The organism is Mesorhizobium sp. M0292 (genome assembly GCF_040321695.1).
In the GTDB taxonomy this organism is placed as follows: domain Bacteria; phylum Pseudomonadota; class Alphaproteobacteria; order Rhizobiales; family Rhizobiaceae; genus Mesorhizobium.
This window is the reverse complement of sequence record NZ_JAMYSB010000028.1, coordinates 1-57671: the sequence shown is the minus strand read 5'-3', so window position 1 is coordinate 57671 and position 57671 is coordinate 1. Positions and strand designations below refer to the sequence as shown.

Here is a 57671-nt window from a genome sequence, read left to right as displayed (position 1 = left end):
GACGACATTTCCCCGCCGGGCCGCTTCAAGGCGGATCTGGCCTGTTTCGACGCAGACCGCACCCTCGAGCTCACCTATTCGCGCATGACGCTGGTCGACGACATAGATGACGATACACTGGAGCCGACAGCCGACAGCCACTCGGTGACGGTTCGCGGCATTCACCTGTCTCCCGCCATCTTCGTCCGGCGGTTGGTCGAACGCATCGGCAGCTTCGACGAGGATTTCCACCAGGCCGAGGACACCGACTATCTGCTGCGCACTTTCGAAAGCGGGCCGAAATTCACGATGCCCGACACTGTTGCGCTCTATTACCGGCGCCATCCCGGCAACATGACCAGGCAGGCCGATGTTCCTTTTCGCGAATTCATGCGCGCCGTCTACAAGTCGATGAAACGGCGCGAGGCCGACCGCTCCTTGCACCCTGTCGACGGCATCTTCGATTTCAAGGAACTTGCGAATTGGCGTTTCCTGTGATGGCCAGCTACGGCGTCGTCATTCCGGCCTTCAACGCGACCGCCACCATCGCCGAGACGCTGCGATCGGTCGCGGCCCAGACGGTCCAGCCCGACGCCATAATCGTCGTCGATGACGGCTCGACCGACGATACGGTCGCGGTGGTCAATGCGCTGGGCATGCCGGTGCAGGTGTTGCGCCAGGACAATGCCGGACCAGGCAGCGCCACCACCAGGGGCATCGCCGCGCTGGCGACGCCCTTCGTCGCCACGCTCGATGCGGACGATCTGTGGCTGCCGACCAAGATCGAAAGGCAGCTGGAGCATTTCGAGCGGTTTCCCGCGACGGCAGGAGTCTTTGCCCACTGGCGGACGTTTCGCGATGACAAGCCCGATGTGCAACAGGACGTGGCCGTGGCGGGCTGGTCGCGCACGACGATGATGATCCGCCGGGAGGTAGCCGAGGCCGTCGGTCCGATCATCGACCCGCAAGGCGGTCGCGGCGACATGGTCGACTGGATCGCCCGTGTCCGCGAGGCGGGCTTTGCGCTTGCCATGCTCAACGATGTCCTAACCTTGCGCCGCATCCGGCCCGACAGCATGTCCTATGGACGCGACCCCGTGCGCGACCGCGGTTATGTCGAAGTCGTAAGGCTGGCCATGCAAAGGCGAGCAGCGAAAAAGGCGAGCGCCGACTGATGGCCAATGCCATGCGCCGTATCGGCCGTCGGTTTCCGGACTATGGTTGGTCATGGCCCACTGGCGGCCTCGACCAGTTGCTGAAGGCCGCATTGCTCCCCGATGAAGAGGCGGCCGGGGCCTATGCGGCGCGCTGGCTCGACGAGAACGATATCGACCATGCTGCTTTCCGCGAGCATCGGCTGCTGGCCGCGATCTCCGACAGGTTCGGCCGCAAGCTCGCTGGGCATCCGGCCTATCCACGTCTTGTCGGCCTGCAAAAGATGCTGTGGACCAAATCGCGACTGGCTGCGCGCGAGGCCGAGCCGGCGCTACAGGCCATGATCGACGCCGGCTGCGCGGTGATGCTTATCAAAGGCGCCAGCCGCATCGCCGTCAACGCGTCGGCGCAGCGCGGCCGGGTGGCGCATGACATCGACATACTGGTGCGCTCGCAGGCCATGATTGCCGCCTTCGATGTGCTTAGCGAACGCGACTGGCAGATCGCCACCGGCGTCAGTCCGCAATATCTGCGCACCAGGCTGGCGTCCTTGCGTTCGATGAATTTTTTCAAGGGCAGTTTCGGCGACATCGACCTGCACCAGCTCGCTTATGACGGGTCGCAGCAGAGCACCGAAGACGATCTGGCGGTCTGGCAGCGGGCACTGTCGGCCGAATTCAATGGCGTCCGCGTGCTTGTGCCCTCGCCTGCCGACCGCATGACGCTTGCCATCGCGCATGGCGGCCTCGATGCCCACACCCACAGCGACTGGCTGGTCGACTGCGCCGTCGCCATCGAGGGCGACGAGGTCGACTGGGACGTGTTCGCCGATATCGTCGCCAGGCGCCACCTGGCCGTAGCCGCGGCGGTGGCGCTGTCCTACCTCAGCCTGGAAATCGGCATTGCAGTGCCGCCGGCTGAACTGGCACGGACGGTTGCGAACGCCGATCACGCCGGCCTGTCGCGCTGGTCCTCGGTGCTGCAGGCCAAGCCGCGCACCGATTTCGGCGGTCTCGTCTGGCTGTCGCGCGGCTTTGCCAAGCAGTTGCGCCTGAAACGCAAGAAGGGCCGACTGCAGCATCCGACGCCTGCTGCCGTCTGGCGCGGCAGGCCGACATTGCGCAAGGCAAGAGCGACGCCGGAACCGTTCGCGCTTTCTCAGGCCCTGCCGCGTCCGGACAGGACTGGAGAGATGATGCTGGACGTCACCGTCAGGATCGTCGTTCCGCCAGTCCGCCGCCGCATCGAGATGGAAATCAATGCCGGCAGCGGTCACGTCGCCCGCTTGCGTTCCATGGTGATCAGCCGCGCCGGCGGCGGACGTGTGCTGCGCTTTCGCGGCAAGGTAACGGTGGACGACACCGGCCGGCCTCTGGTGATCGAGGCACGGCCATCGCGCCAGTTCCGCAACTGGGACAATGAGGCCGAAGTCGCCGCCTATGGCGCGCTGCCGTTCCAATTGCTGTCGGCAAGGTTTTCACCCGCCTGAGAGCGGGTCGCTGTCTCCATGAAACGGTGAACCACTGTGGCCCTCTCAGACGCCATAGCGCTCGGTGCGGATGATTTCCGCTGGTATGCCGGCGTCGATCAGCGCCCGGGCAGCCGCCGAGACGAAGGTGTTCGACCCGCAGACGAAGGCGAGCGCCGGCGGCCGCGGCAGCCGCGTGAGCGCCTGCATGACCATTGCCGTGTCGATGCGCCTCGAATAGTCGGACGGGCGCCGTGCCGCCTCGCGCGTCAGCGTAAGCACCAGCTCGAACCCGTCGCGTCGGTCACCGAGACCGATCAGCTCGTCGCGGAAGATCACCTCGTCCCAGACCCGCACCGAAAACATCAGCGCCACCGGCACCGCCGATTTGCGCAAGGTCCGGTGACGCACCATCGCCATCAGCGGCACCACGCCGGAGCCGCCGCCGACCAGAAGCAGCGGCCCGCCATCCCCATCGGACCAGACGAAATGGCCGCCGAGCGGCCCGCGCAGTTCGATCTCGTCACCGACCGCGGCGATGTCGTGGAAGAAGGGCGAGACTTCACCGTCGTCGAGCTTCTCGATCGCCAGCTCGATCGTGGCGCCGCTCTCCGGCGCCGAGGCGATGGAATAGGAGCGGCGCGCCTGGTAGCCGTCAGGCGCCGTCAGCCTGACGTCGACATGCTGTCCGGCGCGATAGGCGAATGGCCGTGACAGCGCGAAAAAGAAACTGGTGACGCGTGGCGTCCGCTTTTCGATCCGGGTGATTTTCGCCGTCTGCCAGGGAGATTGCGGCGCTTCGCTCATGGATCGCCGCTATAGCGCTGCTCGCGCCACGGGTCGCCATAGATGTGATAGCCGCGCAATTCCCAGAAGCCCGGCTCGTCGCGCTCGGTGAACTGCAGCCCGTTCAGCCATTTAGCCGATTTCCAGAAATAGAGATGCGGCACCAGGAGCCGCGCCGGGCCGCCATGGTCGGCAGTGATTGGCTTGCCTTCATAAAGCAGCGCCACCATCGCCTCCCCCGCGGTGAGATCCTTGGCCGGCACGTTGGTGGTATAGCCGTCATAGCCATGCGCCAGCAGGAAGCCGGTCGGCGCTTCGATGCCTGCATCGGCAAGGATGTCGTCGACCAGCACGCCTTGCCAGGCGGTATCGAACTTGGTCCAGGCGGTAACGCAATGGATGTCGCGCGTCATCTTGGTCAAGGGCAGCGCGTTGAACTCGGCCCAGTTCCATTTCTTGATCGGGCGCGGCCCGTGCTTGAGCGTGAACGACCAGTCCTCGGTGCGCACGCGCGGCGTCGGCCCCGCCGACAGCACCGGAAAGCCCTGTTCGAGATACTGACCGGGCGGAATGCGCGCATCGGTCTCCGTCGGAGGCTTTCGACCGGAGGAAAAACCGCGAGTGACCATCGGACTGTCCGTTTTTAGCAGGCCATTGCCGGCCTGCCGTAATGTTCTCGAAGATGTCGCGGCGGGCAACAGGAATTTTGGCGGGGCCGTGCGGCAGGCCTGCCGATCGTTCAGCGAGCCCGCCGCATCATGACTCAACCGGCGGCGAAGGGTACGGCGACGAAGATTTGCGCGTCGCCCCGGTCGACCAAAAGCAGCACCGACTTCCGGCCCGATCTGCCGGCCTCGGCGATCGCCTGGTTGGCTTGCCGCGCATCCCGCACGGGCGACCGGTCGACGGCGACGATGACGTCGCCCGGCTGCAGGCCGGCATTGGCAGCTGCCTTGTCCGGATTGACGCGCTCGACCACGGCGCCACGCTGGTTCCAATCCCAATGTCGTCAGAGGCCTCCGGTGCGCCTGAGATAGGCTGTGGCGATCTCGCGCATCCGGTTGCCGTCGAAGCTCGGCCCATGGCCGCCATGGCCGAGGCGAACAGGCAGGTCAAGGAGCCGCTGCATGGTACGGCGATAATCAGGCCGGGAGGAATCCGGCAGGTCGTCGATCAGCGTGGAATCGTAGATGGCGTCGCCGGCAAAGAACAGGCCGTCTGCCTCGTCGAACAAAGCGATCGAATCCGGCGAATGTCCGGGCAGATGCAGGACGCGGAACTGCCGGTCGCCGAGGTCGACGATGTCGCCCTCGTCCAGCGTGCGCGTCAGCGGCGCCGGCGGAATCTTGTAGTCGGCCGCCGTCCAGCCCGGCGCCGGCAATTTCGAAACGGCGCCGTCGAGATTACAAAACATGTAGGCGTAGGTCACCTGATCGTTCATGGTCTCGAAATGCTCGGCACTGTGCCGCGGCCCGGCGCGCAGCGGAAACTCGTGCAGCGAGCCGACATGGTCGAGATGGATGTGGGTGGCGACAACGATGAGCGGCTTGCCCTCGGGCGTGTCGATCTCAGGCGCCAGCGGGCAGATGCCCATGCCGGTGTCGACCAGCAGGTCGGCGTCGCGTCCCCTGAAATGCCAGATGTTGGCGCGCACGAAATCATGCACGAACGGCTCGGTCAGCATCGTCGTGCGGTCGTCGATGATCGTCTTGCCGAACCAGTCGCCGACAACGCGCTCGCCACCAAAACGGGTGCCGCCAAAACGGCCGCCCATCAGACGAAGGGCTTTCCCACCTTGTATTTTTCCGGCACCAGCCGCTTCAGGTAAGCCATGCCCGCTTCCGACAGCTGGTTGACATCGGGCTTCATGAAATCGTCGGGCATATGGCGCGTCTTGCCGGCGACGTTCTTCAGCGGCACCTTCTTCAGCAAGGTTTTCGTGCCGTCATATTGCAGCGCCACCGAGCCACCGCCTTCGCCGGCAACGGCAACCGCGAAGGCGCCGGCGTCGAAAGCCTCCTGCGCGTCGACGGCACTGATCGAGCCGACATAGCCGCGCGGCATGTAGCCAAGCGCATCGACGCGGGCGCGCTTGCCCGGCAGGCCTTCGGCGAGCGCACGTTCCAGAGCTGACGGCAGGTCGCTGCCCGACAGTTTGACGTTGCCATGCGCGTCGCGCTCGAGCTTGTCCGGCGGCACCAGGCTTTCGACCAGCGCCTTGCCGTCGGCGGTGCTGACACCTTCGGAGACGGCGACGATGCAGCGCTTGTGGCGGTCGAGCGTGGCGCGCACGTCGTCGATGAAACCGGCGGCGGAGAATGGCCGTTCCGGCACGTAGACCAGATGCGGGCCGCTGTCGGGATCGAGCTGCCAGGCTGCAGCCGCCGCGGTGAGGAAGCCGGCATGCCGGCCCATGACGATGCCGACATAGATGCCGGGCAATGCGCGGAAATCGAGATCGACGGACAGGAAGGCGCCGGCGACGAATTCGGCCGCCGAGATGAAGCCCGGCGTGTGGTCGTTTTCCTCGAGGTCGTTGTCGATGGTTTTTGGCGCATGGACGAAAGCGATGCTGCCGCCGGCGGCGTCGGTCAGGATCTGCTGCGTGCCCGACGTGTCGTTGCCACCGATGTAGATGAAAGCGTCGGCGCCGGCCTTCTTCAACCCGTTGAGGATGACTTCGCAATAGGCAGCGTCGGGCTTGTCGCGTGTCGAGCCGAGCGCGGCACTCGGCGTGCCGGCGATCAGCCGCAGCCGGTCCTCGGGGATGGCGGAGAGGTCGACATAGTTGCCGTCACGAATGCCGCGCACGCCGTGGAGCGAGCCCAGCACCTTGGCGCCGGGATGGCGCTTGCGGACTTCCAGCGTGGCCCCGACAACCGTCTGGTTGATGACGGCGGTCGGGCCGCCGCCCTGTGCGATGACAAACGTTCCAGCCATGCTCGATCTCTCCCGGCGCTGTGGTTTTCAAGGCACCTTGGCCTAGCTTGCCGCATCGCGCAACGGGAGTTTCCAGCGGCGCCAAACCGCCGCACAGGATCAGACGACCACGACCGGGTTCTTCTTGGAAACGCGGCTGTAGAGGTCGATGATATCCTGGTTGATCAGGCGCACGCAGCCCGACGACATCGCCTGGCCGATGCTCGCCCATTCCGGCGAACCGTGTATGCGGTAGCCGGTGTCCTTGCCGTCCTGGTAGATGTAAAGAGCGCGTGCGCCGAGCGGGTTGGTGAGGCCACCGGGCTGGCCGTTTTGCCACTTCACCAGTTCCGGCTTGCGCTGGATCATCTCCGGCGGCGGCGTCCAGGTCGGCCATTCCTTGCCGTACTGGATGTTGGCGCGGCCGGACCAGCGGAAGCCGTCCTTGCCGATGCCGACGCCGTAGCGGATGGCGTCGCCGCCCTCCTGCACCAGATAGAGCTTTCGCTCCTGCAGATGGACGACAATGGTGCCGGGCGCCTCGCCGGTCTCGTTGACGACGATCTGGCGGCGGAACTCCGGCTTGACCTTCTGATAGGGCACCGCCGGCACTTCGAAGCCGCCATCGTTGAGCGAAGCGTACATGACATCGGGGCCGGTGACGTTCTTGTCGACGCTGATCGCCGGACGGATCGGCCGCACCGAGCCGGTGACCGTGTCATCCAGCTGGAATTGCGGCAGCTCGAGCGTCGAAGTGCTGCAGCCGGCCATGCCGAGCAGCGTCATGGCGCCGGCCCCTGACAGGACGAAGCGGCGGGAATAGAGATGTTCGGTCTCGTTTGCGTCGCCATTTGCTGGCGGCGTCACATTCTGCGGCAACTCACGCATGCACCCAAACCCTACGCTGTCGGCGGGAAACACGGTCCGGCCGGATAGCAGGCAGTTTCGCCAAACATGGTTGAAAAAGGGTGAAGGCCCAACGACCGGTCTTAAGCCTGTGCCGCCAATAGCCGCAGCGATCTGGCGAAATGGTCCGCCGTGCATTTTTGGGAGAGGGCTCTTTACATTCCTCCGCACACGAGGATTTATCCTTTTCTTTGCGCTCAAGGAGACAAAGATGTCGTTCGAAAACTGGGCCGCCTTCACCGCCGCCTCCACCGTTCTGCTCATCATTCCCGGCCCGACCATTCTTCTGGTCGTGTCCTATGCGCTGGGCCAGGGCTGGCGCACCGCCTTGCCGATGGCCGTCGGCGTGGCGCTGGGCGACTTCACCGCCATGACCCTGTCGATGCTGGGCATCGGCGCGCTGCTGGCCGCGTCGGCGACCGTGTTCACCATTCTGAAGCTGATCGGCGCCTGCTATCTGATCTATCTCGGGGTAAAACTGTTTCGCGTCGGCGGCGCGCTCAAAGCCGAACCACGCACAGATGCCGTCTCGGCCGCCAAGATGATGGCGCACGCCTGGCTGGTCACCGCACTCAACCCGAAGAGCATCACCTTCTTCGTCGCCTTCCTGCCGCAGTTCCTCAACCGGGAAGCCGATTTCTGGACACAGATGCTGATCTTCGAAGCGACCTTCCTGGCGCTCGCCTTCGCCAATGCCTTCGGCTACGCGCTGATCGCGGCGCGCGCCCGCAACGTCGTACGCAACCCCAAGGCGATCCGCATCTTCAACCGCACCGGCGGCACGCTGCTGGTCGGCGCCGGGATCGCCACGGTGGCGATGCGCTCGGGCAATTAGGAACTGCGGAGCATCAGGGCCGATATGGCAGTAAGAGATCCATTCGGCCTAATGTTTTCGGGCGCGACCGAGGCCGGGTTTTCACCCTACAGCCAGGCCGTGCATGAATTGCAATGCTTCGTCGGCGACCCGGTCGGCTCCGTTGACCGCGCCATATCGGCGGATCCCGGTTTCGTCATGGCGCATGTCTTCAAGGGGTATCTGTTCGGCCTCGCCACCGAACGCGAGGCAACGGCGGTCGCCCAGGAATGCCATGCTGCGGCACTGCCGCTTGCCGCGACGCCGCGCGAACAGGCGCATGTGGCGGCCCTTGGCCACCTTGCCGAGGGACGCTGGCATGACGCCGCGCGCCTGCTCGAAGATATCGCCATCGACAACCCGCTCGACGCGGTGGCGTTGCAGGTCGGCCACCAGATCGACTTCTTCACCGGCAATGCCCGCATGCTGCGCGACCGTATCGGCCGCGCGCTACCGTCCTGGCAGAGCGGCATGCCAGGTTATCACGCCATTATCGGTATGCAGGCCTTCGGTCTCGAGGAGATGGGCGACTATGTCAGAGCCGAAAGTTTCGGCCGACAGGCGATCGAGATCGAGCCGCGAGACGGCTGGGCGCAGCATGCGGTCGCCCATGTCATGGAGATGCAGAGCCGGCAACGGGACGGCATCGCCTGGATGCGCGCCGACCCCGAGGCGTGGACGAAGGAAAGCTTCCTGCAGGTGCATAATTGGTGGCATCTGGCGCTGTTCCACTACGATCTCGGCGAGACCGACGAGGTGCTCAAGCTCTATGACGGGCCGATCTATGGCGAGCGTTCGACGCTGGCGCTGAACATGATCGACGCCTCTGCGATCCTGTGGCGGCTTTATCTCGGCGGTGTCGATGTCGGCGACCGCTGGGCAGCGCTCGCTGCCAACTGGGCGCCGAAGGCTGGAGCCGGCAATTACGCCTTCAACGATGCGCATGCGATGATGGCATTCGTCGGCGCCGGTCTCGAAGCGCCGGTCAAGATCTTGCTCGAAGCCCAGCACGAGGCGATGCGCGGCAGCGACGACAACGCCGCCTTTACCCGGGATGTCGGCCAGCCACTGACGGAAGGCATCAAGGCATTCGGCGAGGGCAATTACAGCGAAGCGGTGCGCCTAATCCGACCGATCCGCGCCATTGCCCATCGCTTTGGCGGCAGCCACGCCCAGCGCGATGTGATTGATCTCACGCTGATCGAGGCGGCGTTGCGCGCCGACGACACGGCGCTTGCCTGGGCGTTGACGGCCGAGCGCGCACTGGTCCGGCCGGACAGTCCGCTGTCGGCGCTGTTTTCGCAACGCGCCGCCAATTTGTCAGAGAATTGACCCGCGGCGGATCTTGTTTTAAAAACTGGCAAGCCAGATTTTTTCGAGACCCGAAAAAATTAATGGCGATGGGAGGAATGCATGTATCTCGGCCTCGATCTCGGCACGTCGGGCGTCAAGGCGCTGTTGATCGATGCCGGGCAGAAGATCATCGGCTCCGGCCATGCTTCGCTTGACGTATCGCGGCCGCATCCCGGCTGGTCCGAACAAAACCCCGCCGACTGGATCCGCGCCTGCGAGACGGCCATTGCCGAGCTGAAAGCCTCGCACCCGAAAGAGCTTGCCGCAGTCAAAGGCATCGGCCTTTCCGGCCATATGCATGGCGCCACCTTGCTCCACGCCGGCGACCAGGTGCTGCGCCCCTGCATTCTGTGGAACGATACGCGCAGCCACGCCGAGGCCGCGGCGCTCGATGCCGACCCTCGCTTTCGCCAACTCACCGGCAACATCGTCTTCCCCGGCTTCACGGCGCCGAAACTCGCCTGGGTGAAGAACAATGAGCCCTCCGTCTTCGCCAAAGTGGCGAAGGTGCTTTTGCCGAAGGATTTCCTGCGGCTGTGGCTGACCGGCGAGCATATCTCAGAAATGTCCGACTCGGCCGGCACCTCCTGGCTCGATGTCGGCAAACGGCGCTGGTCCCCCGAATTGCTTGCGGCGACATCGCTCGACGAAAGGCAGATGCCGTCGCTGGTCGAAGGCACGGAGAAGGCCGGCGCCTTGCGCGCCGAACTGGCCGCCAGCTGGGGCATAGCATCGGGCACCCCGGTTGCCGGCGGCGCCGGCGACAATGCGGCTTCGGCCTGCGGCATGGGCACGGTCGGCGCCGGCCATGCCTTCGTGTCGCTTGGCACATCCGGCGTGCTGTTTGCCGCCAACGCGTCCTATTTGCCCAATCCGGCCAGCGCGGTGCACACCTTCTGTCACGCGCTGCCAAACACCTGGCACCAGATGGGCGTCATCCTGTCGGCGACCGATTCGCTGAACTGGCTGTCGGAGATTTCAGGCAAGAAGGCCGGCGAATTGACCGCCGAACTTGGCGATGTGCTGAAAGCGCCGAGCGGGGTGTCGTTCCTGCCCTATCTCTCGGGCGAGCGCACGCCGCACAATGATTCCGCCATTCGTGGGTCCTTCACCGGACTGGCGCATGAATCCGGGCGCGCAGTGCTGACGCAGGCCGTGCTCGAGGGCGTCGCCTTCGCATTCCGCGACAGTCTCGAAGCCTTGAAGACCGCCGGCACGGATTTGACGCGGGTGACGGCAATCGGCGGCGGCTCGCGCTCGCGGTACTGGCTGAAGGCGATCGCTACGGCGCTGCAGGTGCCCGTGGACATTCCGGCCGACGGCGATTTCGGTGCTGCCTTTGGCGCGGCGAGGCTTGGTCTGATCGCGGCGACAGGGGCTGATCCGCGGGCGGTGTGCACGGCGCCGAGGACGGATGCGACGATCGAGCCGGATGCTGCGCTTGGCGGGGCGTATGCCGATGCGTACCAGCGCTACCGGGCGCTATACCCGGCGATCAAAGGCGCCATGGCGTGAGTGAGCGCGAGGCACCCCCCTCTGCCCTGCCGGGCATCTCCCCCGCAAGGGGGGAGATCGGCAGCGTCGGCGGGTATGCCAGTCTTGTAAGGTGGGTGATTAGCGAAGGCGTGGATGCCAGCCAATCTCCCCCCTTGCGGGGGAGATGCCCGGCAGGGCAGAGGGGGGTGTCTCGCGCCACCCTTAATCGATCACTGCGCCGGCACCTTGTCGAGAAACCCGGTGACGCTCTTCAGACGGCCGTTCTCGATAACACCGATATCGGTGCCTTCGATAACCGACGGCACGCCTTCCGGCCCAAGATTCCACGAGAGGCGGATGCGGTCGCCAAACCCGTCCGGCTGGCCCTTCAGCGAGAACCGGAAGCCGGCGAAGCGCTGCTGTACACCGTCGATCAGCTTGGCTACGCCGGCATGGCCGTCGCCTTGCATCAGCGGATCGCGGTAGCTGACGTCTTCCGTGAAGGTGGCCTTGAGCAGTTCGGCGCGGCGATCCGCATCGGCCTCGTTCCAGGCGGTGATGTAGTTCTGGGCGATCGTGTTGAGGTCGGTCATGGTCTGTCTCCTTCGTTGAGTGGCTTTGACACGAGCCTTTTCACCCCGAGCGAGAGCGAAACCAATTACGCCTGAGGTAATCAGGGCGAACTATTCGAGAGAGGACAGAAATCATGAGCAGCGGATTTTTCGGCGACATCAAAGCGATCAAGTATGAGGGGCCGGATTCGACCAATCCGCTGGCCTACCGCTTCTACAATCCCGACGAGGTGGTGGCCGGCAAACGGCTGGAAGACCATCTGCGCTTCGCCGTCGCCTACTGGCATTCTTTCGCCTGGCCGGGCGGCGATCCCTTTGGCGGCCAGACCTTCGACCGGCCCTGGTTTCCCAAGGCTGGCGGCGTCGACACGATGGAAATGGCCAAGCTGAAAGCCGACGTCGCCTTCGAGATGTTCTCGCTGCTCGGCGCGCCCTATTTCTGCTTCCACGACGCCGACGTGCGGCCGGAAGGCAAGGATTTCTCCGAAAGTGCCGCGCGGCTCGACGAGATCGCCGACTATTTTGCCGCCAAGATGAAGAAGACCGGCGTCAAACTGCTCTGGGGCACGGCCAACCTGTTCTCCAACCGCCGCTTCATGTCGGGCGCCGCCACCAATCCCGATCCGGATGTCTTCGCCTATGCGGCGGCGACGGTGAAAAGCTGCATCGACGTCACGAAGCGGCTGAAGGGCGAGAATTATGTACTGTGGGGCGGGCGCGAGGGCTATGAAACGCTGCTCAACACCGATCTTGCCCGCGAGCAGGAGCAGGCTGGGCGCTTCCTCAGTCTCGTCGTCGACTACAAGCACAAGATTGGCTTCAAAGGCACGATCCTGATCGAGCCGAAGCCGCAGGAGCCGACCAAGCATCAGTACGACTACGACGTTGCCACGGTCTACGGCTTCCTCAAGCGCTTCGGGCTGGAGAAGGAAGTGAAGCTGAACATCGAGCAGGGCCACGCGATTCTTGCCGGCCATTCCTTCGAGCACGAGCTGGCGCTGGCCAATGCGCTCGGCGTCTTCGGCTCGATCGACATGAACCGCAACGACTACCAGTCGGGCTGGGACACCGACCAGTTCCCCAACAATGTGCCCGAGATGGCGCTGGCCTATTACCAGGTGTTGCAGGCCGGCGGCTTCAAGACCGGCGGCACCAATTTCGACGCCAAGCTGCGCCGCCAGTCGCTCGACCCGCAGGACCTGCTGATCGGCCATATCGGCGGCATGGATTCCTGCGCACGAGGCCTCAAGGCAGCCGCCAAGATGGTCGAGGACAAGGCGCTGTCGGGTCCGCTGGCCGAGCGCTATGCCGGTTGGAACACGGCCGAGGGCAAGGCGATGCTGTCGGGCAAGCGCTCGCTGGAAGACATCGCCGAGCGCGTGGTGAAGAAGAAGATCGAGCCGCAGCCACGCTCCGGCCGCCAGGAGTTGCTGGAAAACATCGTCAACCGCTACGTCTGAGGGCGGAAAGCCGATTCGTTGTGCTCAAGGGTGGCTGGATAACATTCCGGCCGCCCCGGAATGGGGTTTGCGCAAGACCCTATCCGACGACAAAGGTTTGCCCTTTGGCGCCCCTCAATGACCTCGCTCTTGCCTTCAAACTGCCGTCACGTATCTCGTATAAGGATGCGGTTGTGGCGGGTGAAAAGGAAGGAGGCGAACCGATATGCAGCATGAACGCGAAATCGACGCCCTGCTCTCATCCGGCGAGACCGGATCGATCATCGACCGGCTGATGGCGCTGCCGCGGCCGACCGACAGCGTGAAAAACGAATGGGATCGTGCTGTCAGCAGCCGATTTGAAGTCCGTCTGGCGAGGCAGATGCGCTCGCAGATGGACGCCGGCAGCGATCGACAGAACGCAGCCTGATCTCCCTTTGTCTGTGCATGTCGTAATCCCAAAACCGCGACACACTTTTGGGCGACATGCATCAACCTCGGCGCAGCCTGACCGGGGCTTCGCCGAACGCTCTTGAAAACGCTCTGGAAAATGCCGCGGCGGACGAGAACCCCGTCCGCCCGGCAATATCCGCCATGGCGATCCGCGTGTCGACCACCAGCCGCCGCGCCGCGCCCAGCCGCAGCCTGAGATAATATGCGCCCGGCGTCTCGCCGATCGACTTGCGAAAAATGCTCTCCAATGTCCGCGCCGTCACCCCGGCGCGTTTTGCCACCGCGTCGATGGTCAGCGGCTGGTCGACATGCGATTCCATCAGCCGGATAGCCTGCGCCAGACGCGGGTCGTAGCCGTCGAGCCGGCCGAGCGAGACCAGCGGCTGCGCGTCGGTCGCGGCGCGCGCCTGGTCGTAGATGAAGACGCTGGCGACATCGAGCGCGACGGCCATGCCGAGCCGGGTGCGGATCAGATGCAGCATCAGGTCGAAGGTCGGCGACGCCCCGCCCGAGGTGAACACCGGTCCGTCGATGACGTAGCGGTCCGGACGCACGTCGACGCCGGGAAAGGCGGAGGAAAAATCCTCCATGTCTTCCCAATGGGTGGTGGCGCTGCGGCCTTCGAGGAGGCCGGCGCGCGCCACCAGCCATGTGCCGGCCTCGACGCCGCCGCAGGCGCGAGCCGCGCGGGCCGCTCGCCGCAATCCGGGAAGCAGAGCCGATGTGGCGTAATTCTGGGTGCCGAAGCCGGCGACGACGACAAGCACGTCGGTCGGCTCGGCCGCATCGAAGCGGCCCCTGACCGCCACCGGCAGGCCGCATGTGGTGACCGGCGCCTCGCCGGTGACCGAGACCAGTTTGAAATCGAACAGCGTCTCGCCTGAGATGCGGTTGGCGGCGCGCAGCGGGTCGACGGCCGACGCCACGCACATGATGGACGAGCCTGAAAACACCAGCAGCGTCACCTTGAGCGGCGATCGCTCAGCGCGAAAGATGGTCGGTTTTTCGCTTTTGATCATGAGAGCTTCGTAAATCGCAAAACAGTTTCCGGCAAGTCGGGCATTGTTGGGTCTGTTTCTATGGGAGGAGATGTCCATGCCGCTCGCGATGAACCGTGAGGTTTTCATTACCTGTGCCGTGACCGGGTCCGGCGGCTCGCAGGACCGCTCCCCGCATGTGCCACGCTCGCCCAAGCAGATCGCCGATTCTGCCATCGACGCGGCCAAGGCCGGTGCCGCCATCGTCCACTGCCATGTCCGCGACCCCGAGACCGGCAAGCCGCGCCGCGATGTCCATCTCTACCGCGAAGTGACGGACCGCATCCGCGCGGCAGAAGTCGATGTGATCCTGAACCTGACCGCCGGAATGGGCGGCGACATGGTGTTCGGCTCACCGGAAGCGCCGCTGCCGCTCAATAAAAAAGGCACCGACATGGGCGGCGCCACCAACCGCCTGGAACATGTGCGCCAGTGCCTGCCGGAAATCTGCACGCTGGATTGCGGCACCATGAACTTCGCCGAGGCCGATTATGTCATGACCAACACGCCCGGCATGCTGCGCGCCATGGGCGGCATGATGACGGCGCTCGGCGTCAAGCCGGAGATCGAAGCTTTCGATACCGGTCACCTCTGGTTCGCCAAGCAGCTGGTCGAAGAGAAAGTGCTCAACGCCGACGCGCTGGTGCAGCTCTGCATGGGCGTGCCGTGGGGTGCGCCAGACGACCTCAACACCTTCATGGCCATGGTTAACAACGTGCCGCCGACCTGGAACTGGTCGGCCTTCGCCATCGGCCGCAACCAGATGGCCTATGCAGCCGCTGCAGTGCTCGCCGGCGGCAATGTCCGCGTCGGTCTCGAAGACAATCTCTGGCTCGACAAGGGCGTGCTGGCCACCAATGCGCAGCTCGTCGAGCGCGCGGCCAGCATAGTCATCAATCTCGGCGCCAGGATTTTGGGGCCGGAGGAAGTGCGCAGGAAGCTCAACCTCACCAAGCGGGCGCCGATCGCAGCGGCTGCTTAAGACGGGAGCGGATCATGGCTACCGTCAAATTCACTGCGATGAAGGATGGCGACAGGCAAGACTACGAGTTCCTGACCGCCCATGAGATCGACTATGCCGCCAGGACCGGCGAGCGGCTGCTCGACGCACTGGTGCAACTCGACGAAGGCCTGTCGGGCTACAAGATCACCAGGCTCGGCCATTCGCTGCAGGCGGCGACGCGGGCCTGGCGTGACGGCGCCGACACCGACTGGATCGCCTGCGCGCTGCTGCACGACATCGGCGACATCTACGCTCCCTACAATCACGACGAATACGCCGCCTCGATCCTGAAACCTTTCGTGCGCGAGCAATGCACCTGGGTGGTGGGAAAGCATGGCGACTTCCAGCGGCTCTATTACGCGCATCATCTCGGCGGCAACCGCCATGCTCGCGACCGCTTCGCCGGCCATGCCTATTTCGACGATTGCGACCAGTTTTGCGAACGCTGGGACCAGTCGAGCTTCGACCCGGACTACGACACGCTGCCGATCGCATTCTTCCGCCAGTTCGTGCTCGAAGTCTTCGCCCGCAAGGCCTACGACCCCTCCGTGATCCGCGTCGGCGAGCGCGTGCCTCTCATCGACCCCGAAACCGCCAAGACAAGAACCGGAGCCTGACCATGAGCATCATCAACAAGGCAGCCGCCATTGGCGGCGGTGTCATCGGCGCCGGTTGGGTGGCGCGGTTGCTGCTCAACGGCATCGATGTGTCGATCTTCGATCCGGACCCGGAAGCGTCGCGCAAGGTCTCGGAAGTGATGAAGGGCGCGCGCCGCGCCTACAAGCAGATGGTTCCCGGCGGCCTGCCCAGGGAAGGCAGACTGACCTTTGCCAAGACCATCGCCGAGGCGGTGGCGGACGCCGATTTCATCCAGGAGAGCGTGCCGGAGCGGCTCGACCTGAAACACCGCGTGCTGACCGAGATCGATCTCTACGCGCCGGCCAACGCCATCGTCGGCTCGTCTACCTCCGGCATCAAGCCGACCGACATGCAGGTGGCGATGAAGAAGCATCCGGAGCGGCTGGTTGTCGGACATCCCTTCAACCCGGTCTACCTGCTGCCGCTGGTCGAGATCGTCGGCGGCGAGCAGACGTTCCCCGAAGCGATCGAGGTTGCCAAGGAAATCTATGCCTCGATCGGCATGAAGCCGGTGGTGATCCGCAAGGAGATCGAGGCCTTTGTCGGCGACCGCCTGCTCGAAGCGGCCTGGCGCGAGGCGCTGTGGCTGATCAAGGACGGCATCTGCACGGTCGAGGAACTCGACGACATCATGCGCTATGGCTTCGGCCTGCGCTGGGCGCAGATGGGCATGTTCCAGGTCTACCGCGTCGCCGGCGGCGAGGCCGGCATGCGCCACTTCATGGCGCAGTTCGGGCCGTGCCTGAAATGGCCGTGGACCAAGCTGATGGACGTGCCGGAGTTCAACGACGAGCTGGTCGATCTGATCGCCACCCAGTCGGACGACCAGGCGCACGGCCTGTCGATCCGTGAGCTGGAAAAGATCCGCGACGACAATCTGGTCGCGATCATGGATGCTCTGTCGAAACAGAACAAAGGCAAGGGCTGGGGCGCCGGCACCTTGCACAAGGACTATACCAAGCAGCTGGCCAAGCTGGCGGCGAAGAAGCCGGCCGCTTCCAAGGCCGCAGAGAAGGCCAAGGCATCGAAGCCGGTGAAGAAGGCGGAAAAGCCGAAGAAAAAGAAGAAAGGCTGAGGCCATGGATTTCGGTCTTTCGGAGGAACAGAAGCTCATCGTCGAGACCACGCGCGCTTTCGTCGAGAACGAGCTTTACCCGCATGAACGTGAGGTCGAGCGCACCGGCGTGCTGCGCCGCGAGTTGATCGAAGAGATCAAGGTCAAGGCGATCGAAGCCGGGCTCTATGCCGCCAACATGCCGGCCGATGTCGGTGGCGCCGGCCTCGATACGGTGACCTGGCTGCTCTACGAGAAGGAACTCGGCCGCGCCAACTATGCGCTGCACTGGACCTGCGTCGCGCGCCCCTCCAACATCCTGCTCGCCGGCACGCCGGAGCAGCGCGAAAAATACCTGTTCCCGTGTATTCGTGGCGAGAAGTGGGACTGCCTGGCGATGACCGAGCCTGGCGCCGGCTCCGATTTGCGCGGCATGAAGGCGTCAGCCGTGCAGGACGGCGACGACTGGGTGCTCAACGGCACCAAGCATTTCATCAGCCACGCCGATCTGGCCGATTTCGCAATTAGTTTCATGGCTTCGGGCGAGGAAGAAACGCCGCGCGGCAAGCGCAAGAAGATCACCGCCTTCTTCGTCGACAAGGGCACCAAGGGGTTCACCGTGCGCGACGGCTACCGCAACGTCTCGCATCGCGGCTACACCAACGCCATCCTCGAATTCGACGATTGCCGCCTGCCGGCAAGCCAGGTGCTGGGTGAGGTCCACAAGGGCTTCGACGTCGCCAATTCCTGGCTCGGCGCCACGCGCCTGCAGGTCGGCGCCACCTGTCTCGGCCGCGCCGAGCGGGCACTCGGCCACGCCATCGAATACTCGGCGCAACGCCAGCAGTTCGGCCAGCAGATCGGCAAGTTCCAGGGCGTGTCGTTCAAGCTCGCCGACATGGCGACGGAATTGAAGGCGGCGGACCTGATGGTGTTCGAAGCCGGCTGGAAGTACGATCAGGGCACCGTCACCGATCAGGACATGGCCATGGCGAAGCTGAAGGCTACCGAAATGCTCGCCTTCGTTGCCGACGAAGCAATCCAGATCCATGGCGGCATGGGGCTGATGGACGACCTGCCGCTGGAGCGCATCTGGCGCGACGCCCGTGTCGAGCGCATCTGGGAAGGGACGTCGGAAATCCAGCGCCACATCATTTCGCGGGCGCTGCTGCGCCCGTTCGGGGCTTAAAAAGAAGAGACGGGGAATATGCATAAGCTTGAACGCCTCTTGCGCCCAAAATCCATCGCGGTGTTCGGCGGGGCCCAGGCCGCTGCCGTCGTCGCCCAATCGATCAAGATGGGCTTTGCCGGCGAAATCTGGCCGGTGCATCCGAACAAGGACGAGGTCGCCGGCCGCAAGGCCTATCGCTCGGTCGCCGACCTTCCCGACGCGCCGGACGCTGCCTTTGTCGGCGTCAACCGGCATCTCACCATCGAGGTAATCAAGGCGCTGGCTGAGCGCGGCGCCGGCGGCGCCGTCTGTTTTGCCGCGGGCTTTCTTGAGACCGAGGCCTATGACGATGACGGCGAGCGGCTGCAGGCCGAACTGGTGGCCGCGGCCGGCCAGATGCCGATCATCGGGCCGAACTGCTACGGCCTGATCAACTATGCCGATGGCGCGCTGCTATGGCCCGACCAGCATGGCGGCATCAGGCTGCCCGAAGGCGCCAAGGGCGTCGCCATCATCACCCAGTCCTCCAACATCGCCATCAACATGACGATGCAGAAGCGCGGCCTGCCGATCGCCTTCCTGATGACCGCCGGCAACCAGGCGCAGACCGGCCTCTCCGAAATGGCGCTCGGCCTGATCGAGGATGAGCGCGTCACCTCGCTCGGCCTGCACATCGAAGCCTTCGATTCCGTAGCCGGCTTCGAGAAGCTGGCGGCGCGGGCGCGCGAACTGAAGAAGCCGATCATCGCCATGAAGGTCGGCCGGTCCGAACAGGCCAGGCAGGCGACCGTCTCGCACACAGCTTCGCTCGCCGGTTCGGATGCCGCTTCGGGCGCTTTCCTGCGGCGGCTCGGCATTGCGCGCGTCGATTCCATCCCCGCCTTTATCGAGGCGCTGAAGCTTCTGCACGTCACAGGACCACTGCCCGGCTATAGACTGTCATCGATGAGTTGCTCGGGCGGCGAAGCCTCTGTCATGGCCGACAGCGCCGAAGGCCGCTGGGTCAATTTCCCGGAGCTCACCAGGAAGCACCGCGCCCATGTCAAATCGACGCTCGGGCCGCTGGTCGCGGTCGCCAACCCGTTGGACTATCACACCTTCATCTGGAACAACGAACCGGCGATGACCGCCACCTTCACCGCCATGGTGTCGGGCGGTTTCGACCTCAACATGCTGGTGCTCGACTTTCCACGCCCCGACCGCTGCTCGGTCACCGACTGGTGGGCGACGCTGCGCGCCTTCGAATCGGCGCTGAAGACCAACAAGGCGCATGGCGCGATCGTATCGTCGCTGCCGGAGAACCTGCCGGAGGAATACACCGCCGAGCTGATGGCGCGCGGCATGGTGCCGTTGTTCGGTATTTCCGAGGCCATGGATGCCGCAGGTGCGGCGGCCTTCATCGGCTGGGCCTGGGCCGAGCCGCAGGCGCAGCCGATCGACACGTCGGCTGCAGGTGCTGCCGGCGGTGACCATGTCACCCCTGACGAGGCCGAAGCCAAGGCGCGGCTGATCAAGGCCGGCTTGCCGGTGCCGAAGGCAGAACGTGCCGCTAACGCTGTCGAGGCCGTCATCTCATCCATGGCGCTCGGCTTCCCGGTGGCGCTGAAGGCGCTCGGAGTTACCCACAAATCGGAAGTCGGCGCGGTCAGGCTGAACCTCAAGGACGCCGAATCCGTGAGCACGGCGGCGCATGATCTGCTGCCGCTCGGCACCGGCCTCTATGTCGAGCGCATGGTGCGCGACGGCGTTGCCGAGTTGATCGTCGGCTTCACCCGCGACCCGATGTTCGGCGCCGTCATGACGCTGGGCACCGGAGGCGTGCTGGTCGAGCTGTTGCGCGACAGCGTCACGCTGATGCTGCCGGCGACGCGCGACGACATCGAGGCGGCCCTGCGTGGCCTTAAACTGTTTCCGCTGCTGGACGGCTATCGTGGCCGGCCCAAGGCCGATGTCGGGGCTGCCATCGACGCCATCGCGGGCATTGCCGGCTTCGTGCAGACGAATGCCGGAGAGATCGAGGAACTCGACATCAACCCGCTGATCGTCTGCGCCGAGGGCAAGGGCGCCTGGATCGCCGACGCGCTGCTGGTGCTGGGAGAGAAGAAGAATGTCTGACGTCATTTCCACCCGCCGCGAGGGCACCATCATCGAGGTCACGCTCGACCGGCCCAAGGCCAACGCCATCGACCTCAAGACCTCGCGGCTGATGGGCGAGACCTTCAAGGCGTTCCGCGACGATCCCGGATTGCGCGTCGCCATCGTCAAGACCGCCGGCGACAAGTTCTTCTGCGCCGGCTGGGATTTGAAGGCAGCCGCCGGTGGCGACGCGGTCGACGGCGACTATGGCGTCGGCGGTTTTGCCGGCCTGCAGGAGCTGCGCGACATGAACAAGCCGATCATTGCCTGCGTCAACGGCATGGCGGTGGGCGGCGGCTTCGAGCTAGCGCTGTCCTGCGACCTCATTTTCGCCTCCGACCATTCCTCCTTCGCCCTGCCCGAAATCCGCGCCGGCACGCTGGCTGATGCCGCGACGATCAAGCTGCCCAAGCGCATTCCCTATCATGTCGCCATGGACCTTCTGCTCACCGGCCGCTGGATGGATGTGGCGGAAGCGCATCGCTGGGGGCTGGTCAACGAAGTGCTGCCCAAGGACAAGCTCGAGGAGCGCGTCTGGGAGATCGCAAGGCTGCTCGCCAGCGGCCCGCCGCTGGTGTTCGCCGCGATCAAGGAGACGGCGCGGGTGGCGGAGGCGCTGACCTTCCAGGACGCGATGAACCGCGTGACGCGCCGGCAATTGGCGACGGTCGATGCGCTGTATGGCTCGGAGGACAATATGGAAGGGTTTCGTGCGTTCGCAGAAAAGCGCGACCCGGTGTGGAAGGGGAAGTAGCCTCTTTACCCTCCCCTCGATGGGGAGGGTCGGACCGAAGGTCCGGGGTGGGGTGATGCGCCACCACCCCCACCCGCCGCTTCGCGGCGACCTCCCCCATCAAGGGGGAGGTAAAGGAGCTGCATGACCGACTACAAAACCCTCATCGATGCCGAGACCTGGGCCTTCATCGAGCGGACCAATTCCTATTACCCGCCCGATACGATCGACTACACCATCGCCCAGCAGCGTGCGATTTATGACCGGATGTGCCGCGAGTTCTTTGCCGGCTATCCCAATGGTGTGACGGCGGAAACGACTTTCATTGCCAACCGATCACACGACATCCCGATCCGCATCTATCGCAGCGCTACCCCGAACACGGCGGCGATGGTGCTCTACATCCATGGCGGGGGTTTCATCCTCGGCGGCCTAGACAGCCATGACGATGTCTGCGCCGAGCTCTGCGCCCGCACCGGTTACGAGGTGGGTTCCATCGATTACCGGCTGGCGCCGGAGCATTTGCACCCGGCCGCTTTCGACGATGCTTTACGTGCCTTCGAATGGGCAGCCAAAACCTACGACCGCCCTATTCTGCTGTGCGGCGACAGCGCCGGCGGCAATCTCTGCGCGGCTGTTGCTCACGCAAGGCGTGGCCATGCCAAAAAGCCGATCGGCCAGGTGCTGATCTATCCGGGCCTCGGCGGCGACCGTTCGAAGGGCTCGTATGTCACGCACGCCGAAGCACCGATGTTGACCATGCGCGATCTCGAATTCTACAAGCACATCCGCACCGGCGGCGCTGACGGTACTGGTGACATCACCTTGTCGCCGCTCGCCGACACCGATTTCACCAAACTGCCGCCAACCGTGCTGATCACCGCGCAATGCGACCCGCTGTCGTCCGACGGCGAGGCCTACCGCGACCGCATCCTTACCGCAGGCGGACACGCCAGCTGGTCCGAGGAGCCGGGGCTGGTGCATGGCTATCTCCGGGCCAGGCACACGGTCGGCCGGGCCCGCGCCTCCTTCAGCCGCATTGTCGAGGCGGTTTCCGTGCTGGGCAAGGGCGACTGGATCTGGTGATCCGGCTCAACCGCGGACAAAGGCGATCAGCGCCTCGGCCATGCGATCGTTGAACTCCCGGCGAAAGCGGTTTTTCTTCAGCCATTCCGGATTTGAGCCGACGGTCTTGTTGGCATCGACGACAATACCTTTGCCGTCGACGATGAAATAGTCGATGGCGCCGAAATCCAGATTGAGCCTTTGCCGCACCGCCAGCACCTCCGGCGGGACGGCGCCGCCCACCTCATTGCTCAGGATTTTTGAGCCGGCGCACAACACATCGTCGTAGACCTGCCGCATGTTGACCTCGGCACCGAGCAGGAACATGTAGCGGTGCTTGACGATGGGCAGGTCGAGCGTATCGAAAGCGAACTTTTCCACCATCAGGCGATTGTTGCGCCATACATCCCGCGGAACCTCGCCGATCGTCTGGTAGACCTTATAGGGCGGGCACAGGCGGTCCTTGTAGCCGGGTTCGAAGAGCTTGCGGATGGCATGCGCGCTCCTGGTCAGGCCGTTGCGATGCTGCCACCAGCGCTGCTCTGGTCGGCCCCTGGAGTTGAGGACCGTCTTGACGACAACCGGCCCCTCGTGGCTGTCGCCTGCCTCCAGCTTCAGTGTCGAATAAAGGTGCCGGTGGATGGACAGCGCGCGGCCATTGATGGTGCGGTCGTAGAGGTGGCCGAGATCGCGGTACGTTGGCGGCACGACTGTCAGGTCGACATGCAGAAAGGCCACCGGCGCCCGATCTCGGCCGGCCGGCCGGTCGAGCAGGCGCACTTTCAATCCAGCCTGTTCCAGGTAAGGCAGTAACTGCGCGATGCAATAGCTCCGCACCAGTCGGAAATTGCGCAGGCTCTCTACATAGACATCGAGATCGGCGGCAGACACCGAACGCTATTCCTTGATATCGACGCCCGAGAAATCGTGGTGATCAAAGGGGTCCATGACATAGCCCGTCACCTGTTCGCGCATCGGGATCGAGACCACGGAGTGGGCGATAGCGACCCACGGCATCTGCTCCCTGAAGATCGTTTGCGCCTGCGAATAGAGTTTTGCGCGGGCAGCGGGATCGACGATCCCGGCTGCCTGCTTGAGCAGATCGTCGAAGGCCGGAAAACACCAGTTGGCACGATTGGTGGTGCCGACGCCGGCACAGCCAAGCGGCACCGACAGGAAGTTATCGGGGTCGCCATTGTCGCCGGTGAAGCCGAACAGCATGGCGCCGTCGCGGTCGCGTGACTTCGAGCGGGCAAGGTATTCAGTCCACTCATACGTCACGACTTCCACGGTGACACCGATCTTTGCCAGGTCGGACTGGATCATTTCGGCCATACGCTGCGCATTCGGGTTATACGGACGCTGCACCGGCATCGCCCAGATCTTCATGTGCAGGTCTTTTACGCCGGCATCGGCGAGCCCCTGCCTGGCGGCAGCGGGGTCGAAGACATGATCGGGGCTCGTCTTGTCATAGGCCCAGGAGGTTGGCGGCAGCGGATTGCGTGCGACTTCGCCGGTGCCGCGGAACACGACGTCGACCAGCGCCTGCGTGTCGATGGCAATGGCGATCGCCTTCCTCACCCTTGGATCGTCGAAGGGCTTCTGCAAGGTGTTGAAGGCGAGGTATCCTGTGTTGAGGCCCTCCTGCCGCATGACCTTGATACCGGGTGTCGCCTTGATCGCGTCCAGGTCGGCCGGATTTGGATAGGGCATGAGATCGCATTCGCCGGCGCGCAGCTTTTCCATGCGAATGCTGGCATCGGTGGCAATGGCGAAGACGAGATCGTCGATCTTCGGCTTGCCGCGCCAGTAGTCCGGATTGGCCTTGTAGCGGATGACTGCATCCTGCTGGTAGTCGACAAGCTGGAACGGACCCGTCCCGACCGGCTTCAGCGCCAGGTCGAGAAGCCGCTTCTCTGCGACGAGCTTGTCGGCATATTCCTTGGAAACGACCGAAGCGAAATCCATCGCCAGGTCGGCAAGCATCGGCGAATGCGGCGCCTTCAGCGTCATCACCACAGTATGGTCGTCAAGCTTGCGCCAACCGGCGACAAGATCCGGCATGCCGATGCCGTCGAAGTAAATGTACTGGCGTTTGGCGTAATTGTTGAACGGGTTCTGCGCGTTGGCCTGCCGGTCGAAGGTGAACAGCACGTCATCGGCATTGAAGTCGCGACTAGGCGTAAAGCCCTCGACGCTGTGGAATTTCACGCCCTGCCGCAGGTGGAATGTGTAGGTGAGGCCATCGTCGGAAATCTCCCAGCTTTCGGCAAGGCCGGGGCGCACCTTGGTGGTGCCGGGCTCGAACTCGACCATGCGGTTGTAGAGAGCGGTGGCCGAGGCGTCGCGGGATCCGGAGGCGAGTGCGGGATCGAACGTATCGGGGCTAACCTCGGTGCAGTAGACCAAGGTCTTGGCTACGGATTGATGGACCTGCAACGCACATGGAAAAAGCGCCGCCAGCAAGAGAACGAAGTGCCTGCGTGTCATGATCCCCCCAGGGTTGGGAAGATGCTAGCAGAAGCCGGCACTGACGGTAAGTAAGCCGGCCGGTCTTTCGCGCGCCAAGACTGTTTTCCACCTTGAGTTGACACAAGGAATTAGCCGCGCCTCTGTGAAATGGCGGACAGACCCGGCCGCCGTTTTGCATGAACCTTTCCGCTTCAGCCTGCGACTGACGACCAGGCGCCGCATGGTGCGGGCCGGAAAGGATGCCCCCATGACCAGGACCCCAGAGGCTCCACGGTCTCCGGGACCAACGCAAGCTCAGCGCGACCACCGCCTTCGGGATGGAGTCGATGCGCTGGGCTTTCGGCTGATTCCGTTGACCCTGCGCAGGAGCAGGCGTATCGTGAAGATGAGGAAAGCAGACAATTCGATCAGGGACGAACGTGCCGGAACGCCGCGCCTTGCCCTGTTTCGCGCGGCCGGACCGGATGTTCCTCCCGAAAACTTCGGGGGGAGTTTTATGTCCTGCGATCGCGGCGCGTCCATGTCGTCTCCAAGCGGCGGTTTGCGCCGTTCGCTCCATCTGGCCGGCGGTTTGCTTGCCCTGGCGCTGAGCGCCACGCTCTGGTTGGACACAGCCGCCCAAGCGCAGGAAACCCAGATCATCTATCCGGGCTCGATGGCGGTCACCGGATTTTCCGGCACCGTCATTCCCAATTTCGACTCTGCCGATTCCGAAAGGGGGGGGCTGCCGCCCGGCGTCGACCCGGTCGACGAAACCTTCATCGACACGACGCGCGCCACCTTGCGCGTCTTCGACGTTTCGGCGCTCGGCGGACCGGCTTCCGGCCAGCTCGTCTACACACCGCCGCCTTTCGAGGTGACGGCCGAACAGATCGGCCAGGTGTTCGCCATCACCTATGATGACGGTGTGCGCGACGGCGTTCCCTCGGGCGTCCCCAACCTCTATGCCGGCGCTACCTCCCTGCACGGCATCCGTATCGTCACCCCGGACGAAGATGCCGACGGTCGGCCCGAGCGACAGCGCCGCGGAACCGCAGGCGCCGTCTTCATGGACGGCCAGTTCGGCACCGAAAGCGGTGGCGGTCCGGGCACGATCTGGAAGATCGACGGCATCACCGGCGCGGTCTCCAAATTCGCCGACATTGACACCAACAGCGGTTCCGGCATGGGCGACATCAGCTTCGACAGCAATCACCGCGAGTTCTTCGCCAGCGATCTCGACACCGGCCTCATCCACCGCCTCGATGCCAACGGCACGCTGATCGACACATTCGATCACGGCGTTGCCGGGCGGCCGGCGCATGGGCTGGCTCCCGTCGCTGATGACGGTGCGGTGATGGACATACAGGGTGCTGCCTTCGACTCGGAAGACCCCGACACATGGGGCTACACGCAGGACGAACGCCGCGTCTGGTCCGTCGCCTATCATGGCGGCCGGCTCTATTATTCGGTTGGCGAAAAGGCCGAGATCTGGTCGGTTGGCATTGCCCGCGATGGCAGCTTTGCCGGTGATCCGCGCTGGGAGCTGACGGTCAAGGCCGACAAGGGCTACGCCGTCACCGACATCGCCTTCGACAACCAGGGCTTCATGTATCTGGCGCAGCGCGGCCCGGTCGAGAATCGCTACGATTACAGCCAGTTCGCCGATTCCGGCAAGGGCGAGGTCATCCGCTACTGGCGCGAAAACCCGGACGATCCGGCGACGGAATCGGTCTGGGTGGAAGAGCCGCAGGAATATGCAGTCGGCTTCCCGCAAGGCAACCGGCAGTCGGCCGGTGGGCTCGACCTGCAATATGGCTATGACGCCGACGGCAATCTCGACACCGGCGTGTGCACCGACACGCTGGTCAACACCGGCGACAAGCTGCGCGACAACCCGACACTTGCCGACCAGCTCGCCGCCGGCGGGCCGCTTGCCGTGCACGGCGTGCAGATCACGCCGACGCCGTTGGTCAAGCCGGCCAACGTGCCGCCTTTCGGCTCGTGGTTCGTCGACTTCGACGGCTATTTCGAAGACCCAGAAGTGGAAGGCCATGTCGGCGACGTCGAGGTCTGGCACCCCTGCGACGGCCGTGCCGGCTATTATGAAGAGATCCCAGGCGGTTATCTGCCGCCGTTCTATCCGCCGGGCTTCCCACCGCCCGGCGATCTGCCTCCGTGCATCGATGTCGAGGATGTTCAGTTCTACTGCACGCCTCGCGGCCTCCAGGCCGACCTCTATCTCCATGACCATGCCGGCTTTGGCGGCGATTCGATCAAGGTCCAGTCCATGACACCAGGCGTCGGGGTGACATCACCCCAGTCGCATGCTCCCGGTAAGCCTTACACGGTCGACATCACCGGCCATTCTCCGGGCGACAGAGTCGATGTTGGACTTTGCTTCTACAGGCAGTCCGACAAGGACAAGGGTGGCTACTACCCTTGCTGCAAGATGACTTTGCCGCTCAGAACCCCAGCCGTCAGCTGCGAACGTTGAGGAGGGGAAGATGAAAAATCTCGCACTTTCCCCGACCGCGAACAGCAGTCAATCCAACGTCATGGAGACCATCATGAAACCCCTGTCATATGCCAGGCGCGGCGCGCGCTGGCTGATGGCGGCCGGTATCGCGGTCGCCATGTTCACCCCTGTGGCAAGCCACGCCGAAGATGCAGTCCCGATCACTCCGGAACTGCGGCTCGACCTGGACAATTCAAAAATCGTCAATCCGAGGCCGGAACGGATCGTGCCGTTCTTCACCAAAACAGGCACACAGAGGAGCTGCGACTACGTCGTCTACTCTCTGAGCTTTGGCCTGCGCGGCGACCCGCAAGGCTTTGCCGACCCAAGCTTTTCGGCCAGGCTGAAGAAACTCCAACTCGACTTCAAGGATCAGCTTCCGCACGGTCTTGCGATCGTCAACGTCAACGTGTCCGGCGACGGCACGGATGCGTCCGGCGGACCGCTGCCGGGTGCGACAATCAGCACCTCGGCTAATCCGAACGATACGGCAACGGTTTCCGATTTCCGGATTTCCGCCACCGATCTCGACGGCGCTGGGGCTGGCAATGAACGCGTCATCAATTTCAAGATCACCGCCAAGATCGACCATGCGGCGTTTCCGTCGCCGACCATCGTCGACAACCAGGGCATGATCAAGGTGACGCCGGGCGTCGGCACGGGGGCCATCATCCCGTCGCAGGATCCGGGCAAGCCCGACGACGGCGACTACAAGACCGGGGCCAAGACCTCGATCAAGATCGACCTCACCAACTGTGACAAGCGGCCTCCGCCTCCCGACCGGGAATGTTTCAAGGTGGAGCGCGGCACGGTCGATTGCGTGCAAGGCGGCGGCGCGTTCATCTACCACATGCCTGTCGGCCCGGAGATGGGCGGCAAATGGGTGCAGGTATCGACGACGACCCCAGGCATCACCATCATCCCCGACACGCAATTGGTGCCGGCGGGCGGCGGTGTGCTGAACTGGAAGATCGTCGGTGCGTCGCCCGGCGACGTCATCCACCTCATCGTCACCGGCATCGAGACCTATGCCGGCCCGAAGGAGGGCTGGGGACTATGCTGCACGCAGACCATCGACATCGTCATCCCGCGTGACTTGAGATGTCCGCCCAAGGACAAGGAACCGGACCTCAAGGTCGCGAAACGCGCCGACGTGACGCGTTGCACGATGGGCGGCGGCTGCGACTTCACCATCAAGGTCACCAATGTCGGCGACGGGCCGTATCACGGCAAGATCGTGCTCGACGAGGTGACGCTGCCGGCCGGCTCGACTCTGGATTCAGGGCCCAATCCGCCCTGGGTATGCATGCCCGGCGTGACCCCGATGACGTGCACCTATCCGGTGACCACGCTCAATCCGGGGGCCTCCATCAACCTCAAGCTCGGCTTCAAGCCGGCGGGTGGTTGGCAAGGCAGCGCGTTGCGCAACTGCGCCACCTATAATTACGGCGCCAGCGGCAAGCCGCTGTTCGGCAGCCAGCAGAACGATCGCGGCTGTGCCTCGATCCCGATCTGCCGGCGTGGCGACCGCGACCGCGATTGCCGGCCCCCGGTCGACAAGAAGGTCGACTTGATCCTGAAGAAGCGTGCCCGCATCCCGGTCTGCACGCCCGACGGCATCTGCTACTTCGTGATCGACATCATCAACAATGGCAGCGTCCCCTATAATGGGCCGTTGACGGTAGTCGACAATTACCCGGGCGGCGCGCCGGCCTCTTCGACCTTCGGCCCGTCTCCGCCCTGGACATGCGGACCGAACGGTCCCGGCCAGTTCCGCTGCGACAATGCCGGCATCGTGCTGATGCCGGGCGCATCGACGCCGATCGTCGTCAGGGCGGTCATGCCGGCCGGCTACCAGTCGGATTCGGTCGAGAACTGCGCGGCGCTGAAGCCCGTCCCCGGTGAGGTCGACCTCACCAACAACAAGACCTGCGCCAAGGAACGCTTCCGTCATCCCAATGGCGGCAAGCCGACCCTACGCATCACCAAGGTCTGCAATGGCTCGCTCGCCGGTGCGGCGGTGGTTTCCTGCCGCATCACCGTCATCAGCCTTGGCACCTCTGCCCCCACCGGTCCGGTGCGGGTCAACGATGCTGCCACGCTGATATCGGGTGGCGCGCCGGTCCAGATCCAGACCGTCACACCCGACGGTGCGGAATGGGCCTGCGGAGCGGTTCCGGCCAATGCGCTGTCATGCCAGATACCCGGCGCCGCGATGACGCCCGGAACCTCCAGGCACTTCGACGTGACGGTCTTGGCCAATGGCGCGTTCGAGAACTGCGCACGCGGCTCATACGGCCCGGCCCCTGGAGACGACGTCGTCTACCCGATCGGCCAGGCCTGCGCCAAGGGCGGCGGCACGTCCACCATTAGCGTCAAGAAGACCGGCGATGCCGAATGCCAGCCCGGACAACCCTGCTCGTTCGAGATCACCATCACCAATGATGGCCAGACCGCCTTCTCCGGTCCGGTCCGCATCGGCGATGCGATCGGGGTGGACGGGTTGGGGCGGCTGCAAGGCGTCGCGATCACCGCGATCGAGCCGCCCTTCGGCTGCTCGCCCGAACCGACGACCTTGCCGTTGACCTGCATTGCCAATCTGACGCTCGGCGCCGGGGAAAGCCATGTGCACAAGGTCACCGTGGTCCTCCCGGACGCTCCCCTGGCCAATCTGCAGGGCAACGTCAGCGGCCGGAACTGCGTCGGCGTCTTGTCTCCCGACACCAGGGTGCAAGGAGGCGGCGACGTACTGCCCGGCGACCTGACCAACATCCAGGGCGATCGCGGCAAGGCCTATGCCTGCCATCCCTTCACGATCAAGCGCGAGGTGAAGAAGGAATGCTCGCCAGGCTTCGTCATGAACGATGCTGGTCGGTGCGTGTGTCCGGAAGGCACGACGTTCCGCAACGGCCAGTGCTCGCCCGACGGCGGCGTCATCATCCAGCCGAAGGATCCGAGGCCCTGCGTGCTGCTCAAGGGCCAGATCCGCACCGAGGATGGACGCTGTGTCTGCCCGCGCGGAACCGAGCTTGAGAACGGCGCCTGCGTCAAGACCGACAAGCCTGGCTGCACCATCCCCGGTTCGGTCCCGACGTCGGACGGCAATGGCTGCTACTGCCCGGAAGGCACGCATCTCGACCGACAGGCAAATGCCTGCGTGCGCGACAAGCAGAAGCCCGAGCAGTGCAACATACGCGGCCAGGTTCATGACCCCGATGGCGATTGTGTCTGCCCGCGTGGGACAGAGGTGCGCGATAGAGCCTGCCGGCCGATCCGGCCGAAGCCTGAACAGTGCTCGATCCGTGGTCAGATCCACAACGCCAATGGCGACTGCGTCTGCCCGGACGGCACAGAGGTCAGGGGCAAGGTCTGCCGGCCGATCCGGCCGAAGCCCGAGCAGTGCTCGATCCGCGGCCAGGTCCACGACGCCAATGGCAATTGTGTCTGCCCGCGGGGTACCGAGGTGCAAGGCAATGCCTGCCGGCAGAAGAAGCCTGTGCTGGAACAATGCGACATACGCGGCCAGGTGCACAACAAGCGCGGCGAGTGTGTTTGCCCGCGCGGCACCCAGGTGATCGACGGCGCATGCCGCAAGCCGAGGCCGCAGGTGGGAGACTGCGCCCCGGGCTCGCAGATGGTCGGCGGCCAGTGCGTGCCGATCATCAAGCGGCGCTGCCCCGAAGGCACCGTTGGTCGGTTCCCGAACTGCAGAGCCATCCGGCAGCAGCCGTCGCTCGACCCGACCCTGTTGCTCAATCCAGGTGTCCTTCAGCAGTTCATACCGAAGCGCACGCCGCAGACGCAGGTACAGCCGCAAAGGGATCCGGCGGCCAACTTCAAGCCATAGGATCTGACACGAGTCAAAATTCAGAACCCCGCCGGAGCGATTCGGCGGGTTTTTTCGTCAGCGCGATCGGGGTCCGCCGCATCTCGTCGTTGAAATGCCGGTGCAATCTTCCTCGGACGCCAGCAAGCCGCTGTCGCCCGACGGTCCCTCGATAAAGCCGTCCAGCGACGTCAGCATGGAAGAGACGGTCTTTCCCGTCTGAGCTCTCCTTTCTGTTTTCGCCAACCGGAAGCGAGGCCGAGCAGGTAAGGCATCAGCCGGTCCGCTCCTAGCCAGCAAATACCGACTTTCCCTTTTCGGGATCATGGTCTAGGCAGACGTTTGGATCGCGCCCGCAAACAGGGCGCCCAAAGGGGCCGCATCATGAGCAGGAAGACCCTGATCGCGCCATCGGTGCTGGCGTCGGATTTCTCGAAGCTCGGCGACGAGGTCGAGGCGGTGGCGGCGGCCGGCGCCGACTGGATCCATCTCGACGTGATGGACGGGCATTTCGTGCCCAACATCACCTTCGGCCCGCCGGTGATCAAGGCCATCCGCAACCGCACCAAGGCCTTCTTCGACTGCCATCTGATGATTGCGCCGGCCGATCCTTATCTGGCCGCCTTTGCCGATGCCGGCTGCGACGGCATGACCGTGCATGCCGAGGCCGGACCGCATCTCGACCGCTCGCTTCAGACCATCAAGGGTCTCGGCAAGAAGGCCGGCGTATCGCTTAATCCGGCGACGCCGGAAAGTGCGATCGAATATGTGCTCGAGCGGCTCGACCTGATCCTGATCATGACCGTCAATCCGGGCTTTGGCGGCCAGGCCTTCATCCCGGCCATGGTCGACAAGGTCAAGCGGGTGAAAGCGCTGATCGGCAACCGGCCGATTCGCATCGAGATCGACGGCGGCGTGTCGCCGGAAACCGCCCCCCTGGTCACATCAGCCGGCGCCGATGTGCTGGTGGCGGGCGCCGCCATCTTCAAGGGCGGCAGCGTCGAAGCCTACCGGGCCAATATAGAAGCCATCCGAACCGCGGCCGACCGGGCTGCCGGCTGACATCAGTTCCAGGGCAAGTTCCCGGCTGGTCGATTCTCCTCGGCCTGATCTCCCTGCCTGATCCTTCGATCTCCCAAAAGGCCGTCAACGGGTGGCAGCCGCAAGGGCATCGCGGCAAGCGACAGGATCGCGGCATCCGGCACTAGTTTTGGCCCATAAATCTAGTGGATAACTGCCGAAGGGATCTGCATGCGGGGAGAGGTCAATCCGGCGGCATGACGCGCGTTAAGAAAAAATTATCCGTATTCGGGATCTCGAAGCTGTTTCTCGAGGGCGCCTGCCATGCAGGGAGACAAACTTTCTTCAGAAGAACAAGTTTTCCACGATTTTAGTTACTTCCGGCGGATAAGATGCGGTCAACCTTCCTCTTTAAGTCGAATATCGTGATCTTTCGCTTGAGGGGCGGATGCCTTAGGAGTTACAGTAACTTTCCAGGGGAAATCGTTTGCTTCGCGAACGGGCTAGCGGAGCATGGGAGAGCTACAGGAGTCATATTGACCTACGGATCTGCCGATGTGAGCGAAGGCGCGGGACCCAAGAGCACACTCGCTAGTACGGTCTATCAACAGCTTCGCGACGATCTCCTGCGCGGCGTGTTTGAAAGTGAAAGCAAGCTTCGTGTCGAATGGGTGGTTTCCCGTTACGGCGCCGGCGCCTCACCGGTTCGCGAGGCCCTCAACCGACTTGCTTCGGAAGGCCTGCTCGGCCGCCACGACCAGCGCGGTTTCTTCATCATGCCGGTCAGTGCCCCGGAACTCGAGGAATTGACGCGCACCCGCTGCTGGCTGGAAGAGCGGGCGCTGCGTGAATCCATTGCCAACCGCACCGGCGAATGGGAAGAGCAGCTCGTGCTGGCCTTGCATCGCCTGGCGCGTGCCCCGCGCCGCTTGCCGGAGGATCCGTCCTCGAACAATCCGGAATGGGAAAAGCTGCACCGCGCCTTCCATCGGGCACTGATCGCAGGCTGCCGCTCGCATTGGCTGACCGGCTTTTGCGACCAGCTTTCGGATCAGGCCTCCCGTTACCGGCTGATCTCCCAGGACGGCAGCGAGCGCGACGAAATCAGTGAACATCGGCTGATTGCGGAGCGCACGGTGGATGGCGATGCCGACGGCGCCGTTGAAGCCCTCCTCAACCACTACCGTCTGACGGCAGCCATGTGCATGGAGCGCTTCAACGACAGCGGCGATCCACGCGTGAGCGCCACCAAGGCGCTGCGCAGCCGCAGATAGAAGCGCTTCCGGTCCGCTATCCAAAATCCGCCCGCTATCCAAAATCGCCCGCTATCCAAGTCCGCTTGCCTTCATCTGATCGGCGGCAAACCCGATTTCACGTTTTTGCCGGACGGAGGCGAAATCGTTTCCTTTGTTCCAAGGCCATCCGGCTCTAAATCAAAGGGATAGAGCATGATGTCCTCCGAAAACCGCTTCACACTTTTCGGCATCATCTCTAGGGAATGCGCATGACCAATCACCTGTTCGACGCGTTCCGCAGCCGGATTTCAGCCGCCGAGCGCATCCTGATGGCGACCGATGACGGACGCGCGATCGCCTTTGGCGATATGTTGGCGCAATCGGCACAGCTGGCACATGCGCTGAGGCATTTCGGCGTCGAGCCGGGCGACCGCGTTGCCGTGCAGGTCGAAAAAAGCCCCGAATGCATTTCCCTTTACCTCGCCTGCCTGCGCGCCGGCGCAGTCTTCCTGCCGCTCAACACCGCCTACACGCTGGCCGAACTCGGCTATTTCTTCGGTGATGCCGAGCCGCGGCTGGTCGTCTGCGACCCGGCCCGCGCCGGCGCTATCGCGCCGTTGGCGCAGGCGTCGGGTGCTGCCACCTTCACGCTTGGCAGCAATGGTGAGGGCTCGCTGACCGCACTGGCGGCACAACAGCCCACGGATTTCGACGCCGTGGCGCGCGGGCCGGACGATCTGGCCGCAATCCTTTACACATCCGGCACCACCGGACGCTCCAAGGGCGCCATGCTCAGCCATGAAAACCTGGCCTCCAATGCGCGCGTGCTGGTCGAGCAATGGCGTTTCACCGGGGATGACGTGCTGATCCACGCGTTGCCGATCTTCCATACGCATGGCCTGTTCGTCGCCACCAACGTCACCCTGATGGCCGGCGCCTCGATGCTGTTCGAGCGGAAATTCGACGCCGGCCGCATCGTCTCGCTCTTGCCCCGCGCGACAGTGCTGATGGGGGTGCCGACCTTCTATACCAGGCTCCTGCAGCAGGACGGGCTGGATGCCCAGGCGGCGAAGAACATCCGCCTGTTCGTTTCCGGCTCGGCGCCGCTGCTCGCCGAAACGCACAAGGCCTGGCGCGAGCGCACCGGCCACGCCATTCTCGAGCGCTACGGCATGACCGAGACCAACATGAACACGTCGAACCCCTATGAGGGCGAGCGTCGGGCCGGCACGGTCGGCTTCCCGCTGCCCGGCGTTTCGCTGCGCATCGCCGACCCTGACAGCGGCGATGCGCTTGGCCAGGGTGAAGTCGGCATGATCGAGGTCAAAGGTCCGAATGTCTTTTCCGGCTATTGGCGCATGCCGGAAAAAACCAAGGCGGAGTTTCGCAAGGACGGCTTCTTCATCACCGGCGACCTCGGCATCATCGACGCGGACGGCTACGTCCACATCGTCGGCCGCGGCAAGGATCTCATTATCTCCGGCGGCTACAACATCTATCCCAAGGAGATCGAGAGCGAGATCGACGCCGTTGCCGGCGTCTTGGAAAGTGCCGTCATCGGAATTGCCCATCCCGATTTCGGCGAAGGCGTCACCGCTGTCGTGGTGCGGGCGCCGGCATCGCAGATCACCGGGGCCGAGATCGTTGGCGCCATTGCCGGCCAGCTGGCCAAATACAAGCACCCGAAGCAGGTGATCTTCGTCGATGAGCTGCCGCGCAACACGATGGGCAAGGTGCAGAAGAACCTGCTGCGCGAGACCTACAAGGGTCTCTACGGCTAATCCATAGCCGGCTAATGTCTCTGCCCAAGCGCTTCGCCTGGACATCTGTTCGCGGTTCGGCAGTGGCGCCTTTTACCTGCGCGGCTTTTTCACCCGAGTGCTGGAACCCCACAAAGCGCGGTTCAGCAGGCTGCGTTTGCGCTTGCGCGGGATGAGGTCGACGTCGCTGACGAGCTTGGCGCCGCCCTCGCGCCGCTCCAGGGTGATCTTGCGGCTGTGGAAGGCTTCGAGCTCCGCACGATGCGCCACGCTGATGATGGTGACGTCAGGCAGTTCGCGGATCACCGTCAACATCATCGTGTCCTGGCTCTTCTCGTCGAGCGCCGAAGTCGCTTCATCCAGCACCACGATATCGGGGCGATGCAGCAGCAGGCGCGCGAAGGCGAGGCGTTGCTTTTCGCCGCCCGACAGCGTCTGGTCCCATGGCGCCTCTTCCTTGATCCTGCCGGTGAGATAGCCAAGCCCCACCTTGTCGAGGGCAGCCTTGATTTGCTTGATGGTCCACTTGTCCGCCGCCGCGGGATAGGCGACCGCGCGGCGAAGCGTTCCGGAAGGGATGTAGGGGCGTTGCGGCAGCATGAACAGGCGCCTGTCGGTGTGGAAATTGACGCTGCCGCCGCCCCATGGCCACAGGCCCGCGACGGCCCGCACCAGCGTCGACTTGCCTGAACCGGATTCGCCTGAAACCAGCACCCGCTCGCCCGGCTCGATCACGACCTCGGTTTCCTTGACTACGGAGGTGCCGTCGTCGAGTGTCACGGAAAGATTGTCGAGGCTGAGGATGGCGCCGTCTTCCGCTTCGCCCCGGTTGATGCGTCCGAGCGCATCGCTCTGCTCGGCGCGCTCGAGCCCGTCGAGCGACACCATCAGCGAGGCAATGCGCCGCGCGGAGGCGTTCCAGTCGGCGAGGCGCGGATAGTTGTCGACCAGCCAGCCGAACGCGCCTTGCACGATGCCAAAGGCAGACGCCGCCTGCATCACCTCGCCAAGCGTCATCGAGCCTTCGAGGAATTTTGGCGCGCACAAAAGGATCGGCACGACCGGCGCAAACAGGCTCGATCCCTGCGACACCGCGGCCGTGCGCATGTGCTGTCCGGTCAGCAGCGCCCATTGCCTCAGCACATGGCCGAAATTCCTGTCGATGCCGCTGCGCTCCTCGTCCTCGCCTCCCAGCAAGGCGATGCTCTCGCCGTTTTCGCGCACGCGCGTCAGCGTGTAGCGCAGTTCGGCCTCCGCCTGGTTCTTCCGCTCGGAGAGCTGGACGAAGTCGCGGCCGATGACCACCATCGAGGTCGAGGTGATGGCGGCATAGATGATCGCGGTGATGACCAGAAAGCCGGGAATGGTGATGCTCTCGCCGCCGATCGGCAGGGTGAGCGCGCCGCCGATGGTCCACAGCACGACGATAAAGGTAGAGGCCGACAGGAATGCGTTGAGGACGCCGGCAGTGAAATCGACCGGCGACTCGGTGGCGATACGCAGATCCTCGGTCATGCGTGCCTCGGGGTTCTGGTGATCGCCGCCCACGAGGTTCAGCTGGTAGTAGCGGCCGTTTGCCAGCCAGCGCGCGACGACCCCGGTGGTCAGCCAGGAACGCCAGCGGCGCTGGATCGTCATGCGCAGATAGACCTGCGCGACGACAAGGCTGCCGCTGCAGATCACCAGCGGCACGAATACGGCGCTGAGGAGATAGACTGTGCGGGCGTTGTGCTGCTCGAGGGCATCGAACATCGAGCGGTTCCAGACGTTGATGCCATACTGGAAACCGATGTTGATGCAGATCAGCAGCAGCACTCCGATCGTCAAAGGCCAGGCGAGCTTGTCGCCATGCCTCCCCCAATAGCCGCGCCCGCTGATCCAGAAACGCCGCAGCAGATATTTTTTGCGCGCCTGCTCGGCCTGCTCGGGCGTCAGCTTGGGATCGGGTTCGACGGCATCCGGCGGCGGCGCAGCCTCGCCAACGGGCTCGGACGCGGCTTCGGCGGCCGATGCTTTTTTCTCGCGCGGCGTGTCCTCGCGCGGTCCATCTCCGCGCGTTTGCCGTGACGGCTTTTCCCGACGCGACTTCGGGGCATCGCGCGCTTCGATGCCGTCGGCCGGTTCCGATTTGGGTTTTGCCTCGGACATATGCCCCGACAACGACCTCCATATCAAAAGGTTTCATGGTATGCGCCTGCCCGACGTTTCAGGAACGCCCGTCATTGCGGATATAAAAGCCCAACGACATGTTCTGCGATGGCGAGGCTGGCGGTAAGGCCAGGGCTCTCGATGCCGAACAGATTGACGATCTGACCGCCCCCGTGGTCAGCCGGTCCCCGGATGACGAAGTCGGCGGCCGGCTGGCCTGGACCGGACAGTTTCGGCCTGACGCCGGCATATGCCGGTTGCAGGGCGCCGTCCGCCAGGCCGGACCAGTAGCGCCTGATTTCGTCGTAGAAGGCAGCGCCTCGTGCGGGATCGACGGTATAGTCGACGCGATCGATCCATTCGACATCCGGGCCAAAGCGCGCGCTCCCCGACATGTCGAGGGTCAGATGCACGCCGAGGCCGCCATGGACCGGCACCGGATAGATCAGCCGCGAAAAGGGCGAGCGGCCGGAAAGCGCGAAATAATTGCCGCGCGCCAGCCACAGCGGCGGAACACGGTCTTGCGGGAGGCCTTCGATGCGGCCGGCGAGCGCCTGCGCGTCGAGGCCGGCGGCGTTGATGAAGGCGCCGGTCTTCAAGGTGAAACCCTCGCCATCGGCGTCGCGCGTGTCGATCCGGATGCCGTCGGCTTCGATGCTCGCGCCTGAGACAACGGTGAGCAAGGCGAAAGATACGCCGGCCGCTTCCGCGTCTCCACGCCATGACAGCATCAGCGCCTGGCTGTCGACGATGCCGGTTGACGGCGACAGCAGCGCGCCGGCGCAGCTCAGCGCCGGTTCCAGGCTTTCGGCCTCTGCGCGCGTCAAAAGCTTGAGGTCACCGACTCCGCATTGCGCCGCGTTGATCTGGATCGCCTGCAGTTTGTCCAACTGGTCGGGTTCGACGGCAACGATCAGTTTGCCGGTGCGATGATGGGCGACGTCGTGCTCGCGGCAATAGGCATAGAGACGCTCGCGGCCGTTGACGCAGAGACGGGCCTTCAGGCTGCCCGGCGTATAATGAAGCCCGGCATGGATGACTTCCGAATTGCGCGAACTGGTGCCCGTGCCGATGGCTGCGGCCTTCTCGACCACCAGCACCTCGCGGCCCGACAGCGCCAGCGCGCGGGCAATGGCGAGGCCGACAACACCGGCTCCGGCGACAACGCAGTCGACATCATGCATAAGTGGACTTTAGCGCGGACTGTCCGCGCCTGCAAAAACCTTGTCGCCGCCGATCCAGACGCCGTTGACGTCGAGGGCGTCCGACAGAGCGACGATATCGGCAGCCGTGCCATTGGCGAAGCGGCCGAGCCGGTGGGCCTGGCCGACCGCCTGCGCCGGATAGAGCGAGGCCATGCGCAACGCTTCCGACAGGTCCAGCCCGACGATCCTGTGCATGTAGCGGACGGCCGAGATCATATCGAGATCGGCGCCGGCCAGCGTGCCGTCGGCCAGCCGCAGACTGCCATCCTTGCGATAGATGATGCGGCCGTTGAGGGTGAACGACATCATGTCGGTGCCGATCGTCGCCATGGCGTCGGTGACCAGCACGATCCTGCCCGGCCCCTGCTTGGCGCGCAGCGCGATCAGCATGGTGGCGGGATCGACATGGATGCCGTCGGCAATGATCCCGGCCGACAGACTGCCTATGTCGATGGCCGCACCCGCCAGCCCCGGCTCACGGTTGCCGATCTGGCTCATGGCGTTGAACAGATGTGTGACCACGCTGGCGCCCGCGTCGGCAAAGGCTCTGGCCGTGCCATAGCCGGTATCGGAATGGCCGAGGCTGACGACGATGCCGGCCTTGGCCAAAGCCGCAACACGGGCTGGCTCGACGGATTCGGGCGCGATCGTCGTCAGCAGCACCGGCAGGTTTTTGCGTGCCGCGACCAGCGCCGCTTCATCCGCATCCGTCATCGGCCGGATCAGCGCCGGGTCATGCGCCCCCTTGCGGGCGACCGAGAGATGCGGTCCCTCGAGATGCAGGCCGAGAAACCCCGGCAGTTTTTGCCGTGCCGCCCCGGTGCCGGCGGCAATGGCCGCGGCGGTAATGTCAGGCGTATCTGTGATCAGCGTCGGCAGCAGTGCGGTCGTGCCGAACGGCGCATGCGCCCGGCAGATTGTTGCCAGCGAGGCGACATCGGGATGGTCGTTGAGCATGACGCCGCCGCCGCCATTGACCTGCAGGTCGACAAAACCCGGCACCAGCATGCCGCCCCCGGCGTCGATGCGGGCAACGCCCGACGGAATGGCGCCGACGGGATGAATGCCTTCGACCACATCGCCGTGCACGACAAGGGCGGCGTTATCATGCCAGTCGTCGCCATCGAAAATTCGGGCGCCAGTCAGGGCAAAACGGTCGCTCATACGGTTTCCGTCACCTTGCGCAGATTGCGCGGTACGTCCGGATCGAGGCCGCGATGGCGGGCGAAGGCTTCGACGAAGCCGTAGAAGGAGACGATCAGCGTCAGCGGGTCGGTCAAGGGATGACCGGTGGCGACATGCGGCAGCCGCGCCGCGCTCTTGGCTTTGTCCGAGGTTACAAAAACTGCTGCACCCTTGCCGGCAAGGTTGTCGGCAGCCTCTGCCACGGACGGCTCGGAGGCATCGCGGGCGGCGAGCGCCAGCACCGGGAAGCCTGGCCCGACCAGCGCCAGCGGGCCGTGCATCACTTCGGCGGCGCTATAGGCCTCTGCATGCATGCCGCAGGTCTCCTTGAATTTCAGCGCCGCCTCGTCGGCCATCGCCGCCGACGGGCCACGTCCCAGGATGAACAGCGATTGCGGCGTCTCCAACGCGCCGGCCAGCGCCATCCAGTCGCAGGCGATCGCCTTGCTGAAATGCTCGGGCAGGCGGGCAAGGGCGGCCAGCAGTCTGTCGTCGCCGGTGCAATGCGCCATCAGCGCCAGGCCGGCGACCGCCGAATTGACGAATGTCTTGGTCGCCGCGACGCTGCGCTCGGGGCCGGCCAGAATGTCGATGGCAAAATCCGAAGCCCGCGCCAGCGGCGAATCGGCGGTGTTGGTGATGGCGACGGTGAGCGCACCGCCGGCCCGTGCCGTCTCGGCCATGGCGACGATGTCAGGGCTCTTGCCGGATTGCGAGATGGCGAGGCAAGCGGAACCGGCGAGCTTGAGCTTGGCGCCGTAGATCGAGGCGATCGACGGACCGACCGATGCCACGGCCAAGCCGGCGGTCAGTTCGACGGCATATTTCATGAAGGTGGCGGCATGGTCGGACGAACCGCGCGCGACGGTAACGACGAAGCTCGGATCGCGCTCGCGAATGCCGCGTCCGGCCTCGGTCAGCACCGCCGCCGAGCCATCGAGCAGACGCGCGACGGCTTGCGGAATTTCGTCGATCTCGCGCCGCATATGGGTGGTCTTGGGGATCATGGTCGGCCCTCTTCGCTCGGCCCTGTCAGGCGCAGTTCGGCGACGAAATCATAGGCGTCGCCGCGGTAGATGGAGCGGGTGAACTCGATCACCTTGCCGCTCGCGAGATAGGAAATGCGTTCGATGTGCAGGCCGGCAATGCCGGATGGCACTTCGAGCAGACGCGCATCGGCGTCGCCGAGATTGGCGGCGGAAATGCGCTGCACCGCCCGCACCGGCCGGTTGCCGGTCAGTTGCAGCGCCGCATAGAGTGACGAGCCTATCCCGGCCGGATCCGGCAGCACGCTGGCCGACAACGAGGCGCGCTCGATGGCCAGCGGCGTGTCGTTTGCGATGCGCAGGCGCGCCACGCGCGCCACCAGCTCGTTCGAGGACAGGCCGAGCACCATCATCTCGTCGGGCGAGGGCGGGTAGAGGTCGCGGTCGAGCCAGGCTGAACGCACCGCCATGCCGCGCCTTGCCATGTCCTCGGTGAATGAAGTGAGCCTGGACAGCGACTGCTCGACGCGCTCCATGCGCGGCGCCACGAAGGTGCCGGAGCCGTGGCGCTGCACGAGGATGCCGCCCTTGACCAGATCCTGCACCGCCTTGCGGACGGTGACGCGCGAAATGTCGGCCTTGGTGGCGATGTCGCGCTCGGAAGGCAGCGCATCGCCCGGCCCGATCAGGCCGCGATTGACGGCGTCCTCGATGCTTTTCCTGAGCTGCAGGTAGAGCGGGGCGCCGCTCTGCGACGACTGCCTCAGCGTGGCGAAGATCTGGTCGGCGGCATCGCTCATCGCGTCGCCTCCGCTTTGACGAAGATGCGGGCCGCCATCTGCACGGCGCCGCCCAGCGCATCGTCGAGCGGCGCTTTCAGCAGCGCCTGGCAGCGCTGGGAAAGGCGCGGCCCATAGAGCGGCGCCAGCCCGCCGAGCAGGCAGAGCGGGGCGTCATCAGAGAGGTCGAGCGCGTGGAGCGACGCCTCGACATCGGCAACCGACTTGTCGACGATCCAGTTGGCGACGCTGTCGCCCTTCTCGGCATGCTCGAAAACCTTGGGCGCGAAGCCGCCGAAATCGCCGGGCTTGGCATTGGTGGTGAACTCGACCACGTCTTCGGGATTGTTGCGGAAAATGGCCATCATGCTGTCGGTCAGGGCTGAGCGCGGCCGGACGCCGTCATGGGCGAGCAGCGTCTGCTCCAGCAGGTCGCGGCCGATCCGGGCGCCGCTGCCTTGATCACCGACCTGAAAGCCCCAGCCGCCGATGGCGCGCGACGTGCCGCCCTTGCGCGCCATATAGGCGGTGCCGGTGCCGAGGATGGCCATGGCGCCGTCACCAGAGCCGACTGCCCCTTCGAGCGCGATCTCGGCGTCCGTCTCGACGCGGCTGATGCTGAACGGGAGGATTGCTTCAAGCTGCTGGCGGTAGGTGCCGACATTGGCGCCGGCAAGGCCGAGAATGGCTGGTGTCTGCGGGATCAGGTCCGGATCTTGCCCGGCGGCGATGAAGGCCTGACGAGCAGCCTCGACGATGTGGGTGCGAGCGCCGGTGAGATCGGTGCGGATGTTGGCGGCGCCGCTTTTGGCACGGCCAATGACAACGCCATCGCCTGTCGCAAGGGCTGCCCTGCAGCTGGTGCCGCCGCCGTCGATACCGAGCACGAATCTCACGCGATGTCTCCTCCGGGCGGATAATACCAATAAAATACCAATAGCCAAGGGATTAATTTCCGTTTCAAAAAGATTAAGACGTATCAGGTTGAAAAACCCGGGAATTTTGCCGGATCAACGCTTTCCAGTTCGCAATTTCGTTAATGCGTGTGGACAAGTGGTATTTTTTTGGTATTGTTCTTCCATCGGAGGGACAGGGATGGCCGAACCGCGCACCGAAGCGCTTCACAGCAATGCCGAGGGACTGGACATCCAGGCCCCGGACGCCATCCTTTCTTCTTTGGTCAATGCGCAGATCGAGGCCGCCAAGGCTGTGCGCGACGCCATTCCCGCCATCGCCGCCGCAGCCGAAATCATCGCCGGGCGGCTGAACGGCGGCGGCAAGCTCGCCTATGCTGCGGCCGGCAGCTCCGGCCTGATGGCGCTGGCCGACGCGCTGGAGTTGCCCGGCACCTTCGGCATCAAGCGCGAACGCATCGCCATCCTCATCGCCGGTGGCGACGACGCTTTCAAGACCCTGGCCGGCGGACCGGAAGACGACACCGACGAAGCCTCGACGGCAATTGCCGGCGCCGGCATCGGCAAGGGCGACTGCCTGATCGCGATTTCGGCCAGCGGCTCGACGCCCTATGCGGTGCAGGCGCTGAAGGAGGCGCGCAGCCGGGGCGCGGCAACCATCGCCATTGCCAACAACAAGGACACGCCCCTGCTCAGGCTGGCCGACGTCGCCATCCTGCTCGAGACGCCACCGGAGGTGATTGCCGGCTCGACGCGCATGGGCGCCGGCACTGCTCAGAAGATCGCGCTCAACATGCTGTCGACGCTTACCGCCATTCATCTCGGCCATGTCCATGACGGTTACATGGTCAATCTCACCGCCGACAACATCAAGCTGCGCGACCGCGCGGCTCGCATCGTCGCCGCTATCAGCGGCCGCGACCGGCAAGACGCCGTGCGGCTGCTCGAAGCGAGCGGCGGCGTCGTCAAGACAGCCATTCTGCTCGCCGCCGGCGCTGCCAACGCCGTTGCGGCCGAGAAGATACTGGAAGGGACCGGCCAGAAGCTGCGGCCAGCCCTTTCCGCGATCGAGGGGAACAAGGGCGCGAAGGCCCCTGTTCTCAAAACCGAACCTGAAAAAGGTCAACAGGGAGACTAGCATGACAACGAAATTACTGACGGCACTGCTTCTCGGCACCAGCATTCTCGGCACCGCCGGGTTGGCTCACGCCGATGACGTAACGCTCAATATCGAAAGCTGGCGCGGCGACGACCTTGCCATCTGGAAGGACAAGCTGATCCCGGCTTTTGAGGCCAAGAACCCGGGCATCAAAGTGGTGTTCGCACCGTCGGCGCCGACCGAGTATGACGCCGCACTCGGCGCCAAGCTCGCCGCCGGCTCGGCTGGCGACCTGATCACCTGCCGCCCGTTCGACAAATCGCTCGAACTGTTCAAGAAGGGCAACCTTGCCGACCTGTCGGCGCTGCCCGGCATGGAAAACTTTTCGCCCGTTGCCAAAGCCGCCTGGCAGACCGACGACGGCAAGGCGAGCTTCTGCGTGCCGATGGCCTCGGTCATTCACGGCTTCATCTACAACAAGGACGCCTTCGACAAGCTCGGCCTCAAGGTGCCGACGACGCGTGACGAGTTCTTCGCCGCGCTCGACAAGATCAAGGCCGACGGCACCTACATCCCGATGGCCATGGGCACCAAGGACCTCTGGGAAGCCGCGACCATGGGCTATCAGAACATCGGTCCGAACTACTGGAAGGGCGAAGAGGGCCGCGCAGCGCTGATCAAGGGCGACCAGAAGCTGACCGACAAGGACTGGGTTGCTCCCTATGAGGAACTGGCCAGGTGGAAGCCTTATCTCGGCGACGGCTTCGAGGCCCAGACCTATCCGGACAGCCAGAACCTGTTCACGCTTGGCCGCGCCGCCATCTACCCGGCGGGATCGTGGGAGATCGGCCTGTTCAACACCCAGGCGCAGTTCAAGATGGGCGCCTTCCCGCCGCCGGTCGAGAAGGCCGGCGACACCTGCTACATCTCCGACCATACCGATATCGGCATGGGCCTGAATGCGGCGTCGAAGAATGCCGACGCGGCCAAGACCTTCCTGTCCTGGGTCGCCTCGCCGGACTTCGCCACCATCTACGCCAACGCTTTGCCGGGCTTCTTCAGCCTGAATTCCACCCCGGTGAAGATGGAAGACCCGCTGGCGCAGGAATTCGTCTCCTGGCGCGACAAGTGCAAGTCGACGATCCGCTCGACCTACCAGATCCTGTCGCGCGGCACGCCGAACCTCGAGAACGAAACCTGGGTTGAATCGGCCAACGTCATCAACGGCACCGACACGCCGGAAGCTGCCGCCAAGAAGCTGCAGGACGGCCTCGACAGCTGGTACAAGCCGGGCAAGTAAGCTCAGAGACAGACAGGGCCCCAAGTGGACGGCCCTGCGTTTTTCGACAGCATCATCGACTGCGAACGACGGCGCCGCCCCTCATCCGCCTGCCGGCACCTTCTCCCCGTATAGTGACGGGGAGAAGGATCAGCCGAAACGCAGCCGCCCCCTCTCCCCGTCCTTCACGGGGAGAGGGTAAGGGTGAGGGGCAGCGCTGCCGGCGAAGGCATTGCTAAACCTGATCGGCGGGGACCGCACTCATGGCCGCACAAACACGACCGAAACGACCGTTCCGCTGGCATATCGGCGTCTTCCTGGCGCCGGCGCTGCTGGTCTATACGGCGATCATGATCCTGCCGCTGGCCGGCACGCTGCAGCTGTCGCTGTTCCGCAATGTCGATCAGCATCAGGTGTTCGTCGGTTTCACTAATTTCCGTACGTTGTTCGGCGACCCCAACTGGTCGGTCGGCTTCTGGAACGCGCTGCGGAACAACACCTGGTTCTTCATCATCCACATGGTGGTCCAAAACCCGATCGGTGTCATGCTGGCGGCATTGCTGTCCAGCCCGAGGCTGAGATTCGCCGCCTTCTACCGCACCGCGATCTTCGTGCCGACCATCCTGTCCTTCGTCATCGTCGGTTTCGCCTGGAAACTGATCCTGTCGCCGTTGTGGGGCGTGGCGCCGCATCTGATGGATCTGGTCGGCCTGAAAAGCCTGTTCACGCCGTGGCTCGGCAAAGAACAATATGCCCTGACCGCGCTCAGCCTGATCTCGGTCTGGCAGTTCGTCGGCATTCCGATGATGCTGATCTATGCGGCGCTGCTGTCGATCCCCGAAGAGGTGATCGAGGCGGCCGAGTGTGACGGCATCACCGGCATGTCGCAGTTCTGGAAGATCAAGCTGCCGCTGATCCTGCCCTCGATCGGCATCATCTCGATCCTGACCTTCGTTGGCAATTTCAACGCCTTCGACCTGATCTACACCGCGCAAGGGGCGCTGGCCGGCCCGAACTATTCGACTGATATTCTGGGCACTTTCCTCTACCGCGCCTTCTTCGGCTTCCAGCTGCAGACCGGCGATCCCAATATGGGTGCGGCGATCGCCACGATGATGTTCCTGATCATCCTCGGCGGCGTCTGCGTCTACCTGTTCCTCGTCCAGACGCGCCTGCGTCGCTACCAGTTTTAGAGGGGCAGACATGTTACGGCTAAACACCCCCCTCTGGCCTGCCGGCCATCTCCCCCTCAAAGGGGGAGATTGGATGGCACCATTGGCTTCGCAAATCTCCAGCGTTGGAGAAGAGGCGCCGAGCCTCAAGCTGCCAATCTTCCCCCTTGAGGGGGAGATGTCCGGCAGGACAGAGGGGGGTGCCTTGGTGCCGACCTCAACAGTCATCGCTCGTCAGGAGACCTTCCAATGAGCACCGCCACTCGTTCGCTGCCCCGCACCATCGGCGCCCACGCGATCCTTCTGACCTATACGGCGATCGCGCTGTTTCCGGTGATCCTGGTCATCATGAATTCGTTCAAGTCACGCGCCGGCATCTTCAGCGAACCGCTGACGCCGCCGACGCCAAAAACCTTCGACCTGATCGGCTATACCACCGTGATCGGGCAGGGCGACTTCATCCACTATTTTCAGAACAGCCTCGTCGTCACCGTCGCCTCGCTGTTCTTCGTGCTTCTGTTCGGCGCGATGGCGGCGTTCGCGTTGTCGGAATACCGCTTTCGCGGCAACACGCTGATGGGGCTTTACCTCGCGCTCGGCATCATGATCCCGATCCGGCTCGGCACCGTCGCCATCCTGCAATTGATGGTGGCGAGCGGGCTGGTCAACACGCTGACGGCGCTGATCCTTGTCTACACCGCGCAAGGCCTGCCGCTCGCCGTCTTCATCCTGTCAGAATTCATGAAGCAGGTGTCGGACGATCTGAAGAATGCCGGCCGTATCGACGGGCTGTCGGAATACACGATCTTCTTTCGGCTGGTGCTGCCGCTGGTGCGGCCGTCGATGGCGACGGTCGCCGTCTTCACCATGATCCCGATCTGGAACGATCTGTGGTTCCCGCTGATCCTGGCGCCGTCGGAAGAGACCAAGACGGTGACGCTCGGCGCGCAGTTGTTCCTCGGCCAGTTCGTCACCAACTGGAACGCCATCCTGGCCGCGCTCTCGCTGGCGATCATGCCGGTGCTGACACTCTACGTCATCTTCTCGCGGCAGCTGATCCGCGGCATCACATCCGGAGCCGTCAAGTGAGCGGAGCCCTACAAATCTCTGCTGGAGCCTTCACCCCACCCGGCGCTGCGCGCCGACCTCCCCATCAAGGGGAGGTAAAAGGCCGTGGCTTCATTCACGACCGCCAAAGGGCGACTTTCGGAGAAGCTTCTTTGGCAGTGAGGGTGTTCGCGCCAACGTCCTACCTCCCCTTGATGGGGAGGTCGGCGCGAAGCGCCGGGTGGGGTGACACCCTCTCAGAAGGAACAACTGGAACATCTGGAGTAGTTAGGTGACCTCTAAATCGCCCCTTCGCGTCGTCGTCGCAGGCCTCGGTAATATGGGGCGTAGCCATGCGCTGGCCTACCACACTAATCCGGGCTTCGAGATCGCGGCCCTGATCAACCGCTCCGACGTGCCGTTACCGGACGGGCTGTCGGGCTATGACATCCGTCGTTCCTTCGACGATGCATTGCGCGATGAAAAGCCCGACGTCGCCTGCATCGCCACCTATTCCGACAGCCATGCCGACTATGCGGTGAAGGCATTCGAGGCCGGCTGCCACGTCTTCGTCGAGAAGCCGCTCGCAACAACGGTGGCGGACGCCAAGCGCGTCGTCGCGGCGGCCAAGGCCAATGGCAGAAAGCTGGTGATTGGCTATATCCTGCGCCATCACCCGTCCTGGGTCCGGCTGATCGCCGAGGCGCGCAAGCTCGGTGGCCCTTACGTGTTCCGCATGAACCTCAACCAGCAATCGTCAGGCCCGACCTGGCAGACGCACAAGCAGTTGATGCAGACGACGTCGCCGATCGTCGATTGCGGCGTGCACTATCTCGACGTCATGCTGCAGATCACCGACGCCAAGCCGGTCGAGGTGCGCGGCATGGGGCTGCGGCTGACCGAGGAAATCGCGCCGACCATGTACAATTACGGCCATCTGCAGGTGCTGTTCGATGACGGTTCGGTCGGCTGGTACGAAGCTGCCTGGGGACCGATGATTTCGGAAACGGCGTTCTTCGTGAAGGACGTGATGTCGCCCAATGGCTGCGTGTCGATCGTCATGAAGGAAGGTGTGAAGTCGGACGACATCGACACCCACACCAAGACCTCGACCATCCGCCTGCACAGCGCTGCGACGGGTGCGGACGGCAAGTTCGCCAGGCCGGACGAGATGCTGTCGATGGACGGCGAACCCGGCCACCAGGATCTCTGCGACCTCGAACAGGCCTTCGTGCTGAAGGCGATCCGGGAAGACATCGACCTGACCCGCCACATGGACGACGCGGTGAAATCGCTCGCCGTCTGCCTTGCCGCCGATGAGAGCGTGCGCAGCGGCGCCCCAGTTAAGCTCTAGTAGGGCAAACTCTAGAACAAGGACGAAGCCGTGGGCTCGCTGGTAATCGAGAATGTGAAGAAGGCCTTCGGGCCGGTCGAGGTGCTGAAAGGCATCAACCTCGAAGTGACCGACGGCGAATTCGTCGTCTTCGTCGGCCCATCTGGCTGCGGCAAGTCAACCTTGCTCAGGGTCATCGCCGGGCTGGAGGATTCGACCTCCGGCAGGGTGGTGATCGACGGCGCCGATGTCTCGGCCACGCCCCCGGCAAAACGCGGCATTGCCATGGTGTTCCAGACGTACGCGCTCTACCCGCATCTGACGGTGAAGAACAATATGGGCCTCGGCCTCAAGCAGGCCGGCACGCCCGCCCCGGAGATCGAACGCCGCATCGGCGTCGCCTCGTCGATGCTGTCGCTGGAACCGTATCTCGAGCGGCGGCCGGCGGAACTGTCGGGCGGCCAGCGCCAGCGCGTCGCCATCGGCCGCGCCGTGGTGCGTGAGCCGAAACTGTTTCTCTTCGACGAGCCGCTTTCGAACCTCGACGCTGCGCTTCGCGTCAACACGCGACTGGAGATCGCGCAGCTGCATCGCCGGCTGAAGGCAACGATGATCTACGTCACCCACGACCAGGTCGAGGCGATGACGCTGGCCGACAAGATCGTCGTGCTCAACGCCGGCCAGATCGAGCAGATCGGCGGCCCGATGGAGCTCTACAATTCGCCGGCAAACGAGTTCGTCGCCGGCTTTATCGGCTCGCCGAAGATGAATTTCATCGACGGCGCCAGATTGGGCGAGACGGCCAAGACGATCGGCGTGCGGCCGGAGCATCTGACCGTGGATCCAAGGTCCGGCGCCTGGAAGGGAACGGTGGTGCATGCCGAACATCTCGGCGCCGACACCAACCTCTATCTCGACTGCGAAAAGGCCGGGCTGATCACGGTCCGCATTTTCGGTGTCTACGACGCCGAGCCAGGTGCGACGCTGTATGCAACGCCGGAGCCGGGTAAGACATACCGGTTTGGGGCGGACGGGAAGACGATCAAGTAATCCTTCGCCGACAGCAACCACGGCGATCACACCGCGCCGAGCAGCACCGCGCCATGGATCGCCGCCTGCCAGCCCAGGGCCGCCCAGCGTATGTCCAGAGGCTCTACAACAAGCGAATGCGGCAGGCTGTCCGCGATGCGCTGCTTGAGCGCCTGGCGGGGATAGGACTTCATGTCGACAATGCCGCCACCGATCAGGATCGTCTGCGGGGAAAACAAAGCGGCTGCCGTTGCGATGGTCACCGCCTGCTGCCAGACGATCTCATCGAGCCATTCGCGCAGCGACGGCGGCTGCCCGGGCGCCGAAAACAGCTCGGCAACCGGGATATCGTAGTCCGCGGCAAGGTCGACAAGCGTTGCCCCTGAGGCGTAGGTCTCGACGCGGTTTGGCGGTCCGCTTTCGTCAGGCCGGTAGATCGGCATATGGCCGATTTCCAGCGCCCAGCCGCCGCCCCTGAAAATGCCGTCCTTGCCGAGATAGGCCGCACCGATGCCGGTGCCGAGATAGACCGCCAGCACTTCCTTTTGCCGCTTCACTGCGCCGGCGACGCTTTCACCGAGCAATTGCAGCACGACGTCGCGTTCGAGCCGCACGGGAACGCGGAGCCGCGATGCCAGTTCCGTACCCAGCCGGATGCCGTTCAGCTCGCGAATGTTGGCCGTGTGCAGCACCGTGTCGAAGTCGCGGTCGATGAACCCAGGCACCGTCGCAACGACCCGTGCAGGTTTGAGCCCGGCATCGCGGCAGGCTGCGGTGACCGCATCGGCCAACCCCGCCACAGGCGCGCCCTTGCGCAGTTGCGCGGTCGGGTAGGTGCGGGCAAAATCCACCGGGATGCCGTGGTCGGCAAAGCCAACCTTGACCGACGTGCCGCCGATCTCGACCACGGCGATCGTGTCGTCCATCGTTTGATGCGTCATGCGAGCGGTTCCAGGAATTCCGAAAGACAGGCGCGGAATTCCAGCCGGTAGGCGGCGCGATCCTGCGATTTGGCTGTGATGGTGCAAAGCCGGGCCGACGGAATGAGTCCGGCCAGCGTCTGTGCGTCGGCCAGGCGATGCACGAGGTCATGGTCATGGCCGATGACAAGAGTCGGCACCGCGATAGCGCGGATGTCCGCCTCGCTCACGCCGGGACCATCGCCGGCGATCGCCGAAAGCAGCCTGCCGAACAGAACCGGGTCCGGGCGAGTGAAGAAGCCTTGCAGGCTGCCGAGATTGTCCGGCGCCAATCTGGCCAGTTCGCCGGCAACAGCGCTGTCATCGAACAGACGCCTGGCGTCTTCAGGCGAATGCCGCATCAAGAGATCGCCGACGACGGCATAGGGCCTCATATTTTCCGGAGCCGCCTGGGCTACCCAGGCGGGCCGGGCGAGCACCAAAGCGCGCACACGGGCCGGCCTATGCACTGCCAGGCGCAGCGCCAGCGCCGCGCCCATCGAGATGCCGCCGACGACGGCCGGGCCGAGGCCGAGTTCGTCGGCCAGCGCTTCGACGTCTTCGGCAAACGTCGCAACCGAAAGCCGCTCGACCGGCCCGTAGCTGGATCCGCCCTGGCCCCGGCATTCGAGCGTCACCCGCCGGGTCACCGGCAGATCGGGAAACACGTCGGCAACCTGCGCGTCGTCGCCGCCTAGGCCGTGCTGAAAGATGACGGGAAGCCCGGCGCCGACGTCCCGGTAGGCAAGATCGACGCCATCGCGGCTGAAGGTCTCTTTCACGCGCGCTCGCTCGCTTCCAGCACGGTGCGCAGAAAGGCGCCCACGCCGGGCGCCTCGGCCTCTGTCAGGCCATGCGTGATCAGGGGTCCGTCGAAGCCAGCGGCTTTCAGACGGCCGATGAAATGCGGGAAGTCGACAACGCCATGTCCGGCCGCGGCAAAGCTGCCATCGGCATAGCGGTCCTTGGCATGCGCCATGCCGATCTCGGCGGCCAGCAAGCCGACGGCCTCGTCGATCAGGCGATGACGCTCCGCGCTGTCGGCCACTTCGAACAGATTGGCCGGGTCGAGCACGATGCGCAGCCGCGTGCTGTTCATTTCGTCCAGCAGGCGGCGTGCGGCCCGGGCGTTGGAGACGACATTGGCCAGTTCCGGTTCGATGCCAAGCTCGATGTCGAAGCGCTCGGCAATCGCAATCGCCGCTTCCATGTCCATCCGCAGATCGCTCCATGCCGCCTCGCTTGCATTGTCGGGATGCCAGCGCCACGGATCCTGTGCATCCCTTGTGCCGGTGCACAGCGTGATCAGGCGCGTGCCCATGTCAGCGCATGACGCAGCCAGCACCTCCAGCCGAGCAAGACCTGACACACGAACCGAGCGATCCGGGTGGATCATATTGTAGGTTCCAGACACGGCCGCGATCGAAACGCCGGCCTCGCCGCTCGCCTTAGCGACGGACCGGGCCGCGCCGAGCTCAATGCTGTCCGGCATCGACGGCAGTCCAAGGCACGCCATGTTGAACTGCGCCGCCGTGTAGCCGCCGTCCGCGACCGCGCGCAGCACCGGCAAGGCGCCGGTGGTGGCGAAGGTCTTGGCGAAAATCCCAAGCTGCATCACACGACCCCGTCGACATCGGCCAGACGGACGGCGCGGCCGCCGGCAGCGGCCGAGCGGGCGATGGCCGCCATGCCCCTGACCGAGGCGATGCCGTCCTCGATGCTGGCGCCGATCATGGGCGCGCCATTCAGCACGACATCGGCAAAGCCTTCGAGCTGCCGGCGATAGAAGTGGCCATCCGCGCCAAGCGTGCGATGCCAACTGCCATCGGCCTCGCGGAAAATGTCGACCTCGCTGCTCTTGTAGTACCAGGGGTTATACGTCTTCGCGAGAACGCTGCCGTTCTGGCCATAGATCTGGAACCCTTCGTGCCAGTCCATGCGCACGGCGACCGTCAGGTCGAGATGGCCGATCGTGCCGTCGGCGAAGATGGTGGTGATGAACCAGCAATAGGCGCCATAGCGCTCGGTGAGCCGGGCCTCGACCGCCTCGATCGGCCTGTGCAGATGGCGCGCCGTATCGAGGAGATGGCTGCCATGCGCCAGCATGTAGTATTGGCGCAGATCCGCCTTGGGATTGACGGCAGGCTTGCGCGCCTTGGCGCTGGTGATGATCAGCGGTTGCACCGCATCGGTCATCGGGTAGCGGTGGGTGCTGTCGCAGTACCAGCCTTTGAACGCCAGCCGCTCGCCCATTTCGTCGTCGACGAAAGCCTTTGCCGCCTGGATGCCGGGATCGAAGCGCTTCATATGGCCGACCTGGAGCACCTTGCCGCTCTTGTCGAGCGTGGCCCGCAAGCCTTCGACCTCCTCGACCGAAACGCCCAGCGGCTTTTCGCAAAGCACATGCTTGCCGGCATCGAGCGCCAGTTCCGCGGCCTTGACGTGAAAAATGTCCGATGTCGCGATGATGACGGCATCGAGATCGGGATCGGCCAGCATCAGGCCGTAGTCGGCATAGGATTTTTCAGGCGCGTAGGTCGCCGCCATCCTGTCGCGCAGATCGTCGGCGACATCGCAGATGGCATAGAGATCGGTATTGCGTGCCTTGGTGCAGGATTCGAAATGCGCCGCCTGGGCAATCGGACCGCAGCCGAGCACGCCGACACGCAGCCGCTTTTCGTCTTTGCGAGGCATGGAATCTCTCCTGATTAGCGCGCGGCGAGGCCGCGAAGTTGAAATTGCGGATCGCCCGACAAAGCTGCCTGATGCAGCAGACAGGCAGCGCCCAATGCCGGACCGTCGGCCCCGACGCGCGACAGTTCGACCGTAGGAACGGGGTAACCTTCAGCCAGGAACTCCAGCAAGAAAGCTTCCACCTGCTCGGCGACAAAGGGATAGACAGCATTGACGGAGCCGGAGAGGATGATGCGCTCCGGCTGCAAGGTGCAGGCAAGTGTCGCCAGGCCGCGGCCGAACCAGAGCGCCCAGTCGCGCGCGGTGGCAACGGCTGCCGGATCGCCGCCGGCCAGCGCTGCGACAAACTCATCCACGCCGGCGCGCAGTCCGCTTATGTGCAAATAGCGAGCCAGTAAAGCATCCTTGCCGACATAGGATTCCAGTCGGCCCGGGCGCTTCGCGTCGAAGACAAAACCTTCGTCGCCGATGCGCAGATGCCCGATTTCGCCGGCGCCGCCGAGCCGGCCGCGATGCAGCCTGCCGGCATTGACGATGCCGCCGCCAACGCCGTTCTCGATCAGGATGACCAGAGCATCCTCATGGTCCTTGCCCGGCTGCGCCCGGTATGTCTCGGCCACCGCCACGGCATTGGCATCGTTTTCCAAGAGGATTGGAAAGTCCGCGCCAAAGGCAGTGCGCAAAAGCTCCGCCAGATTGACCCCGTGCCAGCCAAGGATGGTGGCATGGTATGAAATCCCGTCGGCGGCGGGGAAGCCGGGCACGGCGACATTGAGCCCGTAGGGGCGCGTGCCCGCAGGCAATTGTGAGCGGATCTCGGCGACGAGTTCCCCGATGATGTCGACCGCGGCTTCGGGCGTGCTACCGGGGCCGGCAAATGCCCTAGAGGCGCTCGCACGCCGCGCGCCGGCAAGGTCGACAGTCACGACTGCGATCCAGTTGACGCCGATATAAGCGCCAAGGAAGAAGCCGCCATTGCCGTCGATCTCGACCAGGATACCGGGACGGCCGACCCGACCCTCGCTATCCTGCTCGTCATCCGCTCCATCCGACCGCTCGCGCGCCAGACCGGCTTCCGTCAGCCCCAGCACCAGGGCGCCGGTGGTCGACCGGGTCAGGCCGAGATCGCGTGCGAGCGCTGCCCGGCTCGACGCGCCGGCACGAAACAGCGCCGCAAGTGCCCGCGTTTCGTTCGGCCGAAGATCGGTCGACACCAGCATGTCGTTCTCCACAATTTGTTTGCTCGACATACTAATAGAATTTCTAGGCGGTTTGAAAGACCCAAGGTTGGGCGCATTGCAATAAATCTTCAGCATCTCCAAGCCCATTGACCCAAGTTTCAAACGATGATTTGTATTAGAAACTTACAAATTGGCATGGGAAGATGCGATGACGGTTCTAGCGCGTCTCGAACATATCGTGAAGGATTTCGGTGCCGTTCGCGCGCTGGACAATGTCTCGCTCGACATCAATGAGGGCCAGGTTCTCGGCCTGACGGGCGACAATGGCGCCGGCAAATCGACGCTGGTCAAAACCATCGCCGGAAATTTCCAGCCGACGTCAGGCGCCTCCCAAGCCTGTCCTCCGGCCGCATCGGCCGGGGGACATCTCCTCGAAAGAAGGCTTGTCAGTTGCCCGCTTCGCAATCAGAGACTGCTTGCGTCTCTCCAGCAGGCGATCAGATGACCGTCGCCGGCCTGCCTGACGGGTGGTTGCGCCTTTCGGCAATCGGGCAGCGCGACAGGACAGCGGGCGGCAAAGGAGCATCCGGAGGTCTCGGCATCGTGTGCCGCGACGTGGAGCTGAGCCGGAGCCCTCGGCGCCGTCTCATCCGAGGACGCGGCCAGAAGCAGCTTCGTGTAGGGGTGGTTGAGGCCACGGAAAATCTGCTCGGATGATCCCGTCTCGACCAGCCGGCCGCGATAGAGCACGCCGATCCTGTCGGCCATATAGCGCACCACCCTGAGGTCGTGGCTGATGAACAGATAGGTGGTGTCCTTGTCGCGCTGCAGGTCGTTGAGCAAATTGAGCACGGTCGCCTGCACGGAAACGTCGAGCGCAGAGGTCGGCTCGTCCAACACCACGAGCTTCGGCACGCCGGCAAAGGCGCGCGCAATCGCCGCCCGTTGGCGCTGGCCACCAGACAGCGATCTCGGCTTCTGGTCGACGGTCGTAGCGGCAAGACGAACCGAGGCCAGGAGATCGCCGACACGCTGCTTCACCTCGCTGCGGCTAAAGCCGGCGAGCCGCCGCAGCGGACGGCCGAGGATCCTGCCGATCCGCTGGCGCGGATTGAGCGTGCGGTCGGGTGACTGGAACACCATCTGCACGTCGCGCCGTTCGCTCAGGCTTCTTTTCTCGACGCGCGGCGCGACAGTGCTGCCGAACAGCTCGACCGACCCAGCGTCCGGCGTCTGGAGGCCAGTCACGATCCTTGCCAATGTCGACTTGCCGGAGCCGGATTCGCCGATCAGCCCGAACGTCTCGCCCTGGGCTATCTCCAGGTCGATATCGTGCAGGACGGCCTGGGAGCCGAAGGCGCGGCTGATGCCTTTGCAGGCGACGGCGATCGGACGTGCGGCTTCCGGTTGATCGCTGCGGACAGGCTTCGACGGGCCGGTTGTGTGCATCTCGGCCAGCCTGCCGTCGCGCTTGGTGAAGTTGAGCGCCGGGATCGAGGCGATCAGCGCCTTGGTGTAGGCGTGAACAGGGTTCTCGAAGACATCGTTGGCGATGCCGCTTTCGACCACCGTCCCCGACTGCATCACGGCCACCCGATCGCAGGCCCGGCGGACCATGTTGATGTCATGGCTGATCAGCAGAACGCTGGTTTGGTGATCGCGGCGCAAGTCCTGCAGGATGGCGACGATCTCGGACTGGACGCTGGCGTCAAGCGCCGTCGTCGGCTCATCCAGCACCAGCAGCGACGGGTCGAGCGCAATGGCAATCGCGATGTTGGCGCGCTGCTGCATGCCGCCCGACAATTCGTGCGGATAGAGATCGAGCACCCGCTCCGGATTGCTCACCCTGACGCGGCCGAGCAGCTCGGCGGCGCGGGTGCGTGCTTCGTCCTGCCGAACCGGGCGATGCCGCATGATCGTCTCGGTGATCTGCCGGCCAATCGTCATGGCCGGATTGAGCGCCGCACCCGGATGCTGGTAGACGGCCGCGATGCGATCGCCCCTTAGCCGGCGCAGCTGTTCGCCGGAGAGATTGCGGATCTCGCGGCCCTGGAACTCGAGCGCCGACGCGGCGATCCGGGCGTTATTCGGCAGATAGCGCAGAATAGCGAGTGCCACCGAGCTTTTGCCCGAGCCGGACTCGCCGACAAGGCCGAGCGCTTCGCCTTCGCCGATGGTGAGCGACACGCCGTTGACGGCCGGATGCGATCCCCGGCGTTCATCATAGGCGACGGTGAGCTGCTCGACGTTCAGAACCGATGACGACATGTCTTGCTGAAACCACTTTCTTTCGGCGCGGTCTTCGAGGGCAATCGCTTCCGCTTTCGCGCCGCACAATCTCTATAAAATTACTCGAATTAAGCTGGAGCGCAATCTACCTTTCACCGCTCAGGAGAGATTGTCGCAGCCGGTCGAGGCATCGCGACGGTCGCCTGAAGCAGTTCTGCAAGGAGACCGGCATGGCACGCGACCACATGATCCTCAGCGCGTTTTTCTTCAATCCGCAGGGCGATCATCGCATGTCGTGGCGCCATCCGCGCGCGCCGGGCCGCGAAGTGCTCGACTTCGACTTCTACCGCGATCTCGTCCAGTCTGCCGAGCGCGCCAGGATCGATACGATCTTCGTCGCCGACCATGTCGCGATCTGGGATTCCGTACAGAGCGGCGTAGCCCATTACGCCAATGCCCGCCTGGAACCGCTGACGCTGTTGTCGGCGCTTGCCGGCGTGACCAGGCATATCGGCCTCATCACCACCGCCTCGAGCTCCTACAGCGAGCCCTATAATGTCGCCCGCATGTTTGCCTCGCTCGACCATATCAGCAAGGGCAGGGCGTCTTGGAATGTGGTGACGTCGGCCATGGACGAGGAGGCCCGCAATTTCGGCCGCGACGGCAATATCGAGCACGCCTTTCGCTATGAGCGCGCCACCGAATTCCTCGATATCGTCAAGGCACTGTGGGACAGCTGGGAAGACGAAGCCCTGCTTATCGACAAGGCATCGGGCTATTTCGCCGATCCCGACAAGGTCCATGCGATCAACCACAAGGGCCCGCACTTCAAGGTGCGCGGACCGCTCAATGTCTCGCGCCCGCCGCAGGGCCATCCGCTGATCGTCCAGGCCGGCTCGTCCGAAGACGGCAAGAATTTCGCTACCGCGCATGCCGATGCGCACTTTGCCATCTACAGCACCAAGGAAGACGGCATCAAATACAGGCAGGACATCAACGAGCGCCTCGCCCGTTACGGCCGCAAGCCCGAGAGCTTCAAGATCCTGCCGGGCATCCTGCCGATCGTCGCAGCTTCCGAAGCGGAGGGACGCGAGCGGCAGGAGTATCTGCAGAGCTTGCTTCCCGATCGGGTCGGCATCGACCTTCTCTCTAGCTGGAGCGGCGTCGATCTCTCCGTATATCCGCCGGACGGCCCGCTGCCGCCGCTGCCGGACGAGAGCACCTTCAATGGCGGCCGCACCTCGCTCAATCGAGTCAAGGAATGGTCGAAGCAGAACCTCACTCTGCGCGAGATCGCTCGCAAGCTCGCCAACAGCGGTTCGGTGCCGACCCGCGTCGCGCCCCCCCACCACAAAGCACAACACCACAAAGAAAGGGTAGAAGCAGGTGCCCCCCGCGCCATAAACCGAAATATAACCCAGCCTC

At 64.2% G+C, this 57671-nt stretch carries 48 protein-coding genes and 2 pseudogenes (1 of these 50 running past the window's edge); 28 read left to right on the top strand and 22 right to left on the bottom strand.

Translation table 11 applies throughout. The annotated features are described in order from the left end of the window. The 3 genes in view from NKI96_RS28510 to NKI96_RS28500 are tightly spaced (each overlapping or abutting the next) and all read left to right on the top strand, a layout consistent with a single transcriptional unit that may run on beyond the window. On the top strand, window positions 1-477 hold the 3' portion of the coding sequence (locus tag NKI96_RS28510; protein ID WP_023725907.1) for a glycosyltransferase family 2 protein. Its footprint begins 276 nt before the window's first position; 477 of the gene's 753 nt are visible here — the last part of the coding sequence; its start codon lies off the left edge, out of view; the stop codon is at window positions 475-477. Further along, the gene (locus NKI96_RS28505; RefSeq protein WP_245274171.1) at window positions 462-1154 is read left to right on the top strand and encodes a glycosyltransferase family 2 protein; all 693 of its coding nucleotides are present in this window, start codon (window positions 462-464) and stop codon (window positions 1152-1154) included. Before NKI96_RS28510 ends, NKI96_RS28505 begins: the two co-directional genes overlap by 16 nt. Next, entirely contained in the window at window positions 1154-2623 is a 1470-nt protein-coding gene (locus NKI96_RS28500) for a nucleotidyltransferase family protein (RefSeq protein ID WP_352807297.1), read from the top strand. Before NKI96_RS28505 ends, NKI96_RS28500 begins: the two co-directional genes overlap by 1 nt. A gap of 45 nt (window positions 2624-2668) precedes the next feature. Here the strand turns inward: NKI96_RS28500 and NKI96_RS28495 are convergent, their stop codons facing one another. From NKI96_RS28495 to NKI96_RS28470, 6 genes and pseudogenes are all read right to left on the bottom strand, one after another. Then, a complete protein-coding gene (locus NKI96_RS28495) occupies window positions 2669-3409 on the bottom strand; it encodes an FAD-binding oxidoreductase (RefSeq protein ID WP_023752436.1) in 741 nt (246 codons plus the stop codon). After that, complete coding sequence (locus tag NKI96_RS28490) at window positions 3406-4017, bottom strand: sulfite oxidase-like oxidoreductase (RefSeq protein WP_352807295.1); 612 nt, start codon at window positions 4015-4017, stop codon at window positions 3406-3408. The genes NKI96_RS28495 and NKI96_RS28490 overlap by 4 nt, the downstream gene beginning before the upstream one ends. A 134-nt stretch (window positions 4018-4151) precedes the next feature. Further along, window positions 4152-4382 (bottom strand): annotated as a pseudogene (locus tag NKI96_RS28485) (PDZ domain-containing protein); the annotation flags it as partial. A gap of 15 nt (window positions 4383-4397) precedes the next feature. Continuing rightward, window positions 4398-5162, bottom strand: a complete 765-nt coding sequence (locus NKI96_RS28480) for an MBL fold metallo-hydrolase (protein ID WP_031196287.1) — start codon at window positions 5160-5162, stop codon at window positions 4398-4400. Continuing rightward, window positions 5162-6328 (bottom strand): diphosphate--fructose-6-phosphate 1-phosphotransferase, encoded by a 1167-nt coding sequence (locus NKI96_RS28475; RefSeq protein ID WP_023707783.1) that lies wholly within the window; start codon window positions 6326-6328, stop codon window positions 5162-5164. The genes NKI96_RS28480 and NKI96_RS28475 overlap by 1 nt, the downstream gene beginning before the upstream one ends. A gap of 99 nt (window positions 6329-6427) precedes the next feature. Then, window positions 6428-7195 carry a L,D-transpeptidase gene (locus tag NKI96_RS28470; RefSeq protein ID WP_023668871.1) on the bottom strand — a complete coding sequence of 256 codons (768 nt, stop codon included), beginning with the start codon at window positions 7193-7195 and terminating at the stop codon, window positions 6428-6430. Window positions 7196-7424: 229 nt separating this feature from the next. Between NKI96_RS28470 and NKI96_RS28465 the strand changes: the two genes are divergently transcribed. From NKI96_RS28465 to xylB, 3 genes are all read left to right on the top strand, one after another. Further along, the gene (locus NKI96_RS28465; protein ID WP_352807293.1) at window positions 7425-8048 is read left to right on the top strand and encodes a LysE family translocator; all 624 of its coding nucleotides are present in this window, start codon (window positions 7425-7427) and stop codon (window positions 8046-8048) included. A 24-nt stretch (window positions 8049-8072) separates the two neighbouring features. Further along, window positions 8073-9398, top strand: coding sequence for a tetratricopeptide repeat protein (locus NKI96_RS28460; protein WP_023823856.1), 1326 nt, complete (start codon window positions 8073-8075; stop codon window positions 9396-9398). A gap of 81 nt (window positions 9399-9479) precedes the next feature. After that, window positions 9480-10934 carry a xylulokinase gene (gene xylB, locus NKI96_RS28455; RefSeq protein ID WP_352807290.1) on the top strand — a complete coding sequence of 485 codons (1455 nt, stop codon included), beginning with the start codon at window positions 9480-9482 and terminating at the stop codon, window positions 10932-10934. 191 nt (window positions 10935-11125) lie between these two features. Here the strand turns inward: xylB and NKI96_RS28450 are convergent, their stop codons facing one another. Then, the gene (locus NKI96_RS28450) at window positions 11126-11488 is read right to left on the bottom strand and encodes a nuclear transport factor 2 family protein (protein WP_352807288.1); all 363 of its coding nucleotides are present in this window, start codon (window positions 11486-11488) and stop codon (window positions 11126-11128) included. A 113-nt stretch (window positions 11489-11601) separates the two neighbouring features. Here NKI96_RS28450 and xylA point away from each other — a divergent pair, with 113 nt between their 5' ends. Continuing rightward, window positions 11602-12927 (top strand): xylose isomerase, encoded by a 1326-nt coding sequence (gene xylA, locus NKI96_RS28445; RefSeq protein WP_023816371.1) that lies wholly within the window; start codon window positions 11602-11604, stop codon window positions 12925-12927. 205 nt (window positions 12928-13132) lie between these two features. After that, on the top strand, window positions 13133-13336 hold the full coding sequence (locus NKI96_RS28440) for a hypothetical protein (protein ID WP_023668865.1): 204 nt from the start codon (window positions 13133-13135) through the stop codon (window positions 13334-13336). A 61-nt stretch (window positions 13337-13397) separates the two neighbouring features. Here the strand turns inward: NKI96_RS28440 and NKI96_RS28435 are convergent, their stop codons facing one another. After that, on the bottom strand, window positions 13398-14378 hold the full coding sequence (locus tag NKI96_RS28435; RefSeq protein WP_023816370.1) for a GlxA family transcriptional regulator: 981 nt from the start codon (window positions 14376-14378) through the stop codon (window positions 13398-13400). 76 nt (window positions 14379-14454) lie between these two features. Here NKI96_RS28435 and bcoG point away from each other — a divergent pair, with 76 nt between their 5' ends. The 7 genes from bcoG to NKI96_RS28400 all read left to right on the top strand — a co-directional run bounded on the left by bcoG (window position 14455) and on the right by NKI96_RS28400 (window position 22218). After that, window positions 14455-15378, top strand: coding sequence for a 3-dehydrocarnitine:acetyl-CoA trimethylamine transferase BcoG (bcoG, locus tag NKI96_RS28430; RefSeq protein ID WP_023736238.1), 924 nt, complete (start codon window positions 14455-14457; stop codon window positions 15376-15378). A gap of 14 nt (window positions 15379-15392) precedes the next feature. Further along, complete coding sequence (locus tag NKI96_RS28425) at window positions 15393-16016, top strand: HD domain-containing protein (RefSeq protein WP_023694248.1); 624 nt, start codon at window positions 15393-15395, stop codon at window positions 16014-16016. Window positions 16017-16018: 2 nt separating this feature from the next. Then, window positions 16019-17113: a carnitine 3-dehydrogenase gene (locus NKI96_RS28420; RefSeq protein WP_352807284.1), complete on the top strand. Its 1095-nt coding sequence runs from the start codon at window positions 16019-16021 to the stop codon at window positions 17111-17113. A gap of 4 nt (window positions 17114-17117) precedes the next feature. Beyond that, a complete protein-coding gene (locus tag NKI96_RS28415; protein WP_023668860.1) occupies window positions 17118-18281 on the top strand; it encodes an acyl-CoA dehydrogenase family protein in 1164 nt (387 codons plus the stop codon). Window positions 18282-18299: 18 nt separating this feature from the next. Continuing rightward, window positions 18300-20378, top strand: coding sequence for an acetate--CoA ligase family protein (locus tag NKI96_RS28410; RefSeq protein ID WP_023689943.1), 2079 nt, complete (start codon window positions 18300-18302; stop codon window positions 20376-20378). Next, window positions 20371-21153 carry a carnitinyl-CoA dehydratase gene (locus tag NKI96_RS28405; protein ID WP_023668858.1) on the top strand — a complete coding sequence of 261 codons (783 nt, stop codon included), beginning with the start codon at window positions 20371-20373 and terminating at the stop codon, window positions 21151-21153. Before NKI96_RS28410 ends, NKI96_RS28405 begins: the two co-directional genes overlap by 8 nt. Window positions 21154-21276: 123 nt before the next feature. Then, a complete protein-coding gene (locus NKI96_RS28400; protein WP_023689944.1) occupies window positions 21277-22218 on the top strand; it encodes an alpha/beta hydrolase in 942 nt (313 codons plus the stop codon). A 6-nt stretch (window positions 22219-22224) separates the two neighbouring features. Here NKI96_RS28400 and NKI96_RS28395 read toward each other — a convergent pair whose 3' ends face one another. Further along, window positions 22225-23088, bottom strand: coding sequence for a hypothetical protein (locus NKI96_RS28395; RefSeq protein ID WP_352807282.1), 864 nt, complete (start codon window positions 23086-23088; stop codon window positions 22225-22227). Between the two features lie 6 nt (window positions 23089-23094). Beyond that, on the bottom strand, window positions 23095-24687 hold the full coding sequence (locus NKI96_RS28390) for an ABC transporter substrate-binding protein (protein ID WP_023834400.1): 1593 nt from the start codon (window positions 24685-24687) through the stop codon (window positions 23095-23097). 202 nt (window positions 24688-24889) lie between these two features. Here NKI96_RS28390 and NKI96_RS28385 point away from each other — a divergent pair, with 202 nt between their 5' ends. The 5 genes from NKI96_RS28385 to NKI96_RS28365 all read left to right on the top strand — a co-directional run bounded on the left by NKI96_RS28385 (window position 24890) and on the right by NKI96_RS28365 (window position 35028). Continuing rightward, window positions 24890-27145, top strand: a complete 2256-nt coding sequence (locus tag NKI96_RS28385; protein WP_352807280.1) for a hypothetical protein — start codon at window positions 24890-24892, stop codon at window positions 27143-27145. Between the two features lie 10 nt (window positions 27146-27155). Beyond that, window positions 27156-31013 carry a DUF7929 domain-containing protein gene (locus tag NKI96_RS28380; protein WP_352807278.1) on the top strand — a complete coding sequence of 1286 codons (3858 nt, stop codon included), beginning with the start codon at window positions 27156-27158 and terminating at the stop codon, window positions 31011-31013. Between the two features lie 363 nt (window positions 31014-31376). Beyond that, window positions 31377-32054, top strand: coding sequence for a ribulose-phosphate 3-epimerase (gene rpe, locus NKI96_RS28375; RefSeq protein WP_023694238.1), 678 nt, complete (start codon window positions 31377-31379; stop codon window positions 32052-32054). A gap of 494 nt (window positions 32055-32548) precedes the next feature. Continuing rightward, a complete protein-coding gene (locus NKI96_RS28370) occupies window positions 32549-33286 on the top strand; it encodes a GntR family transcriptional regulator (RefSeq protein WP_023694237.1) in 738 nt (245 codons plus the stop codon). 230 nt (window positions 33287-33516) lie between these two features. Next, the gene (locus tag NKI96_RS28365; RefSeq protein WP_352807276.1) at window positions 33517-35028 is read left to right on the top strand and encodes a malonate--CoA ligase; all 1512 of its coding nucleotides are present in this window, start codon (window positions 33517-33519) and stop codon (window positions 35026-35028) included. A 72-nt stretch (window positions 35029-35100) separates the two neighbouring features. On the opposite strand, the gene NKI96_RS28360 is transcribed toward NKI96_RS28365, so the two are convergent. The 6 genes from NKI96_RS28360 to NKI96_RS28335 all read right to left on the bottom strand — a co-directional run bounded on the left by NKI96_RS28360 (window position 35101) and on the right by NKI96_RS28335 (window position 42206). Next, window positions 35101-37155: an ABC transporter ATP-binding protein/permease gene (locus NKI96_RS28360; RefSeq protein ID WP_352807273.1), complete on the bottom strand. Its 2055-nt coding sequence runs from the start codon at window positions 37153-37155 to the stop codon at window positions 35101-35103. A gap of 71 nt (window positions 37156-37226) precedes the next feature. Then, window positions 37227-38339 (bottom strand): NAD(P)/FAD-dependent oxidoreductase, encoded by a 1113-nt coding sequence (locus NKI96_RS28355; RefSeq protein WP_352807271.1) that lies wholly within the window; start codon window positions 38337-38339, stop codon window positions 37227-37229. A 9-nt stretch (window positions 38340-38348) separates the two neighbouring features. After that, window positions 38349-39524 (bottom strand): N-acetylglucosamine-6-phosphate deacetylase, encoded by a 1176-nt coding sequence (gene nagA, locus NKI96_RS28350; RefSeq protein WP_352807268.1) that lies wholly within the window; start codon window positions 39522-39524, stop codon window positions 38349-38351. Next, a complete protein-coding gene (locus NKI96_RS28345; RefSeq protein ID WP_023668848.1) occupies window positions 39521-40552 on the bottom strand; it encodes an SIS domain-containing protein in 1032 nt (343 codons plus the stop codon). The genes nagA and NKI96_RS28345 overlap by 4 nt, the downstream gene beginning before the upstream one ends. Next, complete coding sequence (locus NKI96_RS28340) at window positions 40549-41331, bottom strand: GntR family transcriptional regulator (protein ID WP_023668847.1); 783 nt, start codon at window positions 41329-41331, stop codon at window positions 40549-40551. Before NKI96_RS28340 ends, NKI96_RS28345 begins: the two co-directional genes overlap by 4 nt. After that, window positions 41328-42206 (bottom strand): glucosamine kinase nucleotide-binding domain-containing protein, encoded by an 879-nt coding sequence (locus NKI96_RS28335; RefSeq protein WP_023711283.1) that lies wholly within the window; start codon window positions 42204-42206, stop codon window positions 41328-41330. Before NKI96_RS28335 ends, NKI96_RS28340 begins: the two co-directional genes overlap by 4 nt. 199 nt (window positions 42207-42405) lie before the next feature. Here NKI96_RS28335 and NKI96_RS28330 point away from each other — a divergent pair, with 199 nt between their 5' ends. The 6 genes from NKI96_RS28330 to NKI96_RS28305 all read left to right on the top strand — a co-directional run bounded on the left by NKI96_RS28330 (window position 42406) and on the right by NKI96_RS28305 (window position 49204). Next, the gene (locus tag NKI96_RS28330; protein ID WP_023711282.1) at window positions 42406-43362 is read left to right on the top strand and encodes an N-acetylmuramic acid 6-phosphate etherase; all 957 of its coding nucleotides are present in this window, start codon (window positions 42406-42408) and stop codon (window positions 43360-43362) included. A gap of 1 nt (window position 43363) precedes the next feature. Next, the gene (locus tag NKI96_RS28325) at window positions 43364-44623 is read left to right on the top strand and encodes an ABC transporter substrate-binding protein (RefSeq protein ID WP_023689958.1); all 1260 of its coding nucleotides are present in this window, start codon (window positions 43364-43366) and stop codon (window positions 44621-44623) included. A 242-nt stretch (window positions 44624-44865) separates the two neighbouring features. Continuing rightward, the gene (locus tag NKI96_RS28320; protein ID WP_023696936.1) at window positions 44866-45795 is read left to right on the top strand and encodes a carbohydrate ABC transporter permease; all 930 of its coding nucleotides are present in this window, start codon (window positions 44866-44868) and stop codon (window positions 45793-45795) included. 228 nt (window positions 45796-46023) lie between these two features. Beyond that, window positions 46024-46863, top strand: coding sequence for a carbohydrate ABC transporter permease (locus tag NKI96_RS28315; protein ID WP_023668842.1), 840 nt, complete (start codon window positions 46024-46026; stop codon window positions 46861-46863). Window positions 46864-47113: 250 nt separating this feature from the next. Next, the gene (locus tag NKI96_RS28310) at window positions 47114-48175 is read left to right on the top strand and encodes a Gfo/Idh/MocA family protein (RefSeq protein WP_023732573.1); all 1062 of its coding nucleotides are present in this window, start codon (window positions 47114-47116) and stop codon (window positions 48173-48175) included. A 30-nt stretch (window positions 48176-48205) separates the two neighbouring features. Further along, window positions 48206-49204, top strand: a complete 999-nt coding sequence (locus tag NKI96_RS28305; protein ID WP_023668840.1) for an ABC transporter ATP-binding protein — start codon at window positions 48206-48208, stop codon at window positions 49202-49204. Window positions 49205-49230: 26 nt separating this feature from the next. On the opposite strand, the gene NKI96_RS28300 is transcribed toward NKI96_RS28305, so the two are convergent. Genes NKI96_RS28300 through NKI96_RS28280 form a run of 5 tightly spaced genes read right to left on the bottom strand, consistent with a single transcriptional unit; the run spans window position 49231 to window position 54056 of the window. Further along, complete coding sequence (locus tag NKI96_RS28300) at window positions 49231-50124, bottom strand: ROK family protein (RefSeq protein ID WP_352807264.1); 894 nt, start codon at window positions 50122-50124, stop codon at window positions 49231-49233. Further along, window positions 50121-50924, bottom strand: a complete 804-nt coding sequence (locus NKI96_RS28295; protein WP_352807261.1) for an alpha/beta fold hydrolase — start codon at window positions 50922-50924, stop codon at window positions 50121-50123. Before NKI96_RS28295 ends, NKI96_RS28300 begins: the two co-directional genes overlap by 4 nt. Then, window positions 50921-51757, bottom strand: a complete 837-nt coding sequence (locus NKI96_RS28290) for a sugar phosphate isomerase/epimerase family protein (RefSeq protein ID WP_352807259.1) — start codon at window positions 51755-51757, stop codon at window positions 50921-50923. Before NKI96_RS28290 ends, NKI96_RS28295 begins: the two co-directional genes overlap by 4 nt. After that, window positions 51757-52836 carry a Gfo/Idh/MocA family protein gene (locus NKI96_RS28285; protein ID WP_023668836.1) on the bottom strand — a complete coding sequence of 360 codons (1080 nt, stop codon included), beginning with the start codon at window positions 52834-52836 and terminating at the stop codon, window positions 51757-51759. The genes NKI96_RS28290 and NKI96_RS28285 overlap by 1 nt, the downstream gene beginning before the upstream one ends. Before the next feature lie 14 nt (window positions 52837-52850). After that, entirely contained in the window at window positions 52851-54056 is a 1206-nt protein-coding gene (locus NKI96_RS28280) for an ROK family transcriptional regulator (RefSeq protein WP_352807257.1), read from the bottom strand. Between the two features lie 169 nt (window positions 54057-54225). On the opposite strand from NKI96_RS28280, the pseudogene NKI96_RS28275 reads away from it, so the two are divergent. Next, a pseudogene (locus NKI96_RS28275) lies at window positions 54226-54405 on the top strand (ATP-binding cassette domain-containing protein); the annotation flags it as partial. A 77-nt stretch (window positions 54406-54482) separates the two neighbouring features. Here NKI96_RS28275 and NKI96_RS28270 read toward each other — a convergent pair. Beyond that, window positions 54483-56285, bottom strand: coding sequence for a dipeptide ABC transporter ATP-binding protein (locus NKI96_RS28270; protein WP_023806179.1), 1803 nt, complete (start codon window positions 56283-56285; stop codon window positions 54483-54485). Between the two features lie 191 nt (window positions 56286-56476). Between NKI96_RS28270 and NKI96_RS28265 the strand changes: the two genes are divergently transcribed. Further along, on the top strand, window positions 56477-57671 hold a 1195-nt coding region (locus tag NKI96_RS28265; RefSeq protein WP_352807254.1), incomplete at its 3' end, for an NtaA/DmoA family FMN-dependent monooxygenase.

Bases quoted from the DNA above. Each gene is read 5' to 3' on its own strand.
- NKI96_RS28500 (WP_352807297.1), top strand. From the start codon at position 1,154: ATGGCCAATGCCATGCGCCGTATCGGCCGTCGGTTTCCGGACTATGGT.
- NKI96_RS28495 (WP_023752436.1), bottom strand. From the start codon at position 3,409: ATGAGCGAAGCGCCGCAATCTCCCTGGCAGACGGCGAAAATCACCCGG.
- NKI96_RS28490 (WP_352807295.1), bottom strand. From the start codon at position 4,017: ATGGTCACTCGCGGTTTTTCCTCCGGTCGAAAGCCTCCGACGGAGACC.
- NKI96_RS28480 (WP_031196287.1), bottom strand. From the start codon at position 5,162: ATGGGCGGCCGTTTTGGCGGCACCCGTTTTGGTGGCGAGCGCGTTGTC.
- NKI96_RS28475 (WP_023707783.1), bottom strand. From the start codon at position 6,328: ATGGCTGGAACGTTTGTCATCGCACAGGGCGGCGGCCCGACCGCCGTC.
- NKI96_RS28470 (WP_023668871.1), bottom strand. From the start codon at position 7,195: ATGCGTGAGTTGCCGCAGAATGTGACGCCGCCAGCAAATGGCGACGCA.
- NKI96_RS28465 (WP_352807293.1), top strand. From the start codon at position 7,425: ATGTCGTTCGAAAACTGGGCCGCCTTCACCGCCGCCTCCACCGTTCTG.
- NKI96_RS28460 (WP_023823856.1), top strand. From the start codon at position 8,073: ATGGCAGTAAGAGATCCATTCGGCCTAATGTTTTCGGGCGCGACCGAG.
- xylB (WP_352807290.1), top strand. From the start codon at position 9,480: ATGTATCTCGGCCTCGATCTCGGCACGTCGGGCGTCAAGGCGCTGTTG.
- NKI96_RS28450 (WP_352807288.1), bottom strand. From the start codon at position 11,488: ATGACCGACCTCAACACGATCGCCCAGAACTACATCACCGCCTGGAAC.
- xylA (WP_023816371.1), top strand. From the start codon at position 11,602: ATGAGCAGCGGATTTTTCGGCGACATCAAAGCGATCAAGTATGAGGGG.
- NKI96_RS28440 (WP_023668865.1), top strand. From the start codon at position 13,133: ATGCAGCATGAACGCGAAATCGACGCCCTGCTCTCATCCGGCGAGACC.
- NKI96_RS28435 (WP_023816370.1), bottom strand. From the start codon at position 14,378: ATGATCAAAAGCGAAAAACCGACCATCTTTCGCGCTGAGCGATCGCCG.
- bcoG (WP_023736238.1), top strand. From the start codon at position 14,455: ATGCCGCTCGCGATGAACCGTGAGGTTTTCATTACCTGTGCCGTGACC.
- NKI96_RS28425 (WP_023694248.1), top strand. From the start codon at position 15,393: ATGGCTACCGTCAAATTCACTGCGATGAAGGATGGCGACAGGCAAGAC.
- NKI96_RS28420 (WP_352807284.1), top strand. From the start codon at position 16,019: ATGAGCATCATCAACAAGGCAGCCGCCATTGGCGGCGGTGTCATCGGC.
- NKI96_RS28415 (WP_023668860.1), top strand. From the start codon at position 17,118: ATGGATTTCGGTCTTTCGGAGGAACAGAAGCTCATCGTCGAGACCACG.
- NKI96_RS28410 (WP_023689943.1), top strand. From the start codon at position 18,300: ATGCATAAGCTTGAACGCCTCTTGCGCCCAAAATCCATCGCGGTGTTC.
- NKI96_RS28405 (WP_023668858.1), top strand. From the start codon at position 20,371: ATGTCTGACGTCATTTCCACCCGCCGCGAGGGCACCATCATCGAGGTC.
- NKI96_RS28400 (WP_023689944.1), top strand. From the start codon at position 21,277: ATGACCGACTACAAAACCCTCATCGATGCCGAGACCTGGGCCTTCATC.
- NKI96_RS28390 (WP_023834400.1), bottom strand. From the start codon at position 24,687: ATGACACGCAGGCACTTCGTTCTCTTGCTGGCGGCGCTTTTTCCATGT.
- NKI96_RS28385 (WP_352807280.1), top strand. From the start codon at position 24,890: ATGGTGCGGGCCGGAAAGGATGCCCCCATGACCAGGACCCCAGAGGCT.
- NKI96_RS28380 (WP_352807278.1), top strand. From the start codon at position 27,156: ATGAAAAATCTCGCACTTTCCCCGACCGCGAACAGCAGTCAATCCAAC.
- rpe (WP_023694238.1), top strand. From the start codon at position 31,377: ATGAGCAGGAAGACCCTGATCGCGCCATCGGTGCTGGCGTCGGATTTC.
- NKI96_RS28365 (WP_352807276.1), top strand. From the start codon at position 33,517: ATGACCAATCACCTGTTCGACGCGTTCCGCAGCCGGATTTCAGCCGCC.
- NKI96_RS28360 (WP_352807273.1), bottom strand. From the start codon at position 37,155: ATGTCCGAGGCAAAACCCAAATCGGAACCGGCCGACGGCATCGAAGCG.
- NKI96_RS28355 (WP_352807271.1), bottom strand. From the start codon at position 38,339: ATGCATGATGTCGACTGCGTTGTCGCCGGAGCCGGTGTTGTCGGCCTC.
- nagA (WP_352807268.1), bottom strand. From the start codon at position 39,524: ATGAGCGACCGTTTTGCCCTGACTGGCGCCCGAATTTTCGATGGCGAC.
- NKI96_RS28345 (WP_023668848.1), bottom strand. From the start codon at position 40,552: ATGATCCCCAAGACCACCCATATGCGGCGCGAGATCGACGAAATTCCG.
- NKI96_RS28340 (WP_023668847.1), bottom strand. From the start codon at position 41,331: ATGAGCGATGCCGCCGACCAGATCTTCGCCACGCTGAGGCAGTCGTCG.
- NKI96_RS28330 (WP_023711282.1), top strand. From the start codon at position 42,406: ATGGCCGAACCGCGCACCGAAGCGCTTCACAGCAATGCCGAGGGACTG.
- NKI96_RS28325 (WP_023689958.1), top strand. From the start codon at position 43,364: ATGACAACGAAATTACTGACGGCACTGCTTCTCGGCACCAGCATTCTC.
- NKI96_RS28320 (WP_023696936.1), top strand. From the start codon at position 44,866: ATGGCCGCACAAACACGACCGAAACGACCGTTCCGCTGGCATATCGGC.
- NKI96_RS28315 (WP_023668842.1), top strand. From the start codon at position 46,024: ATGAGCACCGCCACTCGTTCGCTGCCCCGCACCATCGGCGCCCACGCG.
- NKI96_RS28300 (WP_352807264.1), bottom strand. From the start codon at position 50,124: ATGACGCATCAAACGATGGACGACACGATCGCCGTGGTCGAGATCGGC.
- NKI96_RS28290 (WP_352807259.1), bottom strand. From the start codon at position 51,757: ATGCAGCTTGGGATTTTCGCCAAGACCTTCGCCACCACCGGCGCCTTG.
- NKI96_RS28285 (WP_023668836.1), bottom strand. From the start codon at position 52,836: ATGCCTCGCAAAGACGAAAAGCGGCTGCGTGTCGGCGTGCTCGGCTGC.
- NKI96_RS28280 (WP_352807257.1), bottom strand. From the start codon at position 54,056: ATGCTGGTGTCGACCGATCTTCGGCCGAACGAAACGCGGGCACTTGCG.
- NKI96_RS28270 (WP_023806179.1), bottom strand. From the start codon at position 56,285: ATGTCGTCATCGGTTCTGAACGTCGAGCAGCTCACCGTCGCCTATGAT.